We start from the raw sequence: 57,671 nt of genomic DNA, 5'->3' as shown, positions 1-57,671 counted from the left end.
GGTCGTCCCGACCTACGGCGGCGGGAACGGCCAGGGTGCGGTGCCCAAGCAGGTCATCAGGTTCCTCAACGAGGAGCGCAACCGCTCACAGCTGCGCGGGGTCGTCTCGGCCGGGAACACCAACTTCGGGGCCGCGTACTGCATCGCCGGCGACATCATCGCCCGCAAGTGCGGCGTGCCCCACCTGTACAAGTTCGAGCTACTAGGAACAACCGAGGACGTGGCATGCGTCCGAGAGGGGATAGAACGACTGTGGCAGCAACCCTGACCGACGTTGAGACGATCGAGGCAGGTGGAGGCTCGCAGGGCGAGATGGACTACCACTCGCTCAACGCGCTCCTGAACCTCTACGGGCCCAACGGTGAGATCCAGTTCGAGAAGGACCGGGAGGCGGCGCGCGCGTACTTCCTCCAGCACGTCAACCAGAACACGGTCTTCTTCCACAACCTGCGCGAGAAGCTCGACTACCTCGTCGAGGAGGGCTACTACGAGGGCGAGGTCCTCGGCAAGTACTCCTTCGAGTTCCTCACGGCGATCTTCGACCACGCGTACAGCAAGAAGTTCCGCTTCCAGACCTTCCTGGGCGCCTTCAAGTACTACACCTCGTACACGCTGAAGACCTTCGACGGCAAGCGCTACCTCGAGCGGTTCGAGGACCGCGTCGTGATGGTCGCGCTGACGCTCGCGGACGGCGACGAGCAGTTCGCGATGACGATGGTCGACGAGATCGTCTCCGGCCGCTTCCAGCCCGCCACCCCGACGTTCCTCAACTCCGGCAAGAAGCAGCGCGGCGAGCCCGTCTCGTGCTTCCTGCTGCGCATCGAGGACAACATGGAGTCGATCGCGCGGGCGATCAACTCCGCGCTGCAGCTGTCGAAGCGCGGCGGCGGCGTGGCGCTGCTGCTGAGCAACATCCGTGAGCACGGTGCGCCGATCAAGAAGATCGAGAACCAGAGCTCCGGCGTCATCCCGGTGATGAAGCTCCTCGAGGACTCCTTCTCCTACGCCAACCAGCTCGGCGCGCGCCAGGGCGCGGGTGCGGTGTACCTGCACGCCCACCACCCCGACATCATGCGGTTCCTCGACACCAAGCGTGAGAACGCCGACGAGAAGATCCGCATCAAGACGCTCTCCCTCGGCGTCGTCATCCCCGACGTCACGTTCGAGCTCGCGCGCAAGAACGAGGACATGTACCTGTTCTCGCCGTACGACGTCGAGCGCGTCTACGGCGTGCCGTTCGCCGAGATCAACGTGACCGAGAAGTACCACGAGATGGTCGACGACGGCCGGATCAAGAAGAAGAAGATCAAGGCACGCGAGTTCTTCACCACGCTCGCCGAGATCCAGTTCGAGTCCGGCTACCCGTACATCATGTTCGAGGACACGGTGAACAAGGCCAACCCGGTCGAGGGCAAGATCACGCACTCGAACCTGTGCAGCGAGATCCTGCAGGTCTCGACGGCCTCGACGTACAACGAGGACCTGTCGTACAACCACGTCGGCAAGGACATCTCCTGCAACCTGGGCTCGATGAACATCGCGCTGTCGATGGACTCGCCCGACCTCGGCAAGACGGTCGGCACCGCGATCCGTGCGCTGACCGCCGTGTCGGACCAGACCCACATCTGGTCGGTGCCGAGCATCGAGCAGGGGAACAACTCCAGCCACGCCATCGGGCTCGGCCAGATGAACCTGCACGGCTACCTCGCCCGCGAGCGGATCCACTACGGATCCGAGGAGGGCATCGACTTCACGAACATCTACTTCTACGCCGTGCTGTTCCACGCCCTCACCGAGTCGAACAAGCTCGCGATCGAGCGAGGCACCGCCTTCGGCGGCTTCGAGCGCAGCAAGTACGCCAGCGGCGAGTTCTTCGACAAGTACACCGAGCAGGAATGGAAGCCGGCCACGGAGCGGGTCGCGCAGCTGTTCGCCGACGCGGGTGTCGAGATCCCCACGCAGGGGGACTGGCGTGCGCTGAAGGCCTCGGTCATGGAGCACGGGATCTACAACCAGAACCTGCAGGCCGTGCCGCCGACCGGCTCGATCAGCTACATCAACAACTCGACCTCCTCGATCCACCCGGTGGCGAGCAAGATCGAGATCCGCAAGGAAGGCAAGATCGGCCGCGTCTACTACCCGGCGCCGTTCATGACGAACGACAACCTGGAGTACTTCCAGGACGCGTACGAGATCGGCTACGAGAAGATCATCGACACCTACGCGGCTGCCACCCAGCACGTGGACCAGGGTCTGAGCCTGACGCTGTTCTTCAAGGACACCGTGACCACGCGCGACCTCAACAAGGCGCAGATCTACGCGTGGCGCAAGGGCATCAAGACGCTGTACTACATCCGCCTCCGGCAGCTGGCGCTCGAGGGCACCGAGGTGGAGGGTTGCGTCAGTTGCATGCTCTAGCCGCACGCGGCAGCGCCGCACCCGCATCGAACCAATCTGAGTGCAAGGAAGTGACGCAGTGACCGCAGTGAGTGCAGCGCACGGCGAGGCGCCGAAGCTGGTCAGCCGTGTGTCGGCGATCAACTGGAACCGGATCGAGGACGAGAAGGACGTCGAGGTCTGGAACCGCCTCGTCAACAACTTCTGGCTGCCCGAGAAGGTGCCGCTGAGCAACGACATCCAGTCCTGGCACACCCTCCGCGAGGAGGAGCAGCGCATGACGACCCGGGTGTTCACGGGTCTGACGATGCTCGACACCATCCAGGGCACGGTCGGCGCCGTCTCCCTGATCCCGGATGCGGTCACCCCGCACGAGGAGGCGGTGTACACCAACATCGCATTCATGGAGTCGGTGCACGCCAAGTCCTACTCCTCGATCTTCTCGACGCTGATCTCCACGCAGGAGATCGACGAGGCGTTCCGCTGGAGCGAGGAGAACGCCAACGTGCAGGAGAAGGCACGGATCGTCCTCGAGTACTACCGCGGCGACGACCCGGAGAAGCGCAAGGTCGCCTCCACGATGCTGGAGTCGTTCCTGTTCTACTCGGGCTTCTACGCCCCGATGTACTGGTCCAGCCACGCCAAGCTCACCAACACCGCGGACCTGATCCGGCTGATCATCCGCGACGAGGCCGTGCACGGCTACTACATCGGGTACAAGTACCAGAAGGCTCTGGAGAAGGCCTCGCCGCAGCGCCAGCAGGAGCTGAAGGACTACACCTTCGAGCTGCTCTTCGAGCTGTACGAGAACGAGGAGCAGTACACCGAGGACCTCTACGACCCGCTGGGCCTGACCGAGGACGTCAAGGCGTTCCTGCGCTACAACGCCAACAAGGCGCTGATGAACCTCGGGTACGAGGGCCTGTTCCCCAAGGACCAGACGGCGGTCAACCCCGCGATCCTGTCCGCGCTCTCGCCGAACGCCGACGAGAACCACGACTTCTTCTCCGGGTCGGGCTCCTCCTACGTGATCGGCAAGGCCGTCAACACCGAGGACGAGGACTGGGAGTTCTGAGCGGTGGGTAGCCAGGGTCGGGTGCGCCCGACGCTGGCCACCCCACGGATGGTGCTCGAGCCGATGCGGCCCGAGCACCTGCCGCATCTGGTCGACCTCGACGGCGACCCCGAGGTGATGCGCCACCTGATCGGTCGCGCCCGCACCGCCGAGGAGGCGCGTGCCCACTGGCGCCCGTTCTGCGAGCGCACCGCCGCCGATCGGCACGGCCTCGGCTTCTGGGTGGGGTTCGCCGACGGCGACTTCGTCGGCTGGTGGGACGCCTCGCCACCGCTCCCGGTCACCGATCGGGTGCCGTCGACGGCGGAGGTCGGGTGGCGGCTGCGCCGACAGCGCTGGGGCGGCGGGCTGGCGACCGAGGGTGCCCGGGCGGTCCTCGAGCACTGCTTCGTCACCGTGGGTCTGCTGCGCGTCACCGCCGAGACCATGGCGGTCAACCAGGCCAGCCGCGGCGTGATGCGCAAGCTCGGCATGCGCCACGTCCGCACCGAGGTGCGGGAGTGGGACGACCCGTTGCCGAGCGCCGAGCAGGGCGAGGTGGTCTACGAGATCACGCGCGAGGAGTGGCTCGGCTTCGGGCCGACCGCTGAGTCCTGACGGGCGCTGAGCCTCGAGCGCTGAGCGGCGGGCGTGGAGCGCAAGTCGCTCTCCGACGCGCCTTGTCGATCCCCGACGCCCCGCGCGCCCGGGCTGACAAGCGCGCCTGGCTTTGATACCTTCCCACGTATTCGATATATCCATTACGTCAGCGAGGACATGGGATGGGCCTGATCGACGACCGTGTGCTCGATGCGATGGTCGGCGCGGCAGCCGACGCGCTCGACCACACCACAGCCACGATGTTCGGTGAGGCGATGCGCCGGACCCTGAGCGACGCCGTCGAGCGGTTCGACGACGGACCGGCCGGGACGGCCTTCCTGCTCACCGGTGACATCCCCGCCATGTGGTTGCGCGACTCCGCCGCCCAGATGCGCCCGTACCTCGCGCTGCTCTCGCTGGACCCGGGTCTGGGTGACCTGATCGCCGCGGTCGTGCGACAGCAGTCTCGGCAGATCGTCCGGGACCCCTACGCCAACGCGTTCAACGACGGCCCGACCGGCGCGGGACACCAGGCCGACGCGACCGCGATGACGCCGTGGACCTGGGAGCGCAAGTACGAGGTGGACTCGCTGGCGTTCCCGCTCCAGCTGGCCCACCAGCTCTGGCGCGCCACCGGTCGGACCGACCACCTCGACGAGGCGTTCGTGCAGGCAGCGCGGCTGGTGATGCAGACGATCCGCGTCGAGCAGGACCACGACGCCTGCTCGGACTACCGTTTCGAGCGCACCGACTGCCCGGACTCGGACACGCTCGTGGGTGGCCACGGCACGCCGGTCGCCGTCACCGGGATGACGTGGAGCGCCTTCCGACCGAGCGATGACGCCTGCCGCTACCACTACAACGTCCCGGGCAACATCTTCGCCGCCGCGGCGCTGCGGGACCTCGCCGAGCTCGCGGCCGCACCGCTCGCCGACCCCGACCTCGGGGCGGACGCGGTCACGCTCGCGACCGAGCTCGAGGAGGCCGTCGAGCAGCACGGCGTGGTCGAGGTCCCGGGGTTCGGCCCGGTGTGGGCCTACGAGGTCGACGGGCTCGGCAACCACCTGCTCATGGACGACGCGAACATGCCGAGCCTGATGTCGCTGCCGCTGACCGGCGGGGTCGCTCCGGACGACCCTCGCTACCTGGCCACGCGCGCGTTCGTGCTCAGCGAGGCCAACCCCACGTTCGTGCGCGGCCGTGCCGCCGAGGGGCTCGGCAGCCCGCACACGCCGGCGGGCTACGTCTGGCCGATCGCCGCAGCCGTCCAAGGGCTGACGGCGCGCGAGGAGCAGGAGAAGCGAGCGGTGCTCGCGATGCTCCGCGACACCCACGCCGCCCGTGGCCGCATGACCGAGTCGTTCGACGCCGACGACCCCACGCGGTTCACCCGCGAGTGGTTCTCGTGGGCCGACGCGATGTTCTGCGAGCTGGTGCTGGACGTGCTCGGCCACCGCGTGCCGGCCGGCGCCCGGGAACCCCAGTCGCACACGAGCACGAACCGGACCTGACACCGCGCCCGACCACGGAGACCGGATCCTGAAGGTGAACCGATGACCGACGTCCCCCAGCGGTGGCCGGATCGAGCCGATCTCGCCCAGCGCTCCCTCGACCTGCTCTGGGGCGCACCCTGGCCGCAGCTGCTGCACAACGCCCATCCGGTGCGCGACGACACGACCTTCAACTACTGGTGGCTCGCCCACGCCGTCGACTGCCGGTTGGACGCCTACGCGCGGACCGGCGCGCCCGTGTGGCTGGACGCTGCGCGCACGACCGCCCGCAACGTCGTCGAGCGCAACGGCGGCAGCCTGGTCAACGACTACTTCGACGACATGCTCTGGTACGCGCTGGCGCTGCTCCGGCTCGCCGAGTCGGACGAGGAGGGCAGCGAGGAGCCGCTGCGCGACGTGGGTGCGCTGTGGACGCATGTGCTCGAGCACGGGTGGACGGACGCCCACGGGTGGTCGATGAGCTGGCGGCGGCAGCAGCCGTACTACAAGAACACCCCGGCCAACGGGCCGTTCATCATCCTGGGTGCCCGGCTCGCGCGCCGGACCGGGAGCGCGGAGCACCTGGAACCGGCACTTGCGTCGATGGCGTGGTTGCGGCGACACCTCGTCCGCGAGGACGGCTTCGTGTGGGACGGGCTCGGTCGCGAGGGCGGCGACGAGATCGACTCGAGCTGGCGCTTCACCTACAACCAAGGGCTGTTCATCGGCGCCTGTGTCGAGCTGTTCCGGACCGACGGGGACACGACGTGGCTCGACCTCGCGCAGCAGACGGCGGAGGTCTCGATCACCGAGCTCGCGCGCGAGGGCGTGTTCGTCCGTGACGGCGGCGACCTCGACGACCGGGTGCCCGACGTCGACGGCGCCGACACCGGCCTCTTCAAGGGCATCTGGTTCCGGTACGCGACGCAGCTGCTCCTGGAGCGGGAGGTGCCGGCGGTGCGGGATCTGCTGCGCAGCAGCACCGACGCGCTCTGGCGCTCCGGCGTCACGACGCTCGCAGCTGCGGGCGTCGCGGACGCCGCCCCGGCGCACACGCCCGACGAGCCGGTGCTGCGCGCGGGCGACGACTGGCTCCGGCCCGCACCGCGCGAGGTGGGCTACTCCACCCAGCTCAGCGCGATCATGGCCACCGAGGCGCGGGCGTCGATCGACGGCTGACCGCTCGCCGGGATGCTCCCGGCCACGCGGCTCCCGGCCACGCGGTCACGCCGTCGGCGAGCCCTGCGCGGCCGTCGGCCGCGCGGTGGAGCCGCCCTCGACCAGCCGGACCGCGATGATCTCCTGACGCACGGCCGCCGGATCGGCGACCTGCTCCAGCGCGAGCTCGAGCGCTCGGCCGCCGAGCGCGTGCTGGTCCTGCTCGATGTGCGTGAACGGCATCGCCGCGTCGACGAACTCGGGGGGAGCGTCGAAGCAGATGATCGACAGCTCGGTGGGCACGTCCCGGCCGGCCCGGCGTGCGGCCTGGAGCACGAGCCGCGCCGAGTGGTACTCCGCGGCCACCACGCCCGTGACCTGCGGGTGGCTGGTCAGGTACGCGGCGAGACGTTCGACGTCGTCGTCGGCGGCGGTGACGCTGCCCGGGACCACGGAGCGGACGTCGGCGTAGATCGCCTCGGGTCGTAGCCGGACGTGGCGTTCGGCGTGGGCCGCGACGAACCCGCGACGCCGTTCGTCGAGCGTCGAGACATGGTTCGGGGACAGCGCGAGCGCGATCTGCTCGTGCCCGAGGCCGAAGAGGTGCTCGGCGGCGAGCTGGCCACCGGCCACGTTGTCGGAGGTGACCGTGCTGACCGGCGTGCCCACCAGGGTGCGGTCGACGATGACGATCGGGAACTGACGCCCGACCAGCGACACCACCGCGGCCGGGATGAACTCGGAGGAGGACGGCAGCAGCACGAGCGCGTCGAGCCCGCGCTCCAGCTGCGCCTCGATCAGACGCTCTTCCAGGTCGGGGTCACCGTGCGAGGTGGCGACGACCACGTGCGCCCGACCGGGTGCGCGGTTGAGCATGCCGTTGAGGACACGGGTGCCGAACGCGTCGTCGAAGCCGGGCACCACGTACCCGACCACGGCCTCGCCGGTCCGCTGGTCGCGCTCCGGCTCCCGCGACACCACGACCGTGCCGATGCGGGGGCGGCGCACGACGAAGCCCTCGTCACGGAGCATGTCGAGCGCGCGCTTGATCGTGATCGCACTGACCGAGAACTCGTCGGTGAGCTCCTCCTGCGAGGGCAGCCGGTCGCCGACGCCGATCGTCCCCTCACGGATGCGTCGGCGCAGCGTCTCGTGCACCTGCGTGTACAGCGCGTCCGCCACGCGTCGTCCCTTCTGAGCACAATCAATACAGCGATTGTCATCCTCCCACCCTTTACGATCGCTCCCGTGGACGTACCCCGCCGCCAGGAGCGGCCCTGATGAGCGGGAGACGTGGCCGCGTGCGTTTGGAGGATGTCGCGGAGGTTGCAGGCGTCTCAGCGAAGACGGTCTCCAACGTCATCCGTAACTACCGCTATGTCAGCGATGCCACGCGCACGAAGGTCGAGGCGGCGATGGCGGAGCTCGGTTACCGCGTCAACTTGTCCGCACGCGCACTCGCCAGCAACCAGACCGGTTTCATCGCGCTGGCGATACCTGGCCTCGACAATCCTTACTACTCACGCCTGGCCGGCTACGTCATCGACGCCGCACGTGAGCACGACTGGATCGTGCTGATCGAGCAGACAGGTTCGTCGGAGGCGCTGGAGAAAGCAGCGGTGAGCGGCGCAGGGTCGCAGCTGGTCGACGGCGTCATCCTGCAGCCTGACGCCATCGGTCATGCCGACCTCACTGGTCGCTTCGCCCACCACAACCTTGTCCTCATCGGCGAGAGTGGCGTCACCGCGTCCGCTGATCACGTCACGGCCGATGCCGCGGCTGCCGCCCGCGAGCTGGTGGAGCACCTGCTGGCGCAAGGACGGTCCCGGATCGCCACGGTCGGGATCCGACCCCAGGATCGACCGAACGCGAGCGAGCTTCGGTACCGGGGGCTCAGCCAGGCAGTGGAGAGCGCAGGGCTCCAGGTTCGCGCGGAGTACTTGATCCCGGTGTCCCGCAACCGAAGGCCTGACGGCGCCGAAGCCGTGGATCAGCTACTCGCGCTTGATGAGCCCCCGGACGCCATCATCTGCTTCAACGACCTGGTCGGTAGCGGTGTGCTGGCGCGGTTGCGTGAGCGTGGAGTCCGGGTCCCCGGTGACATCGCGGTCGCGGGCTTCGACGACAACGAGGAGTCACGCTTCACCTACCCACCGCTGACGAGCGTCGCGTTCGACCTCGAGGCGATAGCTCGCCGATGCGTCCAGCGGCTGCTGCTTCGTGCGGGTCCGGACGGAGCCGACCAACCGCCTGTGCGCACGGTGGTAGGACACCGACTCGTCGTCCGTGGCAGCACCGTAGCCAGCGACTGACCCTGCGCGCTCGATCGTGACCCCGCCGGTCAGCGAGTCGCCGTGCGCAGGCGCGGCCGGCCGCCGTCGTCCCAGAGGATCTCCGTCGCAGCCAGAAGGTTGGTGCGGCCGCCCGTGTCGTTGCCCTGGAAGAAGAGGTACGTGCGTCCGTCAGCGTCGGTGAGCACGCCGGGGTGCCCGCTCTCGGACGAGTTCCAGGTTCCCGGCTTCCCGTTGGTCATGAACGGCTCGGCCGATCCCCGCGTCCAGTTGACGCCGTCGTTGCTGGTCGCATACCCAATCTGCTGGGGATCGTTGTTGTACCCGCCGGCGTAGAACATCACGAGACCGGACTTCGACCGGACAAGGGCGGGAGCTTCGATGCACTCAAGCTCCCAGTCCAGCTCCGGCGTCAGCGCTGGGCCGGCGAGGCTGAGATCGCGCCAGTCCTGGCGACTGAACGCGCTGTCGAGGTCGGCTTCTGCGGTTCCGACCATCTGGGTGCGCATATCTGGGTCGCGTGTTGCCCACGCCAGCAGCAGACGATCACCGTCGACGATGACATCGGCATCGATGGCCCGCCCACAGTTCCACTCGCCGCTAGGGCGGAACACCGGGTTGGACGCATCGGACGTGAAGGTGACGCCATCGGTGGACGACGCGTGGCATATCGCATCGCGTGCTCCGGTGCCGTAGCTCTGGTAGAAGAGGTGGACGACCCCATCGATGACGACGGCGCCCGGGGCGGCCAACCCTCGTGCGTCGTACTCACCCGTCGGCTGCATCCGGGCGAGGAGCTCCCACGATCGAAGGTCTGAGCTCGCAGCGATGCCGACGCGCAGCCCCGAGCGCTCGTCGCCCGGCGCTGGGTGAACCGTGAAGTACATCAGGTATCGCTCGCCGAAGCGTACGACCGACGGATCCTTCGCCCATAGCCGGCCATCGGAGAGCGGGACACCCCAAGGTTCCGAGAGCAGCGGTGGTGCTGCCGCGGCCGCAGCGGCTACGGCGGGGGTGGTGCTCATCGGTGGCTGCGCCATGGTGCGACTCCTCGACACGGGGTTCGGAACGTCGGTTCCCGGATAGTCGGAATGTACAGCGCTGAACTGCCCCTCATCAACCAGCACTGGGAACGTTGGAACCAAGCGCTTGACACGACGCGTCGTTCCTGCACATACTGCCGATGTTTCAGCGCTGAACTACGAACCGGAGGGCGAATGAGTCGCACCGACAGCGCCTCGACCGCCTCCATTGCGGTTTCCGCGTCGCCGACGCTGTCTCGGGCGGCGCTCGAGGCACCACCGCCTCGGCGACGGCTCGCCTGGCACGCGCGCATCGCCCGCGATCGCGCGCTGCTGCTCATGGCAGCGCCGGGGATGCTCCTGCTGCTGCTCTTCCAGTACCTCCCACTCGCGGGCAACATCATCGCGTTCCAGAACTACCTGCCGTTCCTGCCACTGGGGCAGAGTCCCTGGGTAGGTCTGGAGAACTTCACCGTCATCGTGAACGGCGACCCCGCCTTCCTCAACGCGCTGCGCAACACTCTCGTCCTGACGCTCGTGCAGGTGGTCCTGGTCTTCCCGGCGCCGATCGCGCTCGCGCTGCTGATGAACAGCATGCTCTCGGAGCGGCTGAAGCGCGCCGTGCAGTCGGTGCTCTACCTGCCGCACTTCCTGTCCTGGGTGATCGTCGTCGCGATCTTCCAGCAGGTGCTGGGCGGCTCCGGGATGCTCAACAGCTTTCTGCGCTCCCAGGGTGCAGAGACGCTGTCGATCATCGGCAACCCGGACCTGTTCGTCGCGCTGCTGACGAGTCAGGTCATGTGGAAGGACACCGGGTGGGCCACGATCTTGTTCCTGGCCGCCCTCTCTCAGATCGACACCTCGCTGTACGAGGCTGCCAAGGTCGATGGTGCCTCGCGGATGCGCCAGGTATGGCACGTGACGCTTCCCGGTATCCGGGCCGTCGTCATCCTGTTGCTGATCTTGCGGCTCGGTGACTCACTGACCGTGGGGTTCGAGCAGATCATCCTTCAGCAGGGTGGTGTCGGGCTCGCCGCCAGCGAGGTGCTGGACACCTACGTCTACAACAACGGCATCGTCGGTGGCCAGTGGGGCGTGGCGGCAGCCGTAGGCCTCGTCAAGGGATTGGTCGGCGTCGCGCTGGTGGTTGGCGCCAACAAGATCGCCCACCTGCTCGGTGAGAACGGGGTCTATCGCTCATGACGACGTCGACCGGACGCGCGCAGCGGGGTTCACGACACCTCCCGATCGACGCACCGCCCCTATCGATGCGCGCGCTCAAGGCGATCGTGCTGATCGTGCTCTGCGCCGCCGTCATCCTCCCCTTTGTCGGGATCATCTCGACGAGCCTTGCCGACCGCGCGCAGGTGACGGCGTCGGGCGGCTTCGTGCTGCTCCCGACCAACGTGTCGCTGGACTCTTACCGCACGATCTTCGCCGGTGGGGTGGTCTCACGCGCGCTGATGGTCAGCCTCGGTGTGACCATCGTCGGAACGGCCGTGAGCCTGGCTGTCTCCACGCTCTTCGCCTATGCACTGAGCCGGCAAGGATCATTCGGTCAGAAGCCGATGTTGATGCTGCTTCTGCTGTCGCTCCTGTTCTCGCCCGGGCTGATCCCGAGCTATCTGGTGGTCAAGGAGCTGGGGCTGCTGGACAGCTACTGGGCGTTGATCCTGCCGACGGCGCTCAGTGCCTTCAACGTGATCGTCCTGCGCGCGTTCTTCATGGGCATCCCTGCTGAGCTCATCGACTCGGCACGGATCGACGGTGCGGGTCACCTGATGGTGTTCGCCCGAATCGTGCTGCCGCTGTCGAAGGCGGTGCTGGCCGTGATCGGGCTGTTCTACGCCGTGGGCTATTGGAACTCCTTCTTCAACGCACTGATCTATCTGAACGACACCGCGAAGTGGCCGCTTCAGCTCGTGCTGCGGACCTACGTCGTCAACAACACGGAGATCGCCGCCACCGATCTGGGGTCCGGCTCGGAGAACCTGCCCCCGCAGGCATCGATTCAGATGGCGATCCTCGTCGTCACGATCGTGCCGATCCTCATCGTGTACCCGTTCCTGCAACGCCATTTCGCCAAGGGCGTCCTCACCGGCGCCGTCAAGGGCTGACCTGGGGCATGGCGACGTCGCCGGTCCCGCACCAGAAAGGAACCACCATGTCCGACTCTCTCCTCGACCGACGCACTTTCCTGGGGGCAGGCCTCGGCGCCGCGGCGATCGTCGCCGTCGGTTCGATGGCCTCGTGCTCGACCCCGACGGCCCCGACCGGTGGCAGCGTCGCCGGCGCCGGTGTCGAGCTTCCCTCCTACATCCGCTTCGCGGGTGTCACCGCCGATATCCCGGGAACCGACGCCGGCATCCCCGACACCTTCTTCGCATACCCGGCCAACCCGCAGCCAGCGACAACCGAGCTGCCGGCCGATGGGTCTGCCATCCGAGGCTCGGTGCCGATCAACAAGGCGGTGCCGCCGAGCATGGATCGCAACTCCTACTGGCAAGAGCTGAACGCGCGTATCGGGTCGGACCTCAGTCTGACGATCACGCCGGGTGCGGACTTCGCGCAGCGTTTCGCCACGGCGGTTGCCGGCGACGGTCTTGGCGACGTCTTCACCGTGGACCTGGGGTTCGCCCAGCTCCCGCAGTTTCTCGAGACCCAGTGCCAGGATCTGACCGAGTACCTGGCCGGTGACGCGGTGGCGGACTACCCCTTCCTGGCCAACCTGCCGACCGATTCTTGGCGCGGAACCGTCTTCAACGGGGCGATCTACGGCCTGCCGATCACACGAGGTGTGCAGTCCTCGGTGCTCCTCTACACCCGTCGCGACCTGTTCGAGGCGCGCGGGGTCGACCCGCAACCCACCACGATCGACGAGTTCCTTCAGACCTGCCAGGCGATGACCGATGTGCGCTCGAACGTGTGGGCGCTGACCGCCGTGCCCATGTCGATGCTTCAGCAGATGTACGGCTTGCCCAACACGTGGGGTGTGGACGAGGCCGGGGTCTTCACACACGCGCTCGAGACTGACGGATACAAGGATGCGCTCGAGCTGGGTCGCCGTCTGATCGCGGACGAGCTGGTGCATCCTGACAGCGTGGACGCCAGCACAGCCGATCAGAAGCTCTGGTTCGGGGCGGGCTCGGGTGCGATCCACCAGGACACGTACTCGGGCATGGGCTCGATGTACGAGGTCGGATCGGGCGGCCCTGAGAACTACGCGGTCGGCCTGATGGTGACACCGAGCGAGAGCGGAGAGCCGGCGCCGCTGTGGCTGGGCAACCCGAACAACACGATCTCGGCCCTCAAGCAGGCAGACGAGTCGCGGATCCGGATGTTGCTCGAGGTGCTGAACTGGCTGGCCGCCCCGATCGGCACTGCGGAGCACATGTTCCGCAAGTACGGGGTCGAAGGGGTGCACCACGAGCTCGACGACAACGGTGACCCGGTGATGACGCCGCTGGGTGACAGCGAAGCCTCAGGCGGCACGTTCCCGATCGAGTACCTCATCGACGGTCCGCGACCGAGCTACTACCCCGGTCGGCCCCATGTCGCTCAGGACATCTACGACCACATGGAGGTGGTCATCCCGACGGGTGTGCGGAACCCGACCGTCGGTCTCTACTCGACGACGCAGGGCACGAACGGTGGGCGCCTCACCACGATGGCCAACGACGCCGCCAACGCGATCCTCCTAGGCCGTGAACCGGTCTCGTCCTGGGACGAGGTCGCGACCGATTGGCGTTCCGGCGGGGGCGACACCATCCGGGCTGAGTACGAGGAGGCCTACGCTCAGACGCAGGCCTGACGGGAAGGGCCGGAGCGGACGCGACGCCATCGGGTGTCGCGGGAGGTTCGGCTCGTGAGCCCCGTGGCAGAGTTGACACGTGCCCGCGAGCCCCAGCGTCCGATCCGCCGTCAGGCAGGGCATCTCGGTAGGACTGGCGACGGGCGCGTACGGCGTCTCCTTCGGTGCGCTGTCGGTCGCGTCGGGGTTGGACGTGTGGCAGACGTGCGTGCTGTCCTTGCTGATGTTCACCGGTGGCAGCCAGTTCGCCTTCATCGGGGTGATCGGTGGCGGCGGCGCGGGGGCTGCGGCCACCGCGACCGCCGCCCTGCTCGGGATCCGCAACTCGCTGTACGGGCTGCAGATGGCGTCGTTGCTGCGGGCGCACGGGCTGCGCCGGTTCGCGGCGGCTCAGGTGACGATCGACGAGTCGACGGCGGTCGCGCTCGCCCAGGACGACCCGCCCGCCCAGCGGGCCGGGTTCTGGGCGGCCGGGCTCGGCGTCTTCGTCTTCTGGAACCTCACGACGCTGGCCGGCGCGCTGCTCGGTGACGTGCTCGGCGACCCGGCGAGATGGGGGCTGGACGGCGCCGCGGCTGCCGCCTTCCTCGCGCTGCTGTGGCCGCGGCTGGCGCAGCGGCAGGCACAGGCGATCGGTGCGGTCGCGGCGGTCGTGGCGGCGGTCGTGATCCCGATCGCACCCGCCGGGATCCCCGTGCTCGCCGCTGCTGCCGTCACCGCCGCGATCGCCTGGTGGCAGTATCGCGAGCCGCCGCACGTGCGGGGGACGACATGAGCCTGTGGGGATGGGTGCTGCTCGCGGCGGTCATCTGCCTCGTGATCAAGGTCGCCGGCTACCTGGTGCCCAGCGAGGTGCTCGAGAACCGGCGGGTCGCGCACACCGCCGCGATGGTCACCTGCGGCCTGCTCGCGGCGCTCGTCGTCACCCAGACCTTCGCCGCGGGATCGGCCCTCGTCCTCGACGCCCGGGTCGCTGCGATCGCTGTCGCCGCGGTGGCGCTGTGGCTGCGCGCCCCGTTCATCGTCGTGGTGTTGCTCGGCGCGCTCGCGGCCGCCGGGGTCCGCGCGCTGGGCTGGGGCTGAGCGCTCCAGGCCCCGACGACGACGGGTCGAACGATCAGGGCCGCAAACGTGCCGCAAGCGGTTGCGGTACGGTTGCAGTCGTGCGCCGGGGGCGCACGTATCGTCAAGACACCGATGTGCAGGAGGACGTCCGATGCCGGAGCCCACGACCACGTTCACAGCAGGGCAGCTACCCGTCGAGGTGTACGCCTCGGAGCGCGAGATGGGGATCGCGGCCGCCGAGCGCGCGGCCGCGACGATCAGGGACGCGGTCGCCGCCAAGGGTCAGGCGCGCGTCGTGATCGCGACCGGGAACTCCCAGTTCGCGTTCGTGGAGGCGCTGCACGAGCAGGACATCCCGTGGTCGCAGGTGACCGCCTTCCACATGGACGAGTACGTGGGCATCGACGCGAACCACACGGCGGCGTTCCGTCGTTGGATCCGTGAGCGCATCGAGGAGCCCTTCGGCCCCGCCGCCGTGCACTACATCGAGGGCGACGCGCCCGACGCCGAGGCCGAGGCGGCCCGCTACGAGGCGCTGCTGCGCGAGGCTCCGCTCGACCTGGTCTGCATGGGGATCGGCGAGAACGGCCACCTCGCGTTCAACGAGCCGAACGTCGCCGACTTCGACGACGACCGGTGGGCCCGCATCATCACGCTGACCGACGAGTCGGTCAAGCAGCAGGTCGGGGAGGGGCACTTCCCGGACGAGGCCTCGACACCGCGGACGGCGATCTCGCTGACGATCCCCGCGCTGCTGAGCGCGACCTCGGTCCAGGTGTGCGCGCCCGAGCGCCGCAAGGCCGCCGCGGTGGCCGCGACCGTCTCGCAGGAGATCAGCCCCGCCGTCCCGTCGACGAAGCTCCGTGAGGCGCCGCACGCCACACTGTTCCTCGAGCCGTCCTCGGCCGGGCTGCTGCCCGCGAACGCCTGAGCGACGGCGCGGATCGGAGCGCGATGCCGGAGCCTGACGACGCCACCCCCACGGTCATCGCCGGCGCCTCCGTGCTGATGGCCGACGGTCGGGTCCAGCCGGGCTCGGTGGTCATCGAGGGCGGCACCATCGCCGAGGTGACCACCCGGTCGGTTCGCCGTCGGGGGGCGAACGTGATCGAGGCACAGGGTCGCCTGGTCGTTCCTGGGCTGGTCGACTTGCACCTGCACGGAGCCGGCGGGGCATCGCTGGAGTCCGTCGTCGAGCCGGCTGCGGACCCGGAGCGCGGATCGGCCGTGCCCCGCGTCCTGCGGCACCTCGCGCGGGCGGGCGTGACGGCCACGTTCGCCTCGTTGGCGAGCGACGCCGTCGAGACCATGGCACGCCGCAGCCGCGCGCTGGCGCGCTGGCGGGAGCACCCGCTCGCCGACGGTGCCGAGCTGCTCGGTGCCCACCTCGAGGGCCCGTTCCTGTCGCCCGCGCAGGCCGGCGCGCACGACCCGGCGCTGCTGGTCGCGCCGGGGGCGGACGACGTCGCTCGTCTGGTCGAGACCCGGCCGGCCATGATCACCCTCGCGCCGGAGCTGCCTGGTGCGCTCGCGGCGACCCGCTCGTTCGCCGACGCAGGAACGGTGGTGGCGATCGGCCACAGCGAGGCGGGACCGGAGGAGGTGGCAGCGGCTGTCGAGGCGGGCGCGTCGCACCTGACGCACCTGTGGAGCGGGCAGTCGAGCACGACCCGGACTGGTCCGTGGCGTGTGCCTGGTCTGCTCGAGGCGTCGCTGTCCAGCGCGGGCCTGACGGCGGAGGTGATCGCCGACGGCAAGCACCTCCCTCGCGAGCTCCTCGAGATCGCGCGACGCTGCCTCGGCGGGAACCTCGTCGTCGTGTCGGACGCGACCGAGGGTGCGGGGATGCCCGACGGGTTCCGCTACGGGCTCGCGAGTGTCCAGTGCGAGGTCCGCGACGGCGTCGGGATGGTGGTCGGGCAACCGGCCTTCGGTGGAAGCACCACCACGCTGGACGGCATGCTCGCCCACCTGTGCCTCGAGCTCGGCTGGCCCGTGCCCGAGGTGGTCGAGATGCTCAGCGCGCGCCCGGCCTCGATCGCCGGTGTGGGCGAGCGCAAGGGCCGCCTCGCTGCTGGCTTCGACGCGGACCTGCTCGTGCTCGACGACCAGCTCCGTCCGTGGCGCACCTGGGTGCGCGGCACCCCGGCGCTGCTGCCCTAACGATCCGCTGGACCGCCGTGGTGTGTCAGCGCACGCGTGCCGGTGCCGTGCTGCCGCGGATGATCAGCCGCGTCTCGAGCTGGACCATCTGCGGCTCGCTCGGCTCGCCCTGGTTCTCGGCGAGGTCGAGCACGAGGTCGACCGCCGTCATGCCGCTCCGCGCGCCGGGCACGTGGATCGAGGTGAGCGTGGGGTAGGCCATGCCCGACATCGGGCTGTCGTCGATGCCGATCACGGAGATGTCGGGACCGACCTTGACGCCGCGCTCGGTCATGCGCGCCATCAGACCGAGCGCGATCAGGTCGTCGTAGGCGATGACCGCGGTCAGGTCCTTGCTGTGCACGAGGTCCGCGGCACGCACACCCGCCTGGATCTGGGGCTCGAACGGTCCGAGCTCGACCAGCTCGATGCCCAGCTGGGCGCACGCGGCGTGCACGGCGGTGCGGCGCTGGGTGTTCGACCACGACCGGCGAGGCCCGTTGAGGTAGCCGATGCGGGTGTGCCCGAGCGAGGCCAGGTGCTCGACCGCCTCCTGGATGCCCTCGGAGGCATCGACCAGCACGCTCGTGGCGCCCGGGACCTCGCGGTTGACGAACACGATCGGCTGCAGGTCGACCAGCTGCGACATCTGCTCGGTCGGGGTGCGCGGCGAAACGACGATCAGGCCGTCGACCCGCTTGCGCATGATCCGGGCGCGCTTGATCTCGTCGGCAGGGTGCTCGTCCACGTCGGCGATCAGCACGGTCTTGCCCCGGCTCGCGGCGCGCGACTGCACCGCCTTGATGATCGGCGGGAAGAACGGGTTGGCGATGTCGGGGACGATCAGCCCGAGGATGTCGCTGCGCCCCGAGGTCAGTGAGCGCGCCACCTGGTTGGGCTCGTAACCCATCTCGCGCGCGACCTTGTGGATGCGCTGCCGGGTGGCCTCGTTGACCTTCTCCGTGCCCGACAGGGCGCGCGAGACCGTGGACGCGGACATGCCGACCGCCTGCGCGACGTCAGCGAGGGTGACCGCCATGCAACCCCTTCGGTCGGGCACCGCACGCGGTTCGCGGCACCATTCCTGCTGCGGCATCGTGCTGCAACGTGGCCCGAGGGTAGCGCAGCAAGGTGAGCGCCGACGGCTCTCGACAGCGCCGACCGTGAGAAGTCGTCAAGGTTGCCGCAAGCGCTTGCATTGCATAGCGTGGGCCTCCATGGCGACGAACGTGAGTCCGGTCCCTGCCAGCTCGAGCACCTCGGAGGGTCGACCGTTGCGGCTCGGCCTCGTCGGTAACGGCAACCGGGGCGTCATCGCCCGGACCGCTGTCGAGGCGGACGCGGCGGCCACCGTGGTGGCGGTCGCGGACCCGCATCCCCGTGCGCAGGCCCGCGCGGTCGAGCGGTTCGGGGCGGACGTGGCGGTGCACGAGGACGTCACCGGCCTGCTCGAGCACCGCCTCGACGCCGCGTTCGTGACCTCGCTCGACCACCAGCACGCCGACCATGCGATCACCCTGCTGGAGGCCGGTGTCGACGTGTTCGTCGACAAGCCGATGGCGACCACGGTCGCCGATGCGGACCGGATGCTGCGCACGGCCCGCGAGAGCGGCAGCCGGCTCTACGTCGGCCACAACATGCGGCACATGCCGGTGATCGGGCTGATGCGGCAGCTGATCGCCGAGGGTCGGATCGGCCAGGTCAAGGCGGTGTGGTGCCGCTACTTCGTGGGTGACGGCGGCGACCGATTCTTCAAGGACTGGCACGCCGAGCGCTCCAACGTGAACTCGTTGCTGCTCCAGAAGGGCGCCCACGACATCGACGTCATCCACTGGTTCGCGGACGGTTACACGCGCCGGGTCAGCGCGATGGGGTCGCTGACGGTCTACGGCGAGGTGGCTGACCGTGCCGATCACAGCGGTCAGATGGTCACCGAGTGGCTGGACCGCGAGAAGAACTGGCCGCCGTTGGCGCAGCGCGGGCTCAACCCGGTGATCGACGTCGAGGACCTGTCGATGATGACGATGCAGCTCGACAACGGGGTGTACGCGACCTACTCGGAGTGCCACTACGCGCCGGACTACTGGCGCAACTACACCGTGATCGGGACCGAGGGCCGGATCGAGAACTTCGGCATCGGCGACGACGGGGTGGTGCGGCTGTGGAACCGGCGCTCGGAGTTCCTCGAGCATGGTCACGAGGAGTTCCCCATCCCGACCGCTCCGGGCGGCCACCACGGTGCCGATCCCTCGCTGCTGCGGGAGTTTCTCGCGTTCGTGCGCACCGGTGCCCCGACGCGCACCTCGGTGGTGGCGGCGCGTGAGGCGGTGGCCACCGCGGCGACCGCGACGACCTCGATGCGTACCGACTCCTCGGCCATCGACGTGCCGCCGCTCGACCCCGCCCTGCGGGACTACTTCGACGCCGGGCAACCTCGATGACACATGCCGATGACATTGCCGCAACCGCTTGCGGTGCTATGGTCGAGCGCATAGAGGGCGACACGCTGCACCGACGCCGTGACCTGGAGGAGAGACGATGTCCCAGTCCCCGAGCATGACCCGACGCACCTTGCTGCTCATGGGCGGCGGCGCAGCCGCAGCGATCCTCACGGCGTGCTCGAGCGAGGAGCCTCCGAACCCCTTTGACGGCGCAGAGGACGCTCTCGAGTCGCCCATGCTCGCCGAGCGCGTCGAGGCCGGCGAGCTCCCCGAGCTGTCCGAGCGGCTGCCCGGCGAGCCGAAGGTGGTCGAGGTCCACGACGGACCGGGCCGATTCGGCGGCACCCTGCAGCGCGCCCAGCTCGACGTGGGCGATGCCGGGGGCCTGACAGCGTTCGCCTCCGTCGGCCTGCTCGAGTGGACCTGGGAGGCGGACGGCGCCGAGCCGAGCCTCGCCGCCGAGTTCAGCAAGAACGAGACCAACACCGAGTTCACGTTCGTGCTGCGCGAGGGCCTGAAGTGGTCCGACGGCGAGCCGTTCACCTCGGCCGACCTCGCGTTCACGGTCAACGACGTGCTGCGCAACACCACGACGATCCCCGCGCCGCCGTTCTGGTTCAGCGACGGCGACGACCGACCCACGATCGAGACGCCGGACGAGCTGACCGTGATCTTCCGGTACCAGAACGCCTTCGCGCTCTTCGAGAAGTACATGTGCCACCCGGCGGTGAGCCACCAGTTCCTCAAGCCGGCGCACTACCTGCAGCAGTTCCACCCCGACCACGCCGATCCGGCCGAGGTGGACGCCGCGACCGCGGCGGCCGGATTCGACTCCTGGGACCAGTACTTCGCCGACCGCGACAACTGGTGGACCAACCCGGAGCGCCCGGTGCTCGGAGCCTTCATGGTCACCAGCCCCGCGAACGCCCAGAGCGGCACGGCCTCCCTGGAGCGCAACCCGTACTACTGGAAGGTCGACGGCGAGGGTCGCCAGCTTCCCTACATGGACGGCGTCCAGATCCAGGTCCTCACCCAGGACGCGATCGACCTGCGTGCCGCCAACGGTGACCTCAACTTCCAGGGCCACAACCTCGGCTACAGCTCGGCGCAGGTGTTCCTGCAGAACGAGGAGACCAACGCCTTCCGGATGCTGCGCTGGCGCAACGACGCCACGCTGCTGTCGATCTGCCCGAATCTCTCGCACCAGGACGAAGTGCTGCGGGCGCTGTTCCTGGAGCCTGACTTCCGCGCGGCGCTGTCGATCGCCATCGACCGCGAGGACATGAACACCACGATGCTCGGTGGCCTCGGGGAGCTGCGCCAGCCGGTGCCGACCGACGCCTCGGAGTACTTCCTGGAGGGCACCGGGCAGCGCAACCTCGAGCACGACCCCGATCAGGCGAACGCGCTGCTCGACGGTCTCGGGCTGACGCGCGGCGCCGACGGCAGGCGCCAGCGCCCCGACGGGCAACCGCTCGACCTCGTGCTGGTCTACGTCGACAGCACGGCGGGCATCCCCACGAGCGACGCCTTCACGATGATCCAGCGGTACTGGGAGGAGATCGGCGTCGGGCTGAGCCTGCGCCCCGTGGACCCGACCCTGTACACCGAGCTCCGCTCGGCCAACGACTTCGATCTCGACGGCACCACGGTGCCCAGCGACGACTTCGACATGGAGCCGGTGTGGCTGATCCCGACCGGAGCCAACAGCCACACGGCGCCCGGCTTCGGGCAGTGGTACGCCAGCAACGGCGCCGAGGGTGTCGAGCCGCCGCAGGAGATCAAGGACCTGATGGACAGCTGGGACGCGCTGCGCGCCGCCGAGACAGACGAGGCGCGCCTGGAGGCCGGGCACGCCATCGTCACCCAGCACGAGGAGCAGATGTACGTCATCGGGCTGCTGGCGCTACCGTTCCAGCCGGTGATCGTCACCGACGACGTGCGCGGCGTTCGCGACGACGAGCCGAAGCTGTCCTTCTACTACGGGCGTGAGGGCATCACGAAGCCGGAGCAGATCTCCTTCACCGCTTCCTGATCCGTGCCAGCAGCACGGCGACCACGTGAGGAGGATGCGTGCTTCGGTTCACTGTGCATCGGGTGCTGCACGTCATCCCGACGCTGATCATCATCTCGATCATCTCGTTCTTCATCATCCAGCTGCCCCCGGGTGACTTCCTCACCACGCAGGTGGCCGCGCTCGAGGCACAGGGGGAGAGCCTGGACCCCGCCCAGCTGGAGGCGTTGCGGATCCGGTACGGGATCGGGGAGCCCTTCTGGGTCCAGTACTGGAAGTGGATCACCAACATCGTTCTGCACGGCGACTTCGGGTTGTCGTTCCAGTACCAGCGACCGGTCTCGGACCTGATCTCGGAGCGGCTGGGGCTGACGGTCCTGCTGGGGCTGACGACGCTGCTGCTCACCTGGGCGATCGCGCTCCCGGCGGGTGTCATCTCGGCCATCAAGCAGCACTCGCCCGCCGACTACGCGATCTCGATCCTGGGCTTCGTGGCGCTGGCGGTGCCGAACTTCCTGGCCGCGCTCGCGCTGGCCTACATCGGCTTCCGGTTCTTCGGGCAGAGCGTGGGCGGGCTATTCTCGGCCGAGTACGTCAACGCGCCCTGGAGCCTGGCCCGGGTCCTGGACCTGTTCGGGCACCTGTGGATACCCGTCGTCGTCATCGCGCTCGCCGGCACCGCTGGCATCATCCGCACCACGCGCGCCAACATGCTCGACGAGCTCCACAAGCCCTACGTCACCACCGCTCGCGCGAAAGGCCTGCCCGAGGGGCGGATCATCCGGAAGTACCCGCTGCGGATCGCGCTCAACCCGTTCGTCTCGACCGCTGGCTGGAACATCCCCCAGATCTTCGACGGCGAGGTGATCGTCGCGACCGTGCTCGCGCTCGGCACCACCGGCCCGCTGCTCCTGGGCTCGCTGCGCTCCCAGGACATGTATCTCGCGGGAGGGATCATCCTCATCATCGCCGTGCTCACGGTCGTCGGGACCTTCATCTCCGACCTGCTGCTCGCCGCCGTCGACCCGCGTGTGCGGTTCGGGAAGGCCTGAGCCATGACCTCACGCGAACTCCCGGTCGCCGATCCCGAGAACCACGAGGGCGGCACCGCCGACGACCTCGCCACCGAGACCGGCCGCAGCAGCGGCGACGTCGCCTCGGCGTCCCAGCGCCGTCTGATCTGGTGGCGGTTCCGCAAGCACCGCCTCGCGATCATCGGGCTGTGGCTGCTGGTCATCATGTACGTGGTGGCGTTGTTCGCCGGGTTCTTCGCCCCGTTCAGCACGAGCAGCTACGAGGGTCAGCACGCCTATCACCCGCCGCAGCTCCCTCAGTTCTCCTTCGAGGAAGGGCTCTACGTCCACCCGACGACCGGGAGCACCGACCTCGAGACACTCGCTCCGGTCTTCGAGGAGAACACCGAGGAGTTCATCCACCTACGGTTCTTCGTGCACGGCGACAGCTACCGGCTGCTCGGGCTGCTCGAGACCGACGTGCACCTGTTCGGCCCGAGCGAGCCCGGCCAGCGCTGGTACCCGCTCGGCGCCGACCGCACCGGTGCGGACCTGCTGTCCAAGATCATCTACGGCTCGCAGATCTCGCTGTCGATCGGCCTCGTCGGGGTCGCGGTCTCGCTGCTGCTGGGGCTGTTGCTGGGCGGCATCTCCGGCTACTTCGGCGGCACGGTCGACACCGTGCTGCAGCGTGTCATCGAGCTGTTCATGTCGATCCCCACGCTGCCACTGTGGCTCGGGCTCGCGGCCGCGGTGCCGCCGCAGTGGGGGCCGGTACCGACCTATCTGATGATCACGGTGATCCTGTCGCTGCTCGGCTGGACCAGCCTCGCGCGCGTCATCAGGGGCAGGTTGCTGCAGATCCGTGACGAGGACTACGTCCTCGCCGCAACTCTCGACGGCGTCCCCACCGGCCGGATCATCTTCCGGCACATGGTCCCGGCCTTCACCTCGCACATCATCGCGACGGTCTCGCTCGCGGTGCCGGCGATGATCCTGTCGGAGACCGCGCTGTCGTTCCTCGGTCTGGGGCTGCGCGCCCCGGCCGTCTCCTGGGGCGTGCTGCTGCAGGACGCGCAGAGCGTCAACGTCATCGCGACGGCACCGTGGCTCCTGCTCCCGGGCCTCGCCGTCGTCCTCGCCGTCGTCGCCTTCAACTTCGTCGGCGACGGTCTCCGCGACTCCGCCGACCCCTACGGGAAGAGGGCACCATGAGCCTGTCGTTCCTTCGCTCGCGGCGACGCCGGCGGATGGCGCCCGTCAAGGCGCCCCGGCAGCTCGCCGCCGTCACCGTCGAGCCGAGCGAGATGTCCGAGCCGGGCGCGATCCTCGACATCCAGAACCTCCGCACGACGTTCCGCACCGACGAGGGCGAGGTCAACGCCGTCGACGACATCAGCATGACGGTGCGACGCGGCCGGACGACCTGCATCGTCGGCGAGTCCGGCTCGGGCAAGTCGGCCACCGCACGCTCGATCATCCAGGTCGTCGACAACCCCGGCCTGGTCGAGGGCGGGCGAATCCTGTTCCGCGCGGACCCGGACGGACCGGTCTACGACGTGGCGGCGCTGTCGGAGACCGGTGACGGCATCCGCTCGATCCGGGGCAGCCAGATCGGGCTGATCTTCCAGGAGCCGATGTCCTCGCTCAGCCCGGTGCACACGATCGGGAACCAGATCGCCGAGGTGCTCGAGCTCCACACCGAGCTCGACGAGCGTCAGATCCGCGAGCGGGTCATCGCCGAGCTCGAGGCCGTCGGGATACCGCAGCCGGCAGAGCGGATCGACTCCTACACGTTCCAGCTCTCCGGTGGCATGCGGCAGCGCGCGATGATCGCGATGGCGCTGATCGCCCGGCCGTCGCTGCTCATCGCCGACGAGCCGACGACGGCGCTCGACGTCACCACGCAGGCGCAGATCCTGGACCTGCTGGCCGAGCTCAAGCGCGAGCTGTCGATGACGATGATCTTCATCACCCACGACCTCGGGGTGGTGGCGGAGATCGCCGACGACGTGGTCGTGATGCGGCACGGCAAGGTCGTCGAGACCGGGCCGGTGGAGCAGATCTTCCACGACCCCCAGCACCCGTACACCCAGGAGCTGCTCGCCAGCCTGCCGCAGCGGGACGTGCCCACCGGGAGAGTCGCCCCGCCCGAGCCGCAGAGCACGCCGGAACGGGTCGAGGTGAGCGGCGCCGTCGAGGAGGCCGTCCGGCACGAGGAGACCGCGGGCGAGCCGCTGCTGCGGATCGAAGGGCTCCGGATGGAGTTCGACAGCGTGGCCGGCACGATGTTCTCTCGGCGGGAGAAGAAGCGGATCGTCGCCGTCAACGACGTCAGCCTGGAGATCGCGGCCGGCAGCACGCTCGGGCTGGTCGGCGAGTCCGGCTGCGGCAAGACCACGCTCGGGCGGTGCGTGATGCGCGCCTACCAGCCGACCGCCGGTCGGATCCACTACGACGACGGTGACCACGCCGTCGACCTCGCGACCCTCAGCACGTCCGAGCTGCGGCCCTATCGCCGGCTCGTCCGGATGGTGTTCCAGGACCCGTACGGCTCGCTCAACCCGCGCATGACCGTGCGGGAGGTGATCGGCGAGCCGCTGCGGGTCGCCGGGATCGCGCAGGGGTCCGAGCTCGACGACCGGGTCGAGTCGATGCTGGAGCGGGTGGGGTTGCGCAGGGCGATGGCCAGCCGCTACCCGCACGCGTTCTCCGGAGGTGAGCGGCAGCGGATCGGGATCGCGCGGGCGCTGATCACCGACCCCAAGCTGGTGGTCGCCGACGAGGCGGTGTCCGCGCTCGACGTCTCGGTGCGCACCCAGATCCTCGAGCTGCTCTCCGACCTGCAGGAGGAGCTGGGCCTGACCTATCTGTTCATCTCGCACGACCTCTCCGTGGTCGAGCGGATCTGCGACCGCGTCGCGGTCATGTACTACGGCAACCTGGTGGAGGAGGGCCCCGCGGCGTCGGTGTTCACCGACCCGCAGCACGGGTACACCCAGGCGCTGCTCTCCGCCGTGCCGATCCCGGACCCCCGCCTGCGCGGCACCCGCCCCCGGATCGTCTACCGCCCGGACGAAGCCGCCTGACCCGGCGACCCGCTCTGACCTCGCGTTCCGCTCTCACCTCGCGACCCGCTCTGACCTCGCGTTCGAGGTAATCGGCAGCCGCGGCGTGGTGGCGGATCACCTCGAATCGGTTGGTGTGGGTGCGGGGTTGCCGCTGCCGCCGGCGTTCCCGGCTCCGGTTCGAGGTAATCGGCAGCCGCAGCGTGGTGGCGGATTACCTCGAACCGCGGGTGGGGGTGGGGGGTGGCTGAGGCGGGGTGGTGGGGAGGTCAGTGCAGGCGGTCGCCGAGGAGGTCGTGGATGACCGGGAGGGGGGCGTGGTGGGCGAGGCCGGGGATGATCGCCTGCCAGGCGCCGCGGTCGTCGTCCCAGTACTGCCCGGTGAGCATCCGGCCGGGGTCGACGACGTCGTCGGTCACGTGCACCGTGGTGATGCGGTCGTCGACGACGGCGGCCAGCTTCGCGACGAATCCCAGCGCGCCGTCGGCCTCGATGTGCACAGGGCTGTCGGGCCCGAGCCCGGGCAGCAGCGTCGCCAGGTGCGGGTCGGCGAGCGCGACGTCGATCGCGCGGGTCACGTCGAACGCCTGACCGGCGGCCAGCGAGTCGTCGAGCCAGAGGAGGTCGCAGAGCAGCTTGAAGACGGCGCTCCGGTGGCTCCGTGGGTCGAGGCCGTCCTTGTCGTGGGGAGCCAGCACGCCGCGGCCGCGGACGTCGACGGCGAGGGTCGCGTCCGCGCTCGCCTCCCGGGCGGCGGGGTGGTCGGTGGTCAGGGAGCCGGTGCCGCCGTCCAGCAGCAGGATCCGCAGCGGGCGGGGTCCCGCGGTCGGGGCAGGGTCCGGCCGTAGCAGCACACCCGCGCCCCAGAGGTCGCGCTCGGAGCGCCACATGCCGTGGAGATGCCCCTCGCGCTCGGCCAGCCACCGCGCGAAGGGGGCTCGCGGCCGCTGCCGGTGCGCCCGGACACGGTCCTGGAGCCAGGCGCGGGCGGTGGCGGGCTCGGGTGGTGCGACGAGCTCGGCTTCGGCGCGGACGAGGTCGTGCACGAACAGCGCGTCCGGGTGGTCGATCGCGACCTGCCCGCTCGGCACCGCGCGCATGGCGTCCGCGGGCAGGGGCTCCTGGAGGTCGTCGAGGGGCGGCTCGGAGAGCCCGAACGCTGCGCAGAAGAAGCGTGCCGCGGCGTGCGCGAGCGGCGGTGGGTACCGGTGCGGGAACGGAGCCGTGTGCAGCTCCAGCGCCCCCGCGGCACCGAGCGTGCGGTAGGCGGCACGCGCTCGCTCGACCGACTCCAGGGTGCCCTCCATCGGGAAGAAGTCGAAGTCGACGGCGAGCACCGCCAGCGGGCGGGGTGCGAACGCGGCCAGCAGGTCGGCGTGGTCCACGCCGTGCGCCGTCCCGCCTGGCAGCACCTGCTCGGCGTCCTGCGACTGGCCCGACCACAGGTAGACGCCGCGGCTGGTCACGAAGGTACCCACCGCGGCGGCGGCGAGCCGATCCTCGAGCGCCAGCATCCACGTGGTCAGGGTGCCGCCACCGCTGTTGCCGGTGATGCCGATCCGCTCGGGATCGACGTCGGGGAGCGAGACCAGCAGGTCGACGGCGCGGCGCGCGTCGTGCACGAACCACCGGGCGATGCTCTGGCCCAGCCACCAGGCGGGCATCCCGGCGTAGCTGTGCTCGACCGTGCCGCGCATCGAGGGGACGTGCTCGGCGTCGAGGTAGCCCAGCCGCTCACCCTGGCCCTCCGGGTCGATCGCGAGCACCACCAGACCCGCGCGCGCCAGCCGTGCGCACACCTGCTGGTACTCGGGGGCGGCACGGCCGTTGGGCGTGTGGCCGCAGACGAACAGCACGGCAGGGCGGCGCCCGCTCCCGGTGCCGGGTCGATACAGCGTCGCGGTCACGTGCACGCCCGGCGAGGACTCGTAGACGACGTGCTCGACCACGCATCCCGTCCCCGCCAGGGGACCGCGCCAGCGGGTCGGCGGCGGGCCCTCGGGCCGCTGCGGCAGACCGCCGAACCCGGCGAGCACGGCGTCCCGCGTGGCCTGCTGGTGCGACCGCACGGCATCGGCGTCTGCCGCCTCGTCCAGTCCGACGGCGGTCCGGGCCAGCGTGCGCTCGGTGCGCCTGTTGACGTGCAGCAGAAGATCGAGCGAGACGTCGTGATGACCGTCGAGATTGGGGCGCCACCCGAGCGGGGTCACCATGAGCTGTCCCTCCGACGCGAGCGCACCTGACTAGGCTAGTGAGATGCATGCGGTTGCGGCAATTGCGAAGACAACGGACCACGGAGGTTCTCGATGAGCGAGACGCCAGCACCGCCGTCGCGCGGTGCCACAGGCGCCCGACGGCGATACGCCCTGATCGGGGCGTCGAACCGCGGTGTCGCGAGCTTCGCGCGGCCGCTGATCGGAGCGGCCGGCGGGGTCGACGGTGCGCACGGCTACGGAGCGAGCGACGACGACTTCTCGGCGGTCGGCGAGCTCGTGGCGGTGCTCGACGTGGACCGCGCGCGTGCGGAGGCGTTCGTGGCCACGCTCGTGCCGGAGGGGTATCCGCCGGTCGCGGTGTACGAGCCGGAAGCCCTCGAGGAGATGCTCCGCGAGATGCGACCCGACGCCGTCATCGTCGCCTCGCCCGACCACACGCACGGCAGCTACATCCTCGCGGCCCTCGAGGCGGGCGTCGACGTGATCTCCGAGAAGCCCATGGTCGCGACGGCGGCCGAGGCGGCCACCGTGGTCGCTGCCGAGGCCGCGAGCACCGCCACCGTGCACGTCACCCACAACTTCCGCTACCCAGCGCGGCACCGACGGATCAAGCAGATGCTCGCCGAGGGCGCGATCGGGCGGCCGCTGCACGTGGACCTCGCCTACTACGTCGACACCCGGCACGGCGCGAGCTACTTCCTGCGGTGGAACCGGGAGCGCGCAGCCTCGGGCGGGCTGACCATCCACAAGAGCACGCACCACCTCGACCTCATCGCGTGGTGGCTCGGCGCCGAGCCGACACGGGTGTACGCAGTCGGTGGCAGGGACTACTACGGACCGCGCAGCCCGCACCGGCCCGCCGGGGTGGGCACCGCGGCCGAGGTGCGCGAGCGGGACCCCTACCATCGCGCCCAGCTCGGGAGCGGCACGTTCCCGGAGGCGACCGGGCGGGCGCGCACGGGGCTGTTCGACCTGCCGTACGAGGTCCAGTACCCGGCCTCGCGGGAGATGACCCTCTACGACGACGAGATCGACATCGAGGACCACGTCGCCAGCCTGATCTCCTATGCGGGAGGCGCCACAGCCGCGTACGCGGTGCAGTTCTCGGCACCCTGGGAGGGGTATCGGCTGACGATCACCGGCACGCACGGGTCGATCGAGGCATTCGTGGGGCGCACCCCCGAGCAGGAGCAGCTGCCCGGGTCCGGCGAGCTCGTGCTGCGGCCGCTGTTCGAGGCGCCGCGACCCATCGAGGTGCCGGTCGCGACCGGCGGGCACGACGGTGCCGACCCGCTGATGCGTCGCGACCTGTTCGTCGGCCCGGACGAGGAGTCGACGGCGATGGGTCTGATGGCCGATGCCCGGCAGGGTGCGCTCGCGGTCGCCACCGGTGAGGCGATCTGGCGCTCGGCGCAGGAGGGGCGGGCGATCGAGATCAGCGAGCTGCTGCGCTGATCTCGCCGTCGAGCGGGGCGCGGTCCCAGCCTCCACGACCGCGCATCAGGACTCGGTCAGCGCCTTGTTGCGCAGCTCGGGGAGGAACAGGGTCGCGAGCATGGCCAGGCCGAAGGCGGCCGCGAACACCCCGAAGGTGAGGGCGTTGCCGCCGGCGGCGAGCAGCGGCGGCACCGAGAGCGGGGCGGCGATCGAGGCCAGCCGGCCGAACGCGGCGGCCGCGCCGGCGCCGGTGCCGCGCATCGACGTCGGGTAGACCTCGGGGGTGATCGCGTACAGCGCGCCCCAGGCGCCGAGGTTGAACGCCGACAGCACCATCCCGGCGACGAGGATCGCTGCGAGGCTGTCCGCCTGCCCGAACGCGAACGCCGCCCCGGCCGAGACCGCGAGGAACGTGATGAGGGTGGGGCGCCGTCCCCACCGCTCGATGAGGAAGGCCGCCAGCGCGTACCCGGGCAGCTGGGCGAGCGTGATGTAGAGCGTGTACTCGAACGACTTCACGATCGTGAAGCCCGACCCGAGCAGGATCGTCGGCAGCCACAGGAAGGCGCCGTAGTAGGCGAAGTTGATGCCGAACCAGACGGCCCAGAGGGCGGCTGTCCGACGGCGCAGGTCCGGTCGCCAGAGCTCGCGCCACCGCGGCGGCGCCGGCTCGGCGGGCACGGGCGTGGACGCCACCGGGGCGACGCCCGCCGACTCCTCGAAGCGCCGTACCGCCGCCTCTGCCTCCTCGACCCGACCCTTGCGCTCGAGGAAGCGCACCGACTCGGGCAGCCCGCGCCGCACCACCAGGGCGTAGATCGCCGGGACCACCCCGATCGCGAACGCCCATCGCCAGCCGTCCTCGAGCGGCACCACGAGGTAGCCGATCGTGGCCGCGGCGACCCAGCCGATCGCCCAGAACGCCTCCAGCAGCACCACCACGCGGCCGCGGATCTTGGTGGGGGCGAACTCGCTGACGAGCGTCGAGGCCACCGGGAGCTCGGCGCCGAGCCCGAGCCCGGTGACGAACCGCAGCACCAGCAGCACGCCGACACCACCGGCCAGCGCGGATGCCCCGGTCGCGAGCCCGTAGACCAGCAACGTCAGCGCGAACACCTGCCGCCGCCCGATGCGGTCGGCCAGCAGCCCGCCCACGCTCGCCCCGATCGCCATCCCGGCGAACCCGATCGAGAGGATCCACGACACCTCGGAGCCGCTCAGCGACCACTCGCTGACCAGCGCCGCCATGATGAACGAGATCAGCCCGACGTCCATCGCGTCGAGCGCCCACCCGATCCCCGATCCTCCGAGCAGCTTGCCGTGCTCGCGTGTGAACGGCAGCCTGTCGAGGCGTTCGGTGCGGGTCAGCGAGGTGGCGGGGTCGGCCGCGGGTGTCTCAGGCACGGGAAGAACCTCCCACACCTGCCGCGCCCGGCCGAACAGGTCGCAGATCCGCCCGGGTGCCGAGAGTCACGGCGCAGTCTCGCACGGGGTGGACCGCAGCGGTCGGGGTCAGGGTCGACTCCCGCCCAGGCGTTCCTCAGGCCAGGGCCTCGACGACGGTCGCGAGAGCGCGGGGGTCGGTCTGGATGATCAGGGTCGTCACGCAGGTCGCGGCCCAGGTGCGGGCCTGCTCGGCCAGCTCGGCGGGCGAACCCGCCAGGGCGACGTCGAGCACCAGCTCGGTCGGCACCGCGGCGGCCGCACCGGCCTTGTCCCCGGCCAGATACCGCGCGGTCACCTCGGCGCAGGCGTCCTCGTACCCCAGCCGCAGCACGGCGGCGCGGTGGAAGTTGGTGCTCTCCGAGCCCATGCCGCCGACGTACAGGGCGATGTGCGGCTTGAGCAGCGCGGCCGCCGACTCGACGTCGGAGCCGACGGCGACCGGCACGCTCGCGCACACCTCGAACTCGGCCGCGGGAGACCGCTCGGGCGCGCGCCGCGCGAAGCCGGCCTCGAGATGTCCGCGGGCATCGCCGTCGAGCCGGGGGGAGAAGAAGGCGGGCAGCCAGCCGTCGGCGATCTCGGCGGCGAGCGCGGTGTTCTTCGGGCCCTGCGCGGCGAGGTGGATCGGCAGGTCGGCGCGCAGCGGGTGCACGGTCGAGCGGAGCGGCTTGCCCTCACCGCCGGCCAGCGGCAACGGGTACGCCGGACCCGCGGCGGTGACCGGTCCCTCGCGCCGCAGCACGTCCCGCACGATCGCGACGTACTCGCGGGTCCGGGCGAGCGGCTTGGCGTACGGCTGCCCGTACCAGCCCTCGACGACCTGCGGCCCCGAGGCGCCGAGCCCCAGCACGTACCGGCCGCCCGAGAGGTGGTCGAGCGTCAGCGCGGCCATCGCGGTGGCGGTCGGGGTGCGGGCGGACATCTGCATGATGCCGGTCCCGAGCCGCACCCTCGACGTGCTCGCGCCCCACCATGCGAGCGGGGTCAGCGCGTCCGAGCCGTACGCCTCGGCGGTCCACACCGAGTCCAGACCGAGGTCGTCGGCGGCCGCGACCGCCTCGGCCGCGCCCGGAGGCGGTCCCGCGGACCAGTAGCCGGTGTGGAAGCCGAGCCTCACAGCTGCGTCACGACCTCGCGCGCCAGCAGCTCGAGGTGATCCAGGTCGGCGAGGTCGAGGACCTGGAAGTAGAAGCGCCCTGCGCCCGCCTCCCGGTACCGGCCGAGCTTGTCGACGACCTCCGACACCGTGCCCGACAGGCCCTGCGCGCGCAGCTCCTCGGGGTCGCGTCCGCTCGCTTCGGCCCGACGGCGGTACTCGGCGTCGTCGCGCCCCACCGCGGTGGTGTGGGCCAGCGACATCACGATCGACCCGGGATCGCGCCCGGCCTCCTGGCACGCGGCGCGGATCCGGCCGAAGTTGGCCGCCGCGTCCTCGACCGAGCAGAAGTTCGCGTTGTACTCCGTGGCGTACCGGGCCGCGAGGGCCGGCGTCCGCCGGGCGCCGGAGCCACCGATGATGATCGGGATGTCCCGCACCGGCTTCGGCAGGGCGGGGGAGTCGGCCAGCTGGTAGTGCTCGCCGTCGAAGGAGTACGTCTGCCCGCTCGGGGTGCCCCACAGCCCGGTGATGATCTCGAGCTGCTCGGCGAACGGTCCGAAGCGCTTGGCTGGGAACGGCACGCCGTACGCGCGGTGCTCGGCCTCGAACCAGCCGGTGCCCAGACCCAGCTCCACCCGCCCGCCCGACATCTGGTCGACCTGGGCCACCTGGATCGCGAGCAGGCCGGGCCAGCGGAACGTGGCGGACGTGACGAGGGTGCCGAGCCGGATCGACGACGTCTCGCGCGCCAGCCCGGCCAGCGTCACCCAGGAGTCGGTCGGGCCCGGGAGGCCGTCGCCCTCACCCATCGCGACGTAGTGGTCAGAACGGAAGAACGCGTCGAAGCCGAGGGTCTCGGCGGCCTGGGCGACCGCGAGCTGGTCGTCGTAGGTCGCGCCCTGCTGCGGTTCGGTGAAGATGCGGAAGTCGGGGTGCATGACCCCAGCCTGCCAGGTGTGGTGCGTGCGACTGGTACAGTGAACATCTGTTCATTCAACAGGAGGGATGTCATGCCACGGTCAGCCGAGCAGTACGAGCAGCTGCGCGACGCGACGCGGGAGAACGTGCAGACCGCGGCGATCGGCCTCTTCGCCCGTCATGGTTTCGCCGCGACGACTATGCGCCAGATCGCCGCTGCTGCGGGCATCAGCGCCGGTCTGATCTACCGCCACTACGCCAGCAAGGACGTGCTGTTCGAGGAGCTGCTCGCCCAGGCGGTGCACGGCCTGGACCGGATGGCCGAGGCCCTCCGGGAGGCTGCCGACCCGGCGCAGACCTTGCGGGCGACCACGGAGGCCATCCTCGGCGGCCTCCGCTCCGATCCGGCTGCGGAGTTCTTCATGGTGATGAACCAGGGCTTCACGACCGACGACCCTCCCGGGACCGCCGCCCGGCTGACCCGCGAGCACACCGCGCTCTGGGAGGCCACGACCGAGCTGATCCGACGCGGCCAGCGCGAGGCCGGCTTCCCGCCGGGCGATCCCGCCGAGCTCACCACCTGCTACTTCGCGACGCTCTCGGGCCTCGTGACGCTGCGGGCCGCGCTCGGCCCCGGGCTGCCGGTGCCCAGCGTGGAGGTCCTGCTGCGACCGCTCGTGGGGGAGGGACGATGAGCATCGACATCCGGCGCGCCGACGAGCTCGGAGAGCCCTTCCGGCGCCGCATCGCCGAGGTGCTGGTGCGGGGCTTCGCCGAGGACTTCGCCTACTTCTCCACCGACCCCGATCAGCTCGCGGACGCCTTCGAGCACATGATCCTGCTCGACCGCTTCTACGTCGCCCTCGTCGACGGCGAGCCCGCGGCGATCGCCTCGCTGACCGAGGGCCGGCAGGAGTGCTTCGCCCCGCGCTGGGCACCGATCCGGCGGCGTCTCGGGCTGGTGCACGGCACGATCACCTATCTCGTGGTGCGGAGCCAGTTCCTGGGCTCACCCCCGGACGCGCGCCCCGGCCTCGCGGAGATCGGCTTCGTCACCACCGCCCCGGCCTACCAGGGCCGCGGGGTGGCCACGGCGCTGATGCGGCACCTGCTGGCGCTGCCAGGCATCGACGAGTTGCTGCTCCGGGACATCAAGGACACCAACGTCGCCGCGCTGGCGCTGTACCGGAAGCTGGGCTTCGAGCAGTCCGCGAGCCGGCCGATGCGCTCACCGGCCCGTGCCGGGTTCTCGGAGTACGTCTCGATGCGGCGGTCGAGCACGCGGGCATGACGAAGGCCCGCGCCTCCCGAGAATGATCTCGGGGCGCCGCACTGGACGAGTGTGCGGCTACGCGGGCCTTCGGGTGACTGCCGTGATCTCACCAGCGCTCACGCGCCGTCGGGATGGGCAGTAGCCGTCCGTTGCGGCAGTGAGCCCTAGCGGGCAGTCACCTCACGAGTCCCAAGATTCTTCACGTCTCGGACCACCTCCTTTCGCGTGTAGCAGCACGGTATGTCCGACGGCGAGGGTTCCGCCAGGTTTTTCGCTCACCGCGATCTGGCGCCCGTCGGGGCTTGCTCGGGGAAGGTCAGAACTGGGTCGAGACCCGGTGCGGGGTGGGCGCAGGTCCGGTCAGGACTCGGCGAACTCGATGCTCCCGCGGCGGCGGCCGGCGGTGGCGAGCCGTTCGAGGAGGAACGCGGCCACGCCGTACCAACCGAGCGACGTCAGCACCGCCAGCCCGAGCGAGGTGAGGATCGTGAGGGAGTCGCCCGTGCCGCCCTCGAGCAGCCGGATCACGTGCAGCGTGTGGGTCAGCGGGAAGACCTGGGCAGCACCCTGCAGCCACACCGGCCAGAACGAGAGCGGCACCGTGACGCCGCAGATCAGCATCATGACCGTGTAGGAGAGGTTGGTCGCCCAGTTCCGCAGCCGCATGAAGCGCAGCACCAGCGCCGCGAGCGCGAGGCCGTAGCCGTAGGTGGTGATCGCGACCAGCACGAGCACCCCGAAGGCGGCGAACCCGCTGCTGAGCGTGAACCGCACCCCGAACGCCGGGCCGATGGCGAAGAGCGCCACCGTGGCCGTCGCGACCCCGCTCGGCAGCCACTGCACGCTGCGCCCCAGGAACACCGGCCACAACCGGCTCGGCGAGGCCACCAGCAGCGGCAACGTGCCGGAGTAGCGCTCGCGGGTGCTGGTCGAGACCACCAGCAGCGTCTCCATCGCCGTCGCCACCACGGCGGCGCCGATGTACAGGTACCGCATGCGATCGGGGCTGCCCAGCAGCGAGCCGATCAGGGCGTAGAAGATGACCTGGGCCACGATCCTGCCGAGCCAGCCCAGCGTCCAGGTCAGCGGCGTGAAGGTGGCCGCCAGGTCGGCCCAGGCGTTCCTGCTCGAGGCCAGCACCACGCGCGCCGTGGTCCCTCGCGGCAGTCGGGTGCCGACCACGGGCCGCTCGACGGCTGCAGCGCTGTCAGGCATGGCCGATGGTGCCCGTCTGCCGGACCTCGGCGAGCGCGCGCCGGACCAGCACCCCACCCACGACGCCGCCGAGCGTGCCGAGCAGCACGATCATGACCAGGTGCAGCGCGACGCCCTGGACCGGTCCGGCGTCGAGCGAGCTGCGCATGAGGTCCGAGGACCAGGACAGGAACACCAGCCGGGTCGCGGGCTCCAGCCAGTCCGGCAGATAGCTGACCGGCACGATGATCCCGCCCAGGATGTAGAACGGGTACGTCAAGGTGTTCTGGAAGGCGCGGGCGGCGCGCGTGCGCACGAACAGCGCCGCCAGCGCCATCGCGCTGCCGGCCGTGGCGTAGGCGGTGGCGAGGACGGCGCCCACGAACACCCACGGGTGGTAGATCTCCACCCGCACCCCGAACACCAGCGCGGCCACCAGCCAGGACTCCACGAACCCGAGCATCGACACGGTCGTGACCGCCGCGATCCGACCGGTGATCACCGCCGGGAACGGTGCCGGTGCGACCACCAGCGCTTCCAGGGAGCCGTTCTCGCGCTCGCTCTCGACCGTGTCGCCCGAGGTCTGCAGCGCCATCTGCCACAGCACCAGCAGCGCCGGCGCCAGCACCGCGAACGGCGCCAGGTCCTCGCGTCCTGCCTGCAGCATGATCGCGAGGAACACCAGCGTCAGCAGCGGCGCCGTCACCAGCGCCATCAGCCGGTCGGGGGAGCGGCGCAGCTCGCGAACCTCACGCTCGCTGCCCGCCAGCAACCCGTTCAGGTAGGCCAGCGCCGACTCGAGACGTGTCGGCGGCGCGATGATCAGCGTCACCGATCGACCCGCATCCCGCGGTTGCCGATGACGCGCAGGTAGACCTCGGCCAGGTCCGGACGCGTGGTCGCCACGTCGGTGATCCCTAGGTCGAGGAGGAGCCGCATGACCGCCGGGGCTGCGCCGTCGGCGGCGGTGTCGACCAGCAGCGTCCCCTCTGCGACCTCGTGGACGGTGGCCACGCCGTCGAGCCCCGACAGGGCCGCCGTGACCGGCGCGACCTGCGCGGGGAGCAGCCCGGAGGCGCGCACCCGCGCGTACCGGGTGATCCACCTGCCGAGGGTGCTGGGCCGCTCGGTCGCGAGGACCGAGCCGTGGTCGATGAGCGTGACGCGGTCGCAGATGGCCTCCGCCTCGGCCATGTCGTGCGTGGTCACGAGGATCGTGCGGCCCTCGGTCTGCAGGCTCGTCACCAGCGTGCGGAACTCCTGCGCGGCGACGGGGTCCATGCCGGTGGTCGGCTCGTCGAGGATGAGCACGCGGGGGTCGCCGATGAGCCCGCGCGCCAGGTGGAGGCGCTGCTTCATGCCGCGGCTGAAGGTCTCCACGCGGGTGTCTGCGCGCTGGTCGAGGCCGAGTCGCTCCAGCAGCTGTCCGACGCGCCGCTGCGACTGGGTGCCCGAGAGGCCGTACAGCGACGCCCAGAACTCGAGGTTCCCACGCGCCGTCAGCCGGGTGTACAGACCCCGCTCGCCGCCGAACACGATGCCGATCAGGCGCCGCACGGCGGCGGTCTCGGACTCGACGTCGTAGCCGCAGATCTCGACGCTGCCTCGCGTCGGGAGCAGCACGGTCGAGAGGATCTTGCACAGCGTGGTCTTGCCCGCACCGTTGGGGCCCAGCAGCCCGTGGATCTCGCCCTCGGGGATCTGCAGGTTGACGTCCTTGAGCGCCGTCACGACCGGCTGCCCCCGACGGCCCCCGAACTCGCGACGCAGCCCGACAACTGCGACGGCGGATCCCACGGCTCGACCGTACTGCACGCCCGCCGAGCGCCCTGGATCCGGGCCGAAACCGCGATCGAATCGAGACCTACGTCAGCCCGCTCAGCTGAACAGCTTGGGCTGCGGCGGCCCGAGCGTGGGGTCGACGCCCTCGAAGAGGCTGGCGACCGACTCCCCGGCGTGGATCCGCGCGATCGCCTCGGCGAACAGGCCGGCGACCGAGCGGGTGGTCAGCTGCGGCCACCCGGTCGGAGCGGGCACGGTGTCGGTGGTGACGACCTCGGTGATCATCGGGTGGTCGCGGAGCCGCTCGACCGCCTTGCCGACGAACAGACCGTGCGTGCACGCCACCGCTGCCTCGGTGCACCCCTGCTCGGCGAGCCGCTCGAGAAGCTCGACGATCGAGCCGCCGGTCGCGATCTCGTCGTCGAGCACGATCGCTCGCTTGCCCGCGACGTCACCGACGATCGAGTCGATCACCACCCGGTCGTCCGCCAGCCGCTGCTTGTTGCCGGCCGCGACCGGGAGGCCGAGCAGCCGCGCGAACTGGGTCGCGGTCTTGGCGTTGCCGAGGTCGGGTGAGACCACGACCGAGTCGGCGCGATCCTGCTGCAGGAAGTGCTCCGAGAGCACCCCCAGCGCCGTGAGGTGGTCCAGCGGCACCTTGAAGAATCCGTGCACCTGCGGTGCGTGCAGGGTCATCGTCAGCACCCGGTCCGCGCCCGCGGTCTGCAGCATGTCGGCGACGAGCCGGCCGCCGATCGAGATCCGGGAGGCGTCCTTCTTGTCCGACCGGGCGTAGGCGTAGTGCGGGATCACGGCGGTGACCTGGGCCGCGGAGGCGCCGCGCGCGGCGTCGATCATCAGCAGCAGCTCCATCAGGTGCTCCTGCGTGGGCGGCACCAGCGGCTGCACGATGTAGACGTCCCGCTGGCGGCAGTTCACCTGCAGCTGCGCTTGGAGGCAGTCGTTGGCGTACCGGGAGATCTCCACGCCGGACAGCGGCACCCCCAGGTGCCCGCAGATCGACTCGGCCAGCGGCCGGTGGGCACTTCCGGAGAAGACGACGATCTCGCGCACGTTGCTCCGCGGTGAGTGGGTCCACTGGGTCGTGCCCACACTATCCGGCTGCCGAACCCCTCACGCCCTCGTCCAGCTCAGCACGGTGATCGAGTGGGCCGGGAAGGTGTGGCAGCCCTCCTCGAGCCGGACGTCGCCGGGCGCGGACAGGGAGACACGGTCCGGCGCCTCGAGCGTGTTGACGGCGAACAGGTCGGCCTCGCCGGCCCCGAGCGTGCGGGCGCTCACCTGGGTGGGGAGGCCACCGGGGACGACGATCCTGGCCCGGACATCCGCGGTGGCTGACCGGTTGATCACGGCGAGGTACGCCGTCGAGCCGTCGGCGGAGCGCGACGCCGAGGCGTCGAGGTGACCGATGACGGCGGGCGTGGTGCGGAAGTCGCCGCTCGCGCGGCGGTCGTCGCCCTGGCGCACCGACTGGGTCCACGAGGGACCGTCGACCCGCGCCGGCACGTGCACCGGCCCGGTGTGGCTCTGGTAGAGGTCCCACACGTGGAAGGTCGCGGCGCGCACCACGCCCTCGGGCCGCACCTCCAGGAGCCCGTTGGCGTTGACCAGGTTGACGGTGTTCGCCATCGTCACCGGGACCTCGAGCGCGCTGGCCCGGTGCATCGCGTGGAAGACGCCCGCGTAGAACAGGGCGTCGGCGAGCGTGCGTGGGGAGTACCGGTTGACCCGCCGCAGCGCGGCGCCGTCCTCGATCTCGACCTCCGGCTGCTCGCGCGGAGCGAACCCGCCGCCGGCGCCCGGCTGCGGGGCGGGCCACGCCGCGGGCTCGACGTGCCGGATGTTCCACTCGTCCATCGCGATCCCGAGCGGCCGGCGCTCGCCGTGACGGGTCGAGGTCGCGGCGATCAGCTCGGACTGGTCGGCGATCGCCTGCTCCACGTACCGGGCCTGCGCCACCACCGCCTCGTACTCGGCCACGCTCGGGTCGACCAGGTGGCGGCTCGCGCCGTACAGGTGCAGCGAGATCCAGTCGACGACGTCGCCCAGCTCGGCCGCGACCTCCCGGGTCCACTCGCGGTGCTCGTCCCCGACCGCCACGAACCGCAGCGCCGGGTCCACCGAGCGCATGAACCGGGCGTGCTCGCGGGCGTCGTGGACGTAGGCCTCGACCGGCCGGTGCCCCATCTGCCAGGGCCCGTAGACCTCGTTGCCGATGCCCCAGATGCGCACGTCCTGGGGGTCGCTCAGCCCGTCGGCTGCCCGCCGACGGGTCATCGTGGTGTCGCCGCCGTAGTTGGTGTACTCGACCCAGCGCACCGCGTCGTCGACCGAGCGGGCGCTGTGCGCGAGGTACGGCTCGGTGCCGACCTCGCGGCACCACGCCAGGAACTCCGGGGTCCCGAACCGGTTGCTCTCCTCCGAGCCCCAGGCGAGCTCCAGGGTGCGCGGGCGCTGGTCGCGAGGGCCGGTGCCGTCCTCCCAGCGGTAGGGGGAGGTGAAGTTCCCACCCGGCCACCGCACGACCGGCAGCCCGAGCTCGCGGCACGCCTCGATGACGTCGCGTCGGCACCCCTGCAGCAGGCCCGGCTCGGCGATCGAGCGCGGCGAGCCCTCGTCGAGGACCCCGCCCTCGATGTTGCCGAAGAACGCCGACTCGAGGAAGTGACCGTAGATCCGGCGGTCGATGGTGCTCGACGGCGTCCCGCCGATCGTGATCGTGGCGGTGGGATGGGCGGTGGTGGTGCTGGGCAACGTGGCTCCTTGGGTAGGTGGGGTCAGCCCTTGACGCCGCCCTGCGACACGCCTTCGATGACGTACCGCTGGGCGAAGACGAACACGGCGAGCACGGGGACGCTGGCGATCACCGCGCCCGCCATCAGCAGGTCGTAGCGCGAGGCGTACTCGCCCTGCAGCTGCGCGAGCCCGGCCGGCAGCGTCAGCATGTCGGTGCTGAACAGCACGAACACCGGCCACAGGAAGTCGTTCCAGCTGGACAGGAAGGCGAGCACCGCGAGGGTGGCGATCGCGGGCAGCGCCAGCGGCACCATGATCCGGCGGAACACCTGCCAGGCGTTGGCGCCGTCGATGCGGGCCGCCTCCTCGAACGCGGGGTCGATGCCGGCGAAGAACTGCCGGACCAGCACCACCCCGAACGCACCCGCCGCCGAGGGCACCACGAGCGAGGCGTAGCTGTTCAGCCAGCCGAGCTGGTTGACGATGAGGAAGTGCGGGATCAGGAAGATCACGCCGGGCACGAACATCGTGGCGAGCACGACGCCGAGCAGCGCGTTGCGGAACGGCAGGTGCAGCCGGGCGAGTGCGTAGGCCGCGGTGGTCGCGACCACGACCACGAGCGCGCTGTGCAGCACCGCCGTCAGCAGGCTGTTGCCCAACCAGCGCAGCACCGGCAGCCGGTCGTTGCCGAGGATCTCGGCGTAGGCGGCGGTGGTCGGCTGCTGCGGCAGCAGGGTGAACGTGAGGGAGTTGGCCTCCTGCACGGACTTGAACGACGTCGAGACCATGAGGACCAGCGGCAGCACGAACACCACGGAGAGCAGCACCAGGGTGACCCCCAGCGCGATCCGCCGGGGGCGGCGCCGGGTGGCCGGCTTCTCCGCCACGGACGTGTCGGGGCGATCGAGCGTGGTCGTGGTCATCGGTCGTCTCCTCCGAGCTTGCGGAACCCGAGCACGACGATCCCGCTGAGGAGCATCAGCGTGACCGCCAGGATCATGCTCATCGCGGACGAGGCCCCGATGTCGAAGCCCTGGATGCCGGTCTCGGCGATGTAGCCGATCGCGGTCCGGGTGTCGCTGCCCGGCTGCTCCTGGGTGATGAGTGCCGACTGGCCGTACATGTTCGCCGAGGCGATGATCGTGATGGCGACGACGAACTGCAGCACCCGGGTGATGCCGGGCAGGGTGATGGCGGTGAAGCGCCGCAACGGTCCTGCACCGTCGACCTTGGCGGCCTCGTACAGCTCCTTCGGCACGTCCTGCAGCGCGGCGAGGTAGATCACCGAGTTGAAGCCGATCGTCCACCACAACGTCGCGACGACCAGCGAGACCCAGCCGGCGGGCAGCGTGGTGGTCCAGGCGACGTCGAGCCCGAGGATCTGGTTCACCGGTCCGAGCTGGCGGTCCAGCAGGTATCGCCAGAGCAACCCGGTGACCGCCACCCCCAGCACGTACGGAGCGAAGTAGAGGGCGCGGAAGAACGTGCGCCCGGGGAACCGCCGGTGCAGCAGCATGGCCAGCCCGAGCGGGAGCGCGATCAGCAGCGGTGCGCTCAAGGCGGTGAAGATGCCGGTGGCCCTCATCCCCTTCCAGAACTCGACGCTCGTGACCGTGCTGCCGGCGAACAGCTCGGCGTAGTTGGCGGCACCCACCCACGGCGTGCCGGGCAGACCCAACGACCAGCGGTGCAGGCTCGCCCACACGGCCGAGGCGACCGGCACGATCACGAAGACCGTGAAGATCACGAGGAACGGTGCGAGGAACGCCAGCGAGGTCCACGGCGAGCTGCGGCGCAGCCGCGGGTTCGAGTCTCGTCGGGATCTCGAGAGCTCGGTGGAGCTGACGGCGGTCATACGGAACTCCTCGTTCGTCGGGGCGGGTTCATCCGAGCAGCTCGTTCACGTCGTCGAGCTCGGCCTGGGCGGTCTGCTGCGCGAAGGCGAGCGCCGCGGCCGGATCGACCCCGCCGAGCACCGCCTCGCCGACCGCCCGCTGGAAGCTGTTGCTGGCGATCTCCCGCGAGCCGGGGATCTGTGGCAGGAAGGCTGCGACCTCGAACACGCCCTCGGTGGCGAGCGCGGCCTGCGGCGAGGACCGGAACTCCTCGGTCTCGCGCACCGAGGCGCGCGCCGGGGTGTTGCCGCCGGCGATCCAGGGGGCGGAGTTGCGGCTGACCCAGTCGACGAACGTCTGCGAGGCGTGGGCGGCGTCGGCGTCCCGCTGGGACTGCCCGGTCAGCACGAAGTTGTGCGAGTTCGCGAACACCCCCGGCTGCGGTCCGATCTGCGGGAACGGCGCGACCCCCCACGCCAGGTCCGGCGCGGTCAGCTGCAGGTCCGGGATCGCGGCGGGCAGGTCGGCCAGCAGCGCGGCCGTGCCGTTCTTGAAGGGTGTGCGCGGATCGGTGACACCGCCGGGGCTGACGCCCCGGTCGATCTGCTCGACCATCCAGGCCAGGGCCTGCACCCCGGCCTCGGACCCCATCTCCGCGACGGTGCCCTCGGGGTTGTAGAGACGACCGCCGAACTGGGCCAGCAACGTGACGAAGAGCTGCCACGAGGGCGGCACCCAGAACGGCTGCGCGAGACCGTTCGACTGCAGCGCGGCCACCGTGTCGGTGTATCCGTCCGCGTCCAGGACCGGCCCGGGGGTGCCGGCGGAGGCGAGGGCGTCGGTGCTCCAGTACTGCGCCATCGTGAACAGGTCCAGCGGGATCCCGTACCGCGCGCCCCGGTAGACGCCGTTGTCCCAGGCCGCCGGGACGAAGTCCTCGCCGTCGACGCCCAGTCCCTCGACCACGTCGTCGAGCGGCACCAGGGTGTTGCGTGCCGCGAAGGTCGCGAGCTGGTCCAGGTGCATGATCGCGATGTCGGGACCGACGCCGGCACCGACCGCGGGCATCACCTTGGTGTACATGTCGTCGGCGACCAGGGAGGTCATCACGACCTCGATGTCCGGGTGGGCGGCGTTGAAGGCGTCGACCATCGCCGCCATCGCCGGACCGTCACCACCGGTGAAGGGGTTCCAGAACTGCAGGCGCTGCCGCGGTCCGGTGTACTCGCCCTCCCGGTACCGGGCGGGCTCCTGGGCGGCACCCGCACCGATCGACGGTGCGCACGCTGCGAGCAGGGCCGAGCTGCCGAGCAGACCGAGGAAGGTGCGTCGCGAGGCCGCGGCGACCGGTCGCCGTCGGGCGCTCACAGCTGCGTCCCGCCCTCGAAGGAGCTGAGCGAGGTGTCGTAGCTCTTGTCGCCGACCGGGTACATCGAGGTCATCCAGTGGTAGAAGTTGTCGCCGCGATCGCGGAGCTGGCGGTAGAGCCGGGCGAGCAGGTCGTCGCGGACCTCGCGCAGCGCGGGGTCGTCGTAGGCGTTGCGCAGCTCGTGAGGGTCGGTCCGCAGGTCGTAGAGCTCGTTGACCGAGTCGGGGTTGACCACGACCTTGTACCGGTCGGTCACCAGCATCCGCTGCGGGTACGGGAAGTGGTGGCCGTGGAACTCGCCGAGCAGGTCCTCGCGCCACGGGGCCTCGTCGGTGTCCTGATCGCCTCGGAGGATCGGCAGCAGCGAGGAGCCGTCGACGGCGTGGGCCGGGTCGAGACCGGCCAGGTCGAGCACGGTGGCGGTCATGTCGATCAGGTGGACCAGCTTCTCCGAGGTCTGCCCGGCGGCGCCGCCCGGGACCGTGACGATGCCCGGGATGCGGTAGATGTCCTCGTACATGGCCGGCCCCTTGTCGTGCAGTCGGTGCGCTCCGGTGAACTCGCCGTGGTCGGCGGAGAAGAGCACGGCGGCGTCGTCGAGGAGGTCGAGCTCGCGGGCGGCGTCGAGCACGCGCCCGATCTGGGAGTCGACGAGCGTCACGTACCCCCAGTAGGCGGCGATCAGCTCGCGGGAGGTCTGCTCCGAGAGGGTGTCGAAGGTCCAGTGGGCGCTGTAGTTGCGCTGCACCGGCGGCTTGCCCTCGAAGGTCTCCGCGATCGAGGCGGGGAGCTCGATGTCGTCCGGGTCGTACATCTCCCGGTACTCCTGGGGCAGCACGTACGGCAGGTGCGGACCGAAGAAGTGGGTGGCGAGGAAGAACGGGCGGGTGGGGTCCTCGGCGTAGCGGTGCAGCAGCTCGATGCTGCGGTCGGCGAGGTAGTGCTCGAACGTCGCCTCCAGCGGCTGGTGCAGCGTCGCCGCGAGCAGGTTCCCCGGTTCTCCGTTGGGGAAGGTGCCGCGGACCTCGTCGCTGATCCGGTAGGGCGGCAGCCCGCGCTCCTCGAGATAGCGCAGGTAGTCCGGGTGGTCGACCGGGTTGTGCCAGCCCGGCAGGTCCGGGCCGTCGAAGCCGAAGTCCGAGGCCTTGCGGTGCGTCCCGACGTGCCACTTCCCGATCAGCCCGAGGCGGTAGCCGGCACCCGCGAGCTCCTCGCTGAAGGTGTACTGACCCTCGGGCAGGTCCTCGAGATAGCCGACGTTGCGTTCGTAGTTCGCGAGCAGCTTGTGCCGGAACGGGGCTTCGCCGGTCAGCAGGCTCGCACGCGCAGGGGTGCAGATCGCCGACGGCGTGTAGCAGCGGTCGAACCTCGTGCCGGCCGCCGCGAGCGCATCGAGGTTCGGCGTCTGGACGACGGCGTTGCCGTAGCAGCCGAGGGTGTCGGTGCGGTGCTGGTCGGTGAGGAAGAACAGGATGTTGCGTGCCATGGGATCTCTCGGGTCGGCAGGGTGCGGGGAGGCGGAGGGCTGAGGGGCGGGGTGGCCGGTCAGGACGCGGCCGTGGTGGCCAGGGGCAGCGCGAGGTCCGGGTCGCGCAGCAGGGCTCCGATGCCGCCGAGAGCACCGGCCGGCTGCCCCAGCTGGGCCAGGTGCAGCCGCGGCGGCTCGGCACCGGTCGGCAGCGCGTGGCGGGTGAGCGCCGACCGCAGCGGCGTGAGCAGGTGGTCGCCGAGCGTCGTCAGCTCGCCCGCCACCACGGTGTCGGTGACGTCGAGCGCGGTGCAGGCGCCCGCCAGCACCCGGCCTGCCGCGTCCGCGGCCCGGACGACGGCGGTCTCGGCGCGCCGGTCGCCCGCGGCCAGGGCGGCGGCGAGCAGATCGAGGTCGGCCACGCCCGCGGCGTCGAGCAACGCCTGCCGCCCGGCGACCGACTCCAGGCAGCCGAGCTTGCCGCAGCGGCACGCGAGCGGCTCGTCGGTCACGCTCACGTGACCGAGCTCGCCGGCGAGGTTGCGCGCCCCGACGCGCATCACGCCGTCGAGGATCACGGCACCGCCGACGCCGGCGGCCAGTCGCAGGTAGAGGACGTCACGCATGCCGCGTGCGACGCCCCACACGTGCTCCGCGAGCCCGGCGAGGCGGGTGTTGTTCTCGAGGAGGATCGGCACACCGAAGGTGCGCTGCAGCTCGTCGTGGGTGTCGGTGACCACGGTCTCGCGGTGCGCGATCGACCCGGCCACGCCCACACCGATCCCGAGCAGCCGGGGGGTGCCGCGGGTGGCGAGCAGCGAGCGGACCATGGCGGCGGCGATGCGGGTGCGCTCGGACCAGGGGGTGGTGACGTCGCACCGGACGGACCTCGTGCCGACCACCACGTGCGCGGCGTCGGCTGCCGCGACCGTGACATGCGTGTGCCCCAGGTCGACGCCGACGATCAGCCCGACGCTCGGGTTCAGCGTGACCAGCTCGGGTCGGCGGCCGGTGCGGCGCCGGGGTGTGCTGCCGGTGGTGACGCCCAGGGCGCCCGATGCCAACAGGTCGCGCGTGAGGGTCGAGACCGTGGCCCGGGACAGGCCCAGCGCCTCTGCGAGCGCGGCTCGGTCGGTGGCGCCGTGCGCTCGGAGATGGTCCAGCAGCTGGACCTCGTGGGCCTCACGGCGGCCACGGCTGGGGTGCTCGCGTCGTTGATGCACACCGCATGGTTGAGCGCTCGGTCGCAATGCGTCAACATCTGACAGAACTTCTGTCGAGGTCAGCGGCCAGGTCGACAGAACCGCGCCGAGCCGCCGTCGCGACGGGCGGCCGGCGGGTAGCGCTGCCCTCCGGGCAGCGGCCCGGCCGCGTCGAGAACGCCTATCCTCGGCGGAGGGCGGGACGCGAGGGAGGGCGCACGTGGCTGACGACGACTGGGCACCAGCGTCCGTCAGCGCGCTCGAGGAGGTCACCGGCACCGGTCCGAGGCCGGCGCCGACCCTCGAGGTCCCCGGGTACACCGACCTGCGCGAGGTCGCCCGCGGTGGTGACTCGATCGTCTACCGGGCACGCCAGCGCAGTCTCGACCGCGACGTCGCGATCAAGGTGATCCAGGTCGCCGATCCCCAGGCCGCCACCCGGTTCGAGCGCGAGCTGGCGATCACGCTGCGGCTCGGCCGCCAGCACCCGCACATCGTCACGGTGCTTGACACGACCACCGCCTCGACCGGTGAGCCGTGCCTCGTGATGGAGTTCCACGACCTCGGCTCGCTGCACGACCGGCTCCGCGACACCGGCCCGCTCGCGGTCTCCGACGTGGTCACCGCGGGCACCGCGGTGGCCGACGCGCTCGCGTTCGCGCACGCCCACGGCGTCCTGCACCGCGACGTGAAGCCGCAGAACATCCTCGTGCTCCCCACCTCGTACGTGCTCTCTGACTTCGGGATCGCGCGCATGGCCGACGCCGGTCACACCGCCACGCTGGAGCGCTTCAGCTACCGGCACGCCAGCCCGCAGGTCCTCGACGGGCTCGCACCCACCGAGGCCGACGACGTCTGGTCGCTCGGCTCGACGCTGTTCACCCTGCTCGACGGCCGTGCGCCGTTCGCGTCGCTCGATCCCGCCGAGGACACCGCGCTCTCCTACCTGCGCCGCGTCCGCGTCGGCGAGCGCCGCACCCTGGACCGCGACGACGTGCCGCCCGAGCTCGTCAGCTTCCTCGAGGACTGCCTGGTGCCCGACCGCGAGGCGCGGCTCGCCACGGCCGCGGAGGCGTTGCGCCGGCTGCGTCAGATCCGGACCGAGGACCGCTCCTGGAACCCGGCGCCAGCCGATCACCCCGAGGCGGACGTCGCCACCCACCCGCGGCCCCACGGCGGGAGGTCCGACGGCGTCCCGGCCGGTGGGTCTGCCGTCGCACCGATCGCTGGGGCGGGTGGGCGAGCCGCGGACGAGCCCGCGCCCGAGCCGGAGGGCGGGTGGGCGCCCGGCGCCGCGGTGGCCGCCTCCGGCCCGGCCCGCACGAGCGAGCCCGACCGAGGTGGCCCACCGGTCGCCGTCGAGCGGGGCGAGGAGCGCGACGGCCACGAGCCCGCGCCGGTGGCTCCGTCGGTGCTCGCGCACGTCGGCCGGCAGCAGGCCCCGCCGCGCCGGTCCGACCCTGACGCCGACCACACCGGGCTCGCCCCGGCCGACCTCGACGACGAGCGCGAGGGCGACCGAGCCGGCCGGGGCACCGACGAGAAGGACAGCCCGCCCGCGACCTGGCGTCGCGTCGTCGCGTTCTTCGGCGGCGTGCTGCTGGTCGGAGCGGCGATCGGGGTGGGGTCGGCCGTCATCCGCAACCTCAGCGGCGACGAGGAGCCCACCGATCCGGGCACGCTCGACAGCGGTCCCGTGCCCACCTCGACCGAGGTCGAGTCCGGCGACGCGGTCGACATCCAGGTCGTCGACCCCGCGCTGTCACCGCGTCAGCTGACGATCGACCGCGACAACGGGACGTCGGTCGAGCTCAGCTGGACCCATTCCGAAGAGGCGGTCGACGTCTACGCCGTGGTCCTGGTGGAGAGCGCCGACAGCCCTGAGAACCTGGTGGCGCCGCCGGCCCTGCTCGCGCTGGCGCCACCGCTGTTCCAGGCGACGATCGAGGGGCTGGACCCGGACGGCTCGGAGTGCTTCGCCGTCGTCGGCCTGCTCAGCGACACGAAGGAGGCGGGTATCTCGAACATCGAGTGCCGCTGACCCCCACTCCGCTTTCAACACGATTCCGTCCACCCCCGGGTTTCAACACGATTCCGTCCACCTCGGGGTTTCAACACGATTCCGTCCACCCGGGGTTTGCCGCGCCCGGCGGTGGCTCAGCGGCGCCAGACCCCGGGCGAGATCCACCACAGCGTCCGACGCCACCACGACGAGCGGCTGCGCAGGCCCGCACCGACCTCGCGGCCCAGCGCCCAGGCGTCCGGCCGGTCGCCGATGATCGGGTGCGCCGGCGCGTAGGCACTCGCCTCGGCGCGCTCGGCGAGAGCGACCGCTGACCCGGCGACGCCGTCGGGCAGCGACGCGGCGAGATCTCGCGCGGTGGCGCCCGGAGGCGGCGGCGTCCCGGCGAGCCGCATCGCGTCCTCGAGGTGGGCCCACGCGCCCTGCTCACCGGCACGGCGCCAGCGCGCGCTCCGCACGAAGCGAGCGATGCCCAGCCCGACGGCACCGAGCACCGCGAGCCCGAGCGTGACGAGCGCGAGGAGCAGCGGGAGCGAGGGACCGGTCGCGTCGGCGTCGTCCTCGTCGACGACCTCGCTGTCCTCGGTGTCGGCCTCGGCGGGGTCCGGCTCGGGGTCGTCACCGGCCTCGCCCTCGGGCTCGGGGGTGGGCAGGTCGGTCGTGATCGCCGAGTCGGGCGAGGGGTCGACGGCGACCCATCCGATCCGGGACAGGTACACCTCGGCCCAGACCCGCGCGTTCTCGCCGAGCACGGTCGCGGTGCCGGCGCCGTCGGCCTCGGGGACCTGGAAGCCGACCACGAGGCGGGTCGGGATGCCGAGGGTCCGGGCCAGCACCGCGAACGACGCGGCGAACTGCTCGCTGGTGCCGACCTGGCCGCCCTCCTCGTGCGGCTGGAGCAAGAACTGCGCGAGCCGGGCGTAGGAGGAGCCCGACCGGGCGCCGTGGTCGAGCACCCGCTCCTCGCCGGTGGCGTCCGTGCGGAGGGTGTCGTTGCGGACCGCGTCCGCGAGCAACGAGACCTGCTCCCAGCGGCTGGAGACGCCGCCGGTGATCCGCTGCGCCGCCTGCGCGAACACCGGAGGGACGCGCGGCAGCTCGAGGTAGCGCTGCACGTCGGCCGCCTGCGGCACGCTCGCGCTGCCGATCGCCTCCGGGGTGGCGTCGTTGATCGTGCTGGTGATCGTTGCGGTTGCGTCCCCGTCGGGTCCCGTGCCAGTCCAGCCGCCGGCGAGCACGAGGGTGCCGCTGTCGAGGTCGAGCAGCGCGGAGACCCCGGTGACCTCGGTGGCGGTGCCGGCCGCGGGCAGCCAGGCCTCGCGGTACTCGCCTGCCGTGATCGCGTAGGTGGCGGTCCGGGTGCTGCTCGGCGGCGGGGTGTCCGGCGTCGCGACCACCCCGACCGGCCGGAGCCGGGCGTCGAGCATCCAGGAGACGCCGGTGTAGTCGGGGAGCACTACGGCCGCCAGCAGGTTCGGCAGCGGGCCGTCGAGCTCGGTCACCCTGAACATCTCGGTGTCCGGCGACTGCGCCCAGACCGCGGCCTGCGGCACAGGGTTGGTGGCGTCGGCGGGCAGCTGGGGCGGCGGCACCAGCGTGCGGGGCTCGAACGAGGACGCCGTGGGGACCGCCACCGCCGTCAGCGCGAAGGAGGCGACGACCGCGGTCGCGATCGCCGGCAGCAGCACGCCGCGGCGGCGGCGCAGATCGGCAGAGCGGGCGCGGATGGACGTGCCGGTGGTCGGTCGCTCGGTGGCGGGGAGCAGCACCCAACCCAGCAGCAGCGCCAACGCCGTCGCGAGCGCGGAGGTGCCGGTCGCATCACCGCGCCCGGCGGTCAGCAGCCCGCCCGCCACGTGCAGCACCACGGCACCGACCAGCGGAGCCACGCCGGCGCGCCTCGCGCCCACCACGGCCAGGGCGACGCCCAGGGCGACGATCCAGACCAGCAGCGCGGCCGGCACCAGCAGCGACGGATCCGGCGGGGCTGGGCGGGGCGCCGTGAGCAGCCGAGGGACCGCGTCGATCAGCGGCCCCAGCAACGAGAGCCCGGGGCTGGCCCGCCACGACGGCAGCGTGGCGTCCGCCGGGTCCGCCCGGTCGGCGAAGACCAGGGCGACGACGACGCCCACGGCGAGTCCCGCCGTCGCCACGGCCCAGCGGGGTACTCGGACGAGCCGACCGAGGGCGGCGAGCCCGAACGGGAGCACGGCGCAGAGGGCGAGCACGGCGAGCGCCCATCCGGCGGCGTAGCCCGCCGCGAGCGGGGCCAGCGCCGTCAGCAGCACGATCGCGGCCCACAGCACCGGGCCGGCGCGCCTCATCGGGCGACCGCCGAGCGCCAGGCGTGGACGAGCTCCTCGGCGCGCGGACCGCGCAGCACGGTGACGCCACGGCTGGCGCTGACGAGCTGGTCGGGCGCCTCGTCGACGATGGCGACGATCCCGACCGGGGCGGCGGAGGCGTCGGACAGCAGCGGCGCGAGCGCGGCCCGGGCACCGGTGACGATCGCGAAGATGTCGGGCGAGCCGCTGAAGAGGTGGGCGCCGGTGCTGCCGCCGTCCGTGGTCTGCACCACCGCGAGCTGCCCGAGCAGCTCCGGGTCGAGGCCCGTGGTGACCTCGGTCGGTGCGCTCGTGGTCGTGACGTCGATGCTGCCGCTGAAGGTGATGAGGCGACTCGGGCTGCGTGACTCCGCGGCCGTGGCGAGCAGCGAGGCGACCACGTCGACGGCCTCCTCGAAACCGTCGCCCGCGTAGCTGTCGGCGCGGTCGTCCAGCAGCACCGACAGGTGTGGGGCCGAGGGGTCGGCGTCCTCCCGGACCATGAGGGCACCACGGCGGGCCGAGGTCGCCCAGTGCAGACGGCGGAGGTCGTCACCGGGCAGGTACTCACGCAGCCCGGTGAGGTCGGTGCCGCCGTGGGCGATGCGCTCGTCGGCGCCGATGTGACCGCGCCGGGTGCCGGCGGGCAGCGACAGCGCGTCGAGGATGCGCGGCTCGACCAGCACGGTGGTGCGCTCGCCGTAGCTCTGCCGGACCTCGGCGAGGTCGGCCAGCGCGTACCGGTGCAGCGTCAAGGGGCCGAAGCTGATCTCGCCGCGCCGCTGGGTGGGGATCGGGAGGTCGGTGCTCTCGCTGGCGCCGGGAGCGAGCCGCGGCAGGTCGAACGGGAGATCCTCACCGCCGACGCGGTCATGGCCCGACGCGGTGATCGGCAGCCAGGTCGAGGTGTTGCGCACCACCACGGTCGCGGCGCAGTCCGCGAGCCGCGGCACCCGTGTGGGTCGCACGCTGCGCCTGACCTGCACCGGGACCGGGACCGCGACGCCGACGACCGCGGCGAGGAGCGCGACCGCCAGCGCCAGCCCGAGCCCCACGAGCCCGGGGTAGGAGGCCCAGATCCCGAAGGCCAGCAGGACCGACGCGCACGCCAGCACCGCCGCACCCCGGCGGGTCAGGCGCAGCCCGGCGAGCGCACCCATCAGCCGTGGCTCCCCGGCGGGACCAGCCGTGTCGAGATCGGGGATCGGCGGCGAGATCGCACCGCGCGGTCACCGATCTCGCCGTGGATGTCCGATCTCGGCGAGAGCGGGGGGCGGGGTGGGCGGTGGAGGGCCCGCGGGCGGTGGTGGGCCGGCGGGCGGTGGTGGGCCCGCGCGTGGTGGGTCGGGCGGGTGGGCGGGGTCATGGGTCAGGCGGGGACCGGGCGCGGGGCCTCGACCGAGTCGACGAGGTCGGCGACGATCGCGCCCGGGTCCTCGCCCGCGAGCAGCGCGTCGCGGGTGGGGATGAGGCGGTGGGCGAGGACGGGCTGGGCCAGGCGCTGCACGTCGCTGGGGACCACGTAGTGGCGGCCCTGCGAGGCGGCGAACGCCTGGCACGCGGAGATCAGGCCGCGCAGCGCGCGGGTGCTGGCGCCCAGGCGGAGGCGGGCGTCGGAGCGGGTCGCGGCACCGAGCGCGCGCACGTACCCCAGCAGCGGGTCGGCGACGTGGATCCCGCGCAGCGACGCCGAGACCGCGGCCACCCGGTCCGGGTCGGTCACCTCGCGCACCTGCTCGACGACGCCCGCGCCGCTTCCGGGCCGCAGCACCTCGATCTCGTGCTCGGGGTCGGGGTAGCCGAGCGTGATCCGCATGAGGAACCGGTCGAGCTGCGCCTCGGGCAGCCGGTAGGTGCCGTCGAGGTCCACCGGGTTCTGGGTGGCGATGACCACGAACGGGTCGGGCACGGGGTGGCCGACGCCGTCCACCGTGACCGTCCGCTCCGCCATCACCTCGAGCAGCGCCGACTGGGTCTTCGCGGCCGCGCGGTTGATCTCGTCCGCGAGCAGCACGTTGGTGAAGACCGGGCCGGGGCGGAAGGTGATCTCGCCCGAGCCCGGCTCGAACACCGCGGTGCCGGTGATGTCGGCCGGCAGCAGGTCGGGCGTGAACTGGATGCGCCGCGAGCTGCCGCCCAGCGCCGCCGCGATCGAGCGCGCCAGCGTGGTCTTCCCGGTGCCGGGCACGTCCTCGAGCAGCACGTGCCCGCCCGCGAACAGGCACGTCACCGCCAGCTCGACGACCGACCGCTTGCCCTGGATCGCGCCGCTGACCGCGTCGACGATGTCGGTGTGCAGCAGCCGGAACTCGGCGACCTGCTCGGAGGTGGACGTGCTCATCGGTGGTCGTCCTTGTCTGTTCCGGTGGTCTCGGCCGGTGCCTCGATCAGGCCCCGACGGCGGAGCGCTCGCAGGGTCCGCATCGTCCCGGCGCCCAGGAGCAGCCCCATGCCCGCGATCAGGACCGGCGGGTTCGGCGGCTCCGGCGGGGTCCAGGGGAGCGGGTCGATCTCGACGTCGGGGTCACCCGGGTCGATCGAGGCGATCTGGTAGCAGCGTTCGCCCTCGCCGCTGATGTACTCGCACCACGCCTCGCCGGGCATGTTCACGCTGGCTGACGACGTCGCGCTGCCACCTGGCCAGGTGATCGTCACCTGGACCCACCCGTCGAGTCCGACGTGACGCTGGCCGGTGCCCGACCAGAGCACCGACGACTGCGTGCAGTCGAAGCTCGTGGGCGCCCCGCCGTTCACCGACGCGGTACACGTGCCCCCGACGCCGGCCCACGTGGTGGTGGGCGTATAGGTGATCGACCCCTGGAACGTGCCCTGGTCCGCCTCGCTCCGGTCCTCCTGGGCGGTGAGGACGCCGTCGCCGTCCTTGGGGGTCGGGGGAGCCGGCGTGCCACCTGCGCTCACGGGCGCGGAGACGGTGGGCCCCTGACCGACGGCGTTCGACGCGCTCAGCGTGACCTCGACGTCGGGCACCTGGATGACTTCCTGGCACGGGTCGCAGCTGACCTGCTCGGACCAGGAGGTCTGACCCGGTCCGAGGTTGATGACCCGGCCGTCCCAGACCAACGTGTACCCCGTGAGCGGCGATCCGCCGTCGGCCGGGGCTGTCCACGTGACCGAGCGCGTGGTGAACGGAGGCTGCTGGTCGACGTGCGCCTGCACGTTCGTGGGCGCTCCCGGCGCCGTCGCGGGTGCGGGCATGTCGACGCTGTTGCTGGGAGCGGACGTCGCCGTCTGACCCTGGTAGCTCGCGCGGACGGTGAACGTGTAGCTGCCGCCGGGTGTGACGTCGATGTCCGCGGTGAGCCCCGTACCGGCCGAGATCGTGCCGCCGCTGCTCGGGATCACCACGTACTCCTGGGCGCCCGGGCTCGAGGCCGACCAGCTCAGGCGCACCGTGTCGACGTCGAGGCGGGTCGCCGTCACGCCCGTCGGCGCCGACAGCGTGGGCGGCGTCGTGGTCGTGGTGCAGGTGGTGGTCAGCTGGTTGGACTGGGCGGCGCTGGTGGTGCCGTCCGCGTGGTTCGCGGTGACCGTGAGCCGCACGGTCGCGACACAGGGGATGCTCACGTCGAGCTGGTGAGTGCCGACCGCCACGGTCTGGCTGACACCGTTCCCGCTGACGGCGTATCCCTGCGGCGCCACGACCGGCGCCTGCCAGGTCAGCCGGTAGTCGTTCCCGGTGATCCTGGTGAGGGTGACGTCGCGCGGCTGCAGGTCCGCCGGGTCGGTGGTCTCGGGCTCGCAGGTCTCGGTGGTGCGGGCGGAGGTGGCCGAGTACTCGCCGGCGTCGGCGTGCACCGCGGTGACCTCGAGCTCGATCGGTTCCCCGCACGCCACGTCGGCGAGCACCACGCTGGTCTCACCGGCAGCGACCGTGACGCTGCGACCCATCCCGGTCACCACGTACCGGTCCGGGGTGATGGCGGGCGCGGTCCAGCCGACGACGACGTCCTCACCGGCGCGCTCGGCCACCACGCTGCGCGGCGTCAGCTCCCCGGGTGCCGGCGGGTTCACGCAGGCGGCGGTCGTGACGTCGGTGCCGGCGCCGACCATCGCCTCGCCGTGCTGGCCGTACACGGTCAGCCGGACCGTGGTCCCGCAGGTCAGCCCGGACAGCCGCAGGCTGCTCTGGTCGGCGGCGACCGACTGGTTCACCGCGCCGTCGGAGCTCGTCACCAGGTAGCCGTCGGGCTGGACGACCGCGGGTGTCCAGCTGAGCTGGACCGAGCCGTCCGGCTGCAGCACCGCGGTCACGCCGCTCGGTGCCTTGTCGGCGTCGCCGTCGGTGCCGTCGGTCGACCCGCCGCTCGGGCCATCGGTCGGGTCGATGCTCGGGTCGACCGTGGGGTCGTCGTCGGGGTCGTTCGTCGGGCCGCCGGTGCCGGTCTCGGTCGCGTCGTCGGCGGGGTCGGGAGGCAACGGCGGGTCGATGTCGACCGGTGGCGTGGTGGTGCCGGTCGGCGGCGGCGGCGTGGTGGTGCCGGTCGAGATCGGTGGCAGCGGCTCGGTGTCCTCGACCACGTCGGTGGGCACCTCGGCGCCCGCCAGGTCGGTCACCGTGGTGCTGCCGTCCTGCTGCACGACCACGATGCGGCCGTCGTCGGGGTCGTGCACGACCAGCCGGCCGTCGTCGACGATCAGCTCGGGGTCCCCGCCTCCGGGCACGACGATGTCGGGTCCGGCGGACAGCCCGTTCTCGTCGAGCACGATCACGCGGCCCTCACCGCCGCACGGCACGTACACGCGCCGTTCCAGCACCGCCGGGCGCAGCGGCTGCGCGCAGCCCACGCCACCGACGTCGACCGTCAGCAGCTCCCGGCCGCTGATCATGAAGACCAGCCCGACGTCGGTCGCCGACGCCGGGACCAGGTCGGCCGGGGACGTCGCGGCCGCCTCCACCTGCCCCTGCAGCGCGGGCACCTGCTGCACGTAGTCGGTTCCGACCCCGATCTGCAGGATCGCCCCGCCGTCGGGCGCGAACACGGTGACGCCGCTGTCGTGCGGCACCAGCCGCGTCCCAGCGCCGGCGCCGGCGACCGGCCGCTCGAGCGAGGTCGAGAACTCGCCGGACTCCTCGACCCAGTCGAGCTCACGCAGCTCGCCGGAGGTCGTCATCAGCCAGACCGTGCCCTCGTCGTCGATCACGACGTCGCTGAGGTCCTCACCGGCCCGGTACGGCGCGCCGAGGCTCGCCATCGAGAGGGGGTCGACCACCTGCACGAAGCCAGGCTCGGTCTCGGCGAGCATCACGTGCCCACCTCCGATGAGCACGGTCGTCTCGCCGTCGGTCTGGCGGCCGGAGCCGGCGACCAGGCCGGCGAGATCGATCGAGGTGACCACACCGGTCTCGAGGTTCGTGACCACGAGCAGGCCGTCGTTCTGGGTGACCTCCATGCGGTCGCCGTCGCCCCCGATGACCAGCCGGTACTCGGGCTGCCCGGTCGCGGGATTGATCTGCACGACCGAGCCGTCGTTGCCGCCGAGCCAGGTCTGCCCGTCGGACATGTCCATCGCCGCGGCGGCGACGCCGTTACCGACGACGGCACCCACCACGAGGAGGCCGCCCGCCGCGGCGATACCGGCCTCGACGATGCCGCGCTCGCGGCCCGCCGTGCTCAGCCGGCGGCGCCACCACGACTGCCTCTTCGCGCTCATGAGGTACCCCCGGGTCGACTCGCTGATAGTAGTTGGACCACGTGCGTCGTCCCCCCGGCCACCAGGAGAGCTCTGCCCATGCCGGACAACGGTTCGGCGGTGTGCATCGGGATCGTCACCGAGGCCAGCGACCCGTCCGACATCTCGGGCGAGAGCAGCGCGATCCGGCGGTGGCGCCGCAGCGCCTGCGTCAGCCCCGGCACGTGCTGGCGCGACCGGGCGTCGTCGGAGTCCGAGACGGCCACGACGGCGATGCCGGGCTTTCCCGTCAGGGTCTCCATCAGCGTCTCGACGGCGACCCGCTCGGTCCCGTTGCGCTCCCACGCTCGTTCCCACTCGTGGAGGTCGTCGATGAGCACGAGGTGCCAGTCGCGCTCCGTCGGGGTGGTCAGCCCGGCCGCCCAGGCGGCGACCTGCTCGGGGTCGGTGAGCACCTCGTCGGCGAAGGTCGGTTCCACCAGACCTTCCGGGGTGAGCACGCCGTCGGCGGCCCGCGGCCCGATGAGCGTGACCCGCGCGGGCGGCTGGGTCGACCGTCGGGCCACCTGGCCGAGGGCGAGCAGCGCGGACGTGCGGCCGCTGCGGCTGCGGCCCGCGATCAGCAGCGGCGCCTCCAGCAGCGAGAGCGTCACAGCGCTGACGTAGCCGTCCTCGACACCGAGGCAGACGTCGTCGCGCGTCGGTGCCGGGGCGAGATGCTGCGGGACACGACCCGGCATGCCCGGCACCGGGGTGGCGGGTGCGCCGACCGGGGCCTCGTACCGCGCAGCGACGACCTCGCACAGCGCGGCGAGCCGCTCGGTCTGCAGCGGTGTGCCGGCCCCGCCGACCGTGGCGACCTGCACCTCGTCCTTGCCGACCAGGCCGCGACCGGGCGCCGAGTCGCCGTCGAGCACGTCGCCGGGGACGCCGAGCATCGTGTAGTCGTCGGCCACGGTCATCCGCAGCACGAGGCGCTGCCCGAAGGTCGCCTGCACCGGGGAGGTGATGCCGGTGCGCTGCGGGCTGGTGGCCGTGACGTGCACGCCGCAGCGGCGGCCCTCCTGCAGGATCGTCACGAGGTGCTCGGCGTGCTGGCGCCGGACCGGGCCGCCGCCGTCGAGGGTGTCGAGCACGGCGGGCAGGTTGTCGATCACCAGGTGGATCCGCTGCAACGGGGTGCCGAGCGCGGCCAGGCCGGCGATGTCGGCGGCGCCGCGGGCGGCGAGCAGCGCGTTGCGCTCCTCGATCGACCTCGCGAGCATCCTGATCAGCCGCAGCATCCGCTCGAGCTGCTGCTCGAGCACGACCGACCCGACCGACTCCATCCGCTCGAGGACCGAGAGCGCGCCACCGCCCGCGTCGATCGCGTACACGCAGCCGGGCAGGTCGGACTCGGAGCCGGCGGTCACGGCCGCGGCCACCGTGCGCAGCAGCTCGGACTTGCCCGAGCCGGAGGCGCCGAGCACGAGCAGGTGGCCGGCGCGGGCGAAGTCGACGACGAACGGCAGCTGGGTCTGCTCCGCCGGTCGGTCGATCAGCCCGAGCACGACCTGGCCCGGACCCTGCACCACGGTGTGGGTCTCCTCGCGCGAGCCCGCCACGAGCGCCTCGTCGTGGGCGCCCTCGCCCAGGACGAGGCGTCCGGGTGCGGTGCACACCATCGGCACGTCGACCGGCAGCGGCGGCAACCACGGCTTCTTCGGCGCCGGCCGGCCGGTCCGCAGGAACGCCGTGCCGGTGGTGGCGACGATCCGGTCGAGATCCGACCTCGGGTGCACCGTGGTGCCGCGCCCGCCGGGTCGCTGCCCGCTGAGCTCGCGCGCGGTGAACGGGCTGATCCGGACCTTGCCGCCGTCGGCGTGGATCTCCTCGCGGGCGCCCACCCAGGCGACCTGCACGAGCTCGCGGGTGCCGTGACCGGTGCGTCGCAGCCACGCCCGGCCGGGGGTGCGGCGGGAGATGTGGGCGGCGTCGGGGGCGTCGATGACGTCCATCGAGTCCTCGGGGGCGGCGACCCGCAGAGCGATGCGCAGGTCGGTGTTCGCCTTGATCTGCGGCGTCACGACGCCGGCCGGGCGCTGGGTCGCGAGCAGCATGTGCATGCCGA

The 57,671-nt window shown here is 71.3% G+C and carries 45 protein-coding genes (2 of these 45 only partly in view); 23 read left to right on the top strand and 22 right to left on the bottom strand.

The features are described 5' to 3' along the window. The 6 genes from nrdI to GPA04_RS16090 all read left to right on the top strand — a co-directional run. Positions 1 to 268 carry the 3' portion of a class Ib ribonucleoside-diphosphate reductase assembly flavoprotein NrdI gene (gene nrdI / locus GPA04_RS16115; protein WP_436277919.1) on the top strand. 146 nt of this gene lie to the left of the window's left edge, so the window shows 268 of its 414 coding nt (coding positions 147-414); the start codon falls outside the window, past its left edge; the stop codon is at positions 266 to 268. Positions 269 to 312: 44 nt separating this feature from the next. Next, positions 313 to 2,418 carry a class 1b ribonucleoside-diphosphate reductase subunit alpha gene (nrdE, locus tag GPA04_RS16110; protein ID WP_206674260.1) on the top strand — a complete coding sequence of 702 codons (2,106 nt, stop codon included), beginning with the start codon at positions 313 to 315 and terminating at the stop codon, positions 2,416 to 2,418. Positions 2,419 to 2,485: 67 nt separating this feature from the next. After that, positions 2,486 to 3,472, top strand: a complete 987-nt coding sequence (nrdF, locus tag GPA04_RS16105; protein WP_156225260.1) for a class 1b ribonucleoside-diphosphate reductase subunit beta — start codon at positions 2,486 to 2,488, stop codon at positions 3,470 to 3,472. A gap of 21 nt (positions 3,473 to 3,493) precedes the next feature. Continuing rightward, positions 3,494 to 4,069, top strand: a complete 576-nt coding sequence (locus tag GPA04_RS16100; protein WP_241680851.1) for a GNAT family N-acetyltransferase — start codon at positions 3,494 to 3,496, stop codon at positions 4,067 to 4,069. A gap of 164 nt (positions 4,070 to 4,233) precedes the next feature. After that, positions 4,234 to 5,562: a glycoside hydrolase family 125 protein gene (locus tag GPA04_RS16095; RefSeq protein ID WP_156225204.1), complete on the top strand. Its 1,329-nt coding sequence runs from the start codon at positions 4,234 to 4,236 to the stop codon at positions 5,560 to 5,562. A 42-nt stretch (positions 5,563 to 5,604) separates the two neighbouring features. Next, a complete protein-coding gene (locus tag GPA04_RS16090; RefSeq protein ID WP_156225203.1) occupies positions 5,605 to 6,720 on the top strand; it encodes a glycoside hydrolase family 76 protein in 1,116 nt (371 codons plus the stop codon). A 45-nt stretch (positions 6,721 to 6,765) separates the two neighbouring features. Here GPA04_RS16090 and GPA04_RS16085 read toward each other — a convergent pair whose 3' ends face one another. Next, positions 6,766 to 7,881: a substrate-binding domain-containing protein gene (locus GPA04_RS16085; RefSeq protein WP_156225202.1), complete on the bottom strand. Its 1,116-nt coding sequence runs from the start codon at positions 7,879 to 7,881 to the stop codon at positions 6,766 to 6,768. Positions 7,882 to 8,000: 119 nt separating this feature from the next. Here GPA04_RS16085 and GPA04_RS16080 point away from each other — a divergent pair, with 119 nt between their 5' ends. Then, complete coding sequence (locus tag GPA04_RS16080; protein WP_162458639.1) at positions 8,001 to 9,011, top strand: LacI family DNA-binding transcriptional regulator; 1,011 nt, start codon at positions 8,001 to 8,003, stop codon at positions 9,009 to 9,011. Between the two features lie 29 nt (positions 9,012 to 9,040). On the opposite strand, the gene GPA04_RS16075 is transcribed toward GPA04_RS16080, so the two are convergent. Then, positions 9,041 to 10,030, bottom strand: a complete 990-nt coding sequence (locus tag GPA04_RS16075; RefSeq protein WP_241680850.1) for a family 43 glycosylhydrolase — start codon at positions 10,028 to 10,030, stop codon at positions 9,041 to 9,043. A 51-nt stretch (positions 10,031 to 10,081) separates the two neighbouring features. Between GPA04_RS16075 and GPA04_RS16070 the strand changes: the two genes are divergently transcribed. From GPA04_RS16070 to GPA04_RS16040, 7 genes are all read left to right on the top strand, one after another. Then, on the top strand, positions 10,082 to 11,215 hold the full coding sequence (locus GPA04_RS16070; RefSeq protein WP_241680849.1) for an ABC transporter permease: 1,134 nt from the start codon (positions 10,082 to 10,084) through the stop codon (positions 11,213 to 11,215). Between the two features lie 65 nt (positions 11,216 to 11,280). Further along, on the top strand, positions 11,281 to 12,129 hold the full coding sequence (locus tag GPA04_RS16065) for a carbohydrate ABC transporter permease (RefSeq protein WP_241680848.1): 849 nt from the start codon (positions 11,281 to 11,283) through the stop codon (positions 12,127 to 12,129). Between the two features lie 47 nt (positions 12,130 to 12,176). Continuing rightward, the gene (locus GPA04_RS16060) at positions 12,177 to 13,823 is read left to right on the top strand and encodes an extracellular solute-binding protein (protein ID WP_162458638.1); all 1,647 of its coding nucleotides are present in this window, start codon (positions 12,177 to 12,179) and stop codon (positions 13,821 to 13,823) included. 79 nt (positions 13,824 to 13,902) lie between these two features. Continuing rightward, entirely contained in the window at positions 13,903 to 14,598 is a 696-nt protein-coding gene (locus tag GPA04_RS16055; protein WP_156225198.1) for an AzlC family ABC transporter permease, read from the top strand. Further along, positions 14,595 to 14,906, top strand: coding sequence for an AzlD domain-containing protein (locus GPA04_RS16050; RefSeq protein WP_156225197.1), 312 nt, complete (start codon positions 14,595 to 14,597; stop codon positions 14,904 to 14,906). Before GPA04_RS16055 ends, GPA04_RS16050 begins: the two co-directional genes overlap by 4 nt. 133 nt (positions 14,907 to 15,039) lie before the next feature. Continuing rightward, the gene (locus GPA04_RS16045; protein WP_156225196.1) at positions 15,040 to 15,819 is read left to right on the top strand and encodes a 6-phosphogluconolactonase; all 780 of its coding nucleotides are present in this window, start codon (positions 15,040 to 15,042) and stop codon (positions 15,817 to 15,819) included. A gap of 23 nt (positions 15,820 to 15,842) precedes the next feature. Continuing rightward, positions 15,843 to 17,051 carry an N-acetylglucosamine-6-phosphate deacetylase gene (locus tag GPA04_RS16040; protein ID WP_156225195.1) on the top strand — a complete coding sequence of 403 codons (1,209 nt, stop codon included), beginning with the start codon at positions 15,843 to 15,845 and terminating at the stop codon, positions 17,049 to 17,051. 25 nt (positions 17,052 to 17,076) lie between these two features. Here the strand turns inward: GPA04_RS16040 and GPA04_RS16035 are convergent, their stop codons facing one another. Then, on the bottom strand, positions 17,077 to 18,069 hold the full coding sequence (locus GPA04_RS16035; protein ID WP_156225194.1) for a LacI family DNA-binding transcriptional regulator: 993 nt from the start codon (positions 18,067 to 18,069) through the stop codon (positions 17,077 to 17,079). Positions 18,070 to 18,247: 178 nt separating this feature from the next. Between GPA04_RS16035 and GPA04_RS16030 the strand changes: the two genes are divergently transcribed. The 5 genes from GPA04_RS16030 (at position 18,248) to GPA04_RS16010 (ending at position 25,587) form a co-directional block, all read left to right on the top strand. Continuing rightward, positions 18,248 to 19,471: a Gfo/Idh/MocA family protein gene (locus GPA04_RS16030; RefSeq protein WP_156225193.1), complete on the top strand. Its 1,224-nt coding sequence runs from the start codon at positions 18,248 to 18,250 to the stop codon at positions 19,469 to 19,471. A 97-nt stretch (positions 19,472 to 19,568) separates the two neighbouring features. Then, a complete protein-coding gene (locus tag GPA04_RS16025) occupies positions 19,569 to 21,506 on the top strand; it encodes an ABC transporter substrate-binding protein (protein ID WP_156225192.1) in 1,938 nt (645 codons plus the stop codon). Between the two features lie 38 nt (positions 21,507 to 21,544). Continuing rightward, the gene (locus GPA04_RS16020; protein WP_156225191.1) at positions 21,545 to 22,537 is read left to right on the top strand and encodes an ABC transporter permease; all 993 of its coding nucleotides are present in this window, start codon (positions 21,545 to 21,547) and stop codon (positions 22,535 to 22,537) included. A gap of 3 nt (positions 22,538 to 22,540) precedes the next feature. Then, positions 22,541 to 23,713: an ABC transporter permease gene (locus GPA04_RS16015; RefSeq protein ID WP_156225190.1), complete on the top strand. Its 1,173-nt coding sequence runs from the start codon at positions 22,541 to 22,543 to the stop codon at positions 23,711 to 23,713. Next, on the top strand, positions 23,710 to 25,587 hold the full coding sequence (locus GPA04_RS16010; protein ID WP_241680847.1) for an ABC transporter ATP-binding protein: 1,878 nt from the start codon (positions 23,710 to 23,712) through the stop codon (positions 25,585 to 25,587). The genes GPA04_RS16015 and GPA04_RS16010 overlap by 4 nt, the downstream gene beginning before the upstream one ends. Before the next feature lie 248 nt (positions 25,588 to 25,835). On the opposite strand, the gene GPA04_RS16005 is transcribed toward GPA04_RS16010, so the two are convergent. Continuing rightward, on the bottom strand, positions 25,836 to 27,779 hold the full coding sequence (locus GPA04_RS16005) for an acetylxylan esterase (protein ID WP_156225189.1): 1,944 nt from the start codon (positions 27,777 to 27,779) through the stop codon (positions 25,836 to 25,838). Between the two features lie 93 nt (positions 27,780 to 27,872). On the opposite strand from GPA04_RS16005, the gene GPA04_RS16000 reads away from it, so the two are divergent. Beyond that, positions 27,873 to 29,237 carry a Gfo/Idh/MocA family oxidoreductase gene (locus GPA04_RS16000; protein ID WP_156225188.1) on the top strand — a complete coding sequence of 455 codons (1,365 nt, stop codon included), beginning with the start codon at positions 27,873 to 27,875 and terminating at the stop codon, positions 29,235 to 29,237. A 45-nt stretch (positions 29,238 to 29,282) separates the two neighbouring features. On the opposite strand, the gene GPA04_RS15995 is transcribed toward GPA04_RS16000, so the two are convergent. The 3 genes from GPA04_RS15995 to GPA04_RS15985 form a co-directional block, all read right to left on the bottom strand. Further along, positions 29,283 to 30,623, bottom strand: a complete 1,341-nt coding sequence (locus GPA04_RS15995; RefSeq protein ID WP_277754321.1) for an MFS transporter — start codon at positions 30,621 to 30,623, stop codon at positions 29,283 to 29,285. Positions 30,624 to 30,759: 136 nt separating this feature from the next. Then, a complete protein-coding gene (locus GPA04_RS15990) occupies positions 30,760 to 31,782 on the bottom strand; it encodes an LLM class F420-dependent oxidoreductase (RefSeq protein WP_156225187.1) in 1,023 nt (340 codons plus the stop codon). Continuing rightward, positions 31,779 to 32,702: an LLM class F420-dependent oxidoreductase gene (locus GPA04_RS15985; protein ID WP_156225186.1), complete on the bottom strand. Its 924-nt coding sequence runs from the start codon at positions 32,700 to 32,702 to the stop codon at positions 31,779 to 31,781. The genes GPA04_RS15990 and GPA04_RS15985 overlap by 4 nt, the downstream gene beginning before the upstream one ends. Positions 32,703 to 32,774: 72 nt before the next feature. Here GPA04_RS15985 and GPA04_RS15980 point away from each other — a divergent pair, with 72 nt between their 5' ends. Together GPA04_RS15980 and GPA04_RS15975 are read left to right on the top strand one after the other, a co-directional pair. Continuing rightward, positions 32,775 to 33,377, top strand: a complete 603-nt coding sequence (locus GPA04_RS15980) for a TetR/AcrR family transcriptional regulator (RefSeq protein WP_156225185.1) — start codon at positions 32,775 to 32,777, stop codon at positions 33,375 to 33,377. Then, on the top strand, positions 33,374 to 33,973 hold the full coding sequence (locus GPA04_RS15975; protein WP_156225184.1) for a GNAT family N-acetyltransferase: 600 nt from the start codon (positions 33,374 to 33,376) through the stop codon (positions 33,971 to 33,973). The genes GPA04_RS15980 and GPA04_RS15975 overlap by 4 nt, the downstream gene beginning before the upstream one ends. 342 nt (positions 33,974 to 34,315) lie before the next feature. On the opposite strand, the gene GPA04_RS15970 is transcribed toward GPA04_RS15975, so the two are convergent. From GPA04_RS15970 to GPA04_RS15925, 10 genes are all read right to left on the bottom strand, one after another. Beyond that, positions 34,316 to 35,170, bottom strand: a complete 855-nt coding sequence (locus GPA04_RS15970; protein ID WP_156225183.1) for an ABC transporter permease — start codon at positions 35,168 to 35,170, stop codon at positions 34,316 to 34,318. Continuing rightward, positions 35,163 to 35,981, bottom strand: coding sequence for an ABC transporter permease (locus tag GPA04_RS15965; protein WP_156225182.1), 819 nt, complete (start codon positions 35,979 to 35,981; stop codon positions 35,163 to 35,165). The genes GPA04_RS15970 and GPA04_RS15965 overlap by 8 nt, the downstream gene beginning before the upstream one ends. Further along, positions 35,978 to 36,946, bottom strand: a complete 969-nt coding sequence (locus tag GPA04_RS15960) for an ABC transporter ATP-binding protein (RefSeq protein ID WP_156225181.1) — start codon at positions 36,944 to 36,946, stop codon at positions 35,978 to 35,980. Before GPA04_RS15960 ends, GPA04_RS15965 begins: the two co-directional genes overlap by 4 nt. A gap of 81 nt (positions 36,947 to 37,027) precedes the next feature. Then, positions 37,028 to 38,005, bottom strand: coding sequence for a ribose-phosphate diphosphokinase (locus GPA04_RS15955; RefSeq protein ID WP_156225180.1), 978 nt, complete (start codon positions 38,003 to 38,005; stop codon positions 37,028 to 37,030). A 60-nt stretch (positions 38,006 to 38,065) separates the two neighbouring features. Beyond that, positions 38,066 to 39,706: an alpha-L-arabinofuranosidase family protein gene (locus GPA04_RS15950; protein ID WP_241680846.1), complete on the bottom strand. Its 1,641-nt coding sequence runs from the start codon at positions 39,704 to 39,706 to the stop codon at positions 38,066 to 38,068. 23 nt (positions 39,707 to 39,729) lie between these two features. Continuing rightward, complete coding sequence (locus GPA04_RS15945; RefSeq protein WP_156225179.1) at positions 39,730 to 40,611, bottom strand: carbohydrate ABC transporter permease; 882 nt, start codon at positions 40,609 to 40,611, stop codon at positions 39,730 to 39,732. Then, a complete protein-coding gene (locus GPA04_RS15940; protein WP_156225178.1) occupies positions 40,608 to 41,543 on the bottom strand; it encodes a carbohydrate ABC transporter permease in 936 nt (311 codons plus the stop codon). Before GPA04_RS15940 ends, GPA04_RS15945 begins: the two co-directional genes overlap by 4 nt. A 28-nt stretch (positions 41,544 to 41,571) precedes the next feature. Next, positions 41,572 to 42,891 carry an extracellular solute-binding protein gene (locus tag GPA04_RS15935; protein ID WP_156225177.1) on the bottom strand — a complete coding sequence of 440 codons (1,320 nt, stop codon included), beginning with the start codon at positions 42,889 to 42,891 and terminating at the stop codon, positions 41,572 to 41,574. Further along, positions 42,888 to 44,378, bottom strand: coding sequence for a sulfatase family protein (locus GPA04_RS15930; RefSeq protein WP_156225176.1), 1,491 nt, complete (start codon positions 44,376 to 44,378; stop codon positions 42,888 to 42,890). The genes GPA04_RS15935 and GPA04_RS15930 overlap by 4 nt, the downstream gene beginning before the upstream one ends. A 59-nt stretch (positions 44,379 to 44,437) precedes the next feature. Next, positions 44,438 to 45,583: an ROK family protein gene (locus GPA04_RS15925; protein WP_162458637.1), complete on the bottom strand. Its 1,146-nt coding sequence runs from the start codon at positions 45,581 to 45,583 to the stop codon at positions 44,438 to 44,440. A gap of 199 nt (positions 45,584 to 45,782) precedes the next feature. Here GPA04_RS15925 and GPA04_RS15920 point away from each other — a divergent pair, with 199 nt between their 5' ends. After that, positions 45,783 to 47,603: a serine/threonine-protein kinase gene (locus GPA04_RS15920; protein WP_156225174.1), complete on the top strand. Its 1,821-nt coding sequence runs from the start codon at positions 45,783 to 45,785 to the stop codon at positions 47,601 to 47,603. A 116-nt stretch (positions 47,604 to 47,719) separates the two neighbouring features. On the opposite strand, the gene GPA04_RS15915 is transcribed toward GPA04_RS15920, so the two are convergent. The 5 genes from GPA04_RS15915 to GPA04_RS15895 form a co-directional block, all read right to left on the bottom strand. Continuing rightward, the gene (locus GPA04_RS15915) at positions 47,720 to 49,909 is read right to left on the bottom strand and encodes a transglutaminase TgpA family protein (RefSeq protein WP_156225173.1); all 2,190 of its coding nucleotides are present in this window, start codon (positions 49,907 to 49,909) and stop codon (positions 47,720 to 47,722) included. After that, positions 49,906 to 51,069 carry a DUF58 domain-containing protein gene (locus tag GPA04_RS15910; protein ID WP_156225172.1) on the bottom strand — a complete coding sequence of 388 codons (1,164 nt, stop codon included), beginning with the start codon at positions 51,067 to 51,069 and terminating at the stop codon, positions 49,906 to 49,908. Before GPA04_RS15910 ends, GPA04_RS15915 begins: the two co-directional genes overlap by 4 nt. 209 nt (positions 51,070 to 51,278) lie before the next feature. Further along, positions 51,279 to 52,250, bottom strand: coding sequence for an AAA family ATPase (locus GPA04_RS15905; protein ID WP_156225171.1), 972 nt, complete (start codon positions 52,248 to 52,250; stop codon positions 51,279 to 51,281). Then, positions 52,247 to 55,582 (bottom strand): fibronectin type III domain-containing protein, encoded by a 3,336-nt coding sequence (locus GPA04_RS15900; RefSeq protein WP_156225170.1) that lies wholly within the window; start codon positions 55,580 to 55,582, stop codon positions 52,247 to 52,249. The genes GPA04_RS15905 and GPA04_RS15900 overlap by 4 nt, the downstream gene beginning before the upstream one ends. Further along, positions 55,579 to 57,671, bottom strand: partial view of a type VII secretion EssC family protein gene (locus GPA04_RS15895; protein ID WP_156225169.1) — the 3' portion only. 2,341 nt of this gene lie beyond the right edge of the window; the window shows 2,093 of its 4,434 coding nt (coding positions 2,342-4,434); its start codon lies off the right edge, out of view; it ends in the stop codon at positions 55,579 to 55,581. The genes GPA04_RS15900 and GPA04_RS15895 overlap by 4 nt, the downstream gene beginning before the upstream one ends.

Source organism: Pseudactinotalea suaedae (assembly GCF_009733815.1).
GTDB classification, from domain to species: Bacteria; Actinomycetota; Actinomycetes; order Actinomycetales; family Beutenbergiaceae; genus Pseudactinotalea; species Pseudactinotalea suaedae.
The sequence above is the reverse complement of the archived record's forward strand: the minus strand, read 5'-3'. Positions and strand labels throughout refer to the sequence as shown.

Bases quoted from the DNA above. Each gene is read 5' to 3' on its own strand.
- nrdE (WP_206674260.1), top strand. From the start codon at position 313: ATGGACTACCACTCGCTCAACGCGCTCCTGAACCTCTACGGGCCCAAC.
- GPA04_RS16095 (WP_156225204.1), top strand. From the start codon at position 4,234: ATGGGCCTGATCGACGACCGTGTGCTCGATGCGATGGTCGGCGCGGCA.
- GPA04_RS16090 (WP_156225203.1), top strand. From the start codon at position 5,605: ATGACCGACGTCCCCCAGCGGTGGCCGGATCGAGCCGATCTCGCCCAG.
- GPA04_RS16075 (WP_241680850.1), bottom strand. From the start codon at position 10,030: ATGGCGCAGCCACCGATGAGCACCACCCCCGCCGTAGCCGCTGCGGCC.
- GPA04_RS16070 (WP_241680849.1), top strand. From the start codon at position 10,082: ATGTACAGCGCTGAACTGCCCCTCATCAACCAGCACTGGGAACGTTGG.
- GPA04_RS16065 (WP_241680848.1), top strand. From the start codon at position 11,281: ATGCGCGCGCTCAAGGCGATCGTGCTGATCGTGCTCTGCGCCGCCGTC.
- GPA04_RS16060 (WP_162458638.1), top strand. From the start codon at position 12,177: ATGTCCGACTCTCTCCTCGACCGACGCACTTTCCTGGGGGCAGGCCTC.
- GPA04_RS16050 (WP_156225197.1), top strand. From the start codon at position 14,595: ATGAGCCTGTGGGGATGGGTGCTGCTCGCGGCGGTCATCTGCCTCGTG.
- GPA04_RS16045 (WP_156225196.1), top strand. From the start codon at position 15,040: ATGCCGGAGCCCACGACCACGTTCACAGCAGGGCAGCTACCCGTCGAG.
- GPA04_RS16040 (WP_156225195.1), top strand. From the start codon at position 15,843: ATGCCGGAGCCTGACGACGCCACCCCCACGGTCATCGCCGGCGCCTCC.
- GPA04_RS16035 (WP_156225194.1), bottom strand. From the start codon at position 18,069: ATGGCGGTCACCCTCGCTGACGTCGCGCAGGCGGTCGGCATGTCCGCG.
- GPA04_RS16030 (WP_156225193.1), top strand. From the start codon at position 18,248: ATGGCGACGAACGTGAGTCCGGTCCCTGCCAGCTCGAGCACCTCGGAG.
- GPA04_RS16025 (WP_156225192.1), top strand. From the start codon at position 19,569: ATGTCCCAGTCCCCGAGCATGACCCGACGCACCTTGCTGCTCATGGGC.
- GPA04_RS16015 (WP_156225190.1), top strand. From the start codon at position 22,541: ATGACCTCACGCGAACTCCCGGTCGCCGATCCCGAGAACCACGAGGGC.
- GPA04_RS16010 (WP_241680847.1), top strand. From the start codon at position 23,710: ATGAGCCTGTCGTTCCTTCGCTCGCGGCGACGCCGGCGGATGGCGCCC.
- GPA04_RS16005 (WP_156225189.1), bottom strand. From the start codon at position 27,779: ATGGTGACCCCGCTCGGGTGGCGCCCCAATCTCGACGGTCATCACGAC.
- GPA04_RS16000 (WP_156225188.1), top strand. From the start codon at position 27,873: ATGAGCGAGACGCCAGCACCGCCGTCGCGCGGTGCCACAGGCGCCCGA.
- GPA04_RS15985 (WP_156225186.1), bottom strand. From the start codon at position 32,702: ATGCACCCCGACTTCCGCATCTTCACCGAACCGCAGCAGGGCGCGACC.
- GPA04_RS15980 (WP_156225185.1), top strand. From the start codon at position 32,775: ATGCCACGGTCAGCCGAGCAGTACGAGCAGCTGCGCGACGCGACGCGG.
- GPA04_RS15975 (WP_156225184.1), top strand. From the start codon at position 33,374: ATGAGCATCGACATCCGGCGCGCCGACGAGCTCGGAGAGCCCTTCCGG.
- GPA04_RS15970 (WP_156225183.1), bottom strand. From the start codon at position 35,170: ATGCCTGACAGCGCTGCAGCCGTCGAGCGGCCCGTGGTCGGCACCCGA.
- GPA04_RS15945 (WP_156225179.1), bottom strand. From the start codon at position 40,611: ATGACCACGACCACGCTCGATCGCCCCGACACGTCCGTGGCGGAGAAG.
- GPA04_RS15940 (WP_156225178.1), bottom strand. From the start codon at position 41,543: ATGACCGCCGTCAGCTCCACCGAGCTCTCGAGATCCCGACGAGACTCG.
- GPA04_RS15930 (WP_156225176.1), bottom strand. From the start codon at position 44,378: ATGGCACGCAACATCCTGTTCTTCCTCACCGACCAGCACCGCACCGAC.
- GPA04_RS15915 (WP_156225173.1), bottom strand. From the start codon at position 49,909: ATGAGGCGCGCCGGCCCGGTGCTGTGGGCCGCGATCGTGCTGCTGACG.
- GPA04_RS15910 (WP_156225172.1), bottom strand. From the start codon at position 51,069: ATGGGTGCGCTCGCCGGGCTGCGCCTGACCCGCCGGGGTGCGGCGGTG.
- GPA04_RS15905 (WP_156225171.1), bottom strand. From the start codon at position 52,250: ATGAGCACGTCCACCTCCGAGCAGGTCGCCGAGTTCCGGCTGCTGCAC.
- GPA04_RS15900 (WP_156225170.1), bottom strand. From the start codon at position 55,582: ATGAGCGCGAAGAGGCAGTCGTGGTGGCGCCGCCGGCTGAGCACGGCG.